The sequence below is a fragment of the Ancylobacter sp. TW_SC_1 genome, assembly GCF_056836805.1.
On the sequence record NZ_CM166365.1, the window covers coordinates 4,372,836 to 4,428,805 of the forward strand.

50 protein-coding genes and 2 pseudogenes (2 of these 52 cut by a window edge) are annotated in these 55,970 nt (G+C 69.4%); 22 read left to right on the top strand and 30 right to left on the bottom strand.

Translation table 11 applies throughout. The annotated features are described in order from the left end of the window. The 3 genes in view from AC1PZ7_RS20780 to AC1PZ7_RS20790 are tightly spaced (at most 10 nt apart) and all read left to right on the top strand, a layout consistent with a single transcriptional unit that may run on beyond the window. A protein-coding gene (locus tag AC1PZ7_RS20780; RefSeq protein WP_482357088.1) for an amino acid ABC transporter permease crosses the window boundary here: on the top strand, positions 1-105 show its 3' portion. Its footprint begins 567 nt before the window's first position; the window shows 105 of its 672 coding nt (coding positions 568-672); the start codon falls outside the window, past its left edge; its stop codon occupies positions 103-105. Between the two features lie 10 nt (positions 106-115). Next, positions 116-775: an amino acid ABC transporter permease gene (locus AC1PZ7_RS20785; protein WP_482357089.1), complete on the top strand. Its 660-nt coding sequence runs from the start codon at positions 116-118 to the stop codon at positions 773-775. Further along, the gene (locus AC1PZ7_RS20790) at positions 753-1,481 is read left to right on the top strand and encodes an amino acid ABC transporter ATP-binding protein (protein ID WP_482357090.1); all 729 of its coding nucleotides are present in this window, start codon (positions 753-755) and stop codon (positions 1,479-1,481) included. The genes AC1PZ7_RS20785 and AC1PZ7_RS20790 overlap by 23 nt, the downstream gene beginning before the upstream one ends. 11 nt (positions 1,482-1,492) lie before the next feature. Here the strand turns inward: AC1PZ7_RS20790 and AC1PZ7_RS20795 are convergent, their stop codons facing one another. Continuing rightward, positions 1,493-2,446, bottom strand: a complete 954-nt coding sequence (locus AC1PZ7_RS20795; RefSeq protein ID WP_482357091.1) for a LysR family transcriptional regulator — start codon at positions 2,444-2,446, stop codon at positions 1,493-1,495. Between the two features lie 116 nt (positions 2,447-2,562). On the opposite strand from AC1PZ7_RS20795, the gene AC1PZ7_RS20800 reads away from it, so the two are divergent. The 4 genes from AC1PZ7_RS20800 (at position 2,563) to AC1PZ7_RS20815 (ending at position 8,448) form a co-directional block, all read left to right on the top strand. Next, positions 2,563-3,423, top strand: a complete 861-nt coding sequence (locus AC1PZ7_RS20800; RefSeq protein ID WP_482357092.1) for an alpha/beta hydrolase — start codon at positions 2,563-2,565, stop codon at positions 3,421-3,423. A 17-nt stretch (positions 3,424-3,440) separates the two neighbouring features. Beyond that, complete coding sequence (locus tag AC1PZ7_RS20805; RefSeq protein WP_482357093.1) at positions 3,441-4,751, top strand: efflux RND transporter periplasmic adaptor subunit; 1,311 nt, start codon at positions 3,441-3,443, stop codon at positions 4,749-4,751. Between the two features lie 39 nt (positions 4,752-4,790). Continuing rightward, positions 4,791-7,970, top strand: a complete 3,180-nt coding sequence (locus AC1PZ7_RS20810) for an efflux RND transporter permease subunit (protein ID WP_482357094.1) — start codon at positions 4,791-4,793, stop codon at positions 7,968-7,970. A 142-nt stretch (positions 7,971-8,112) separates the two neighbouring features. Next, positions 8,113-8,448: a (2Fe-2S) ferredoxin domain-containing protein gene (locus AC1PZ7_RS20815; RefSeq protein ID WP_482357095.1), complete on the top strand. Its 336-nt coding sequence runs from the start codon at positions 8,113-8,115 to the stop codon at positions 8,446-8,448. Here the strand turns inward: AC1PZ7_RS20815 and AC1PZ7_RS20820 are convergent, their stop codons facing one another. The 3 genes from AC1PZ7_RS20820 to AC1PZ7_RS20830 all read right to left on the bottom strand — a co-directional run bounded on the left by AC1PZ7_RS20820 (position 8,449) and on the right by AC1PZ7_RS20830 (position 13,003). Beyond that, complete coding sequence (locus tag AC1PZ7_RS20820) at positions 8,449-9,462, bottom strand: FUSC family protein (protein WP_482357096.1); 1,014 nt, start codon at positions 9,460-9,462, stop codon at positions 8,449-8,451. A gap of 3 nt (positions 9,463-9,465) precedes the next feature. Further along, complete coding sequence (locus AC1PZ7_RS20825) at positions 9,466-10,446, bottom strand: HlyD family secretion protein (protein WP_482357097.1); 981 nt, start codon at positions 10,444-10,446, stop codon at positions 9,466-9,468. A 124-nt stretch (positions 10,447-10,570) separates the two neighbouring features. Continuing rightward, entirely contained in the window at positions 10,571-13,003 is a 2,433-nt protein-coding gene (locus tag AC1PZ7_RS20830) for a mechanosensitive ion channel family protein (RefSeq protein WP_482357098.1), read from the bottom strand. 247 nt (positions 13,004-13,250) lie between these two features. Between AC1PZ7_RS20830 and AC1PZ7_RS20835 the strand changes: the two genes are divergently transcribed. Further along, complete coding sequence (locus AC1PZ7_RS20835; RefSeq protein WP_482357099.1) at positions 13,251-13,919, top strand: DedA family protein; 669 nt, start codon at positions 13,251-13,253, stop codon at positions 13,917-13,919. A 150-nt stretch (positions 13,920-14,069) separates the two neighbouring features. Further along, positions 14,070-14,990, top strand: a complete 921-nt coding sequence (locus AC1PZ7_RS20840) for a hypothetical protein (RefSeq protein WP_482357100.1) — start codon at positions 14,070-14,072, stop codon at positions 14,988-14,990. Between the two features lie 37 nt (positions 14,991-15,027). On the opposite strand, the gene rpe is transcribed toward AC1PZ7_RS20840, so the two are convergent. The 8 genes from rpe to AC1PZ7_RS20880 all read right to left on the bottom strand — a co-directional run bounded on the left by rpe (position 15,028) and on the right by AC1PZ7_RS20880 (position 24,266). Next, positions 15,028-15,708, bottom strand: coding sequence for a ribulose-phosphate 3-epimerase (gene rpe, locus AC1PZ7_RS20845; protein ID WP_482357101.1), 681 nt, complete (start codon positions 15,706-15,708; stop codon positions 15,028-15,030). A gap of 134 nt (positions 15,709-15,842) precedes the next feature. Continuing rightward, entirely contained in the window at positions 15,843-16,787 is a 945-nt protein-coding gene (cbbX, locus tag AC1PZ7_RS20850) for a CbbX protein (RefSeq protein WP_482357102.1), read from the bottom strand. A 245-nt stretch (positions 16,788-17,032) separates the two neighbouring features. Then, positions 17,033-17,452 (bottom strand): RuBisCO small subunit-like domain-containing protein, encoded by a 420-nt coding sequence (locus AC1PZ7_RS20855; RefSeq protein ID WP_482357103.1) that lies wholly within the window; start codon positions 17,450-17,452, stop codon positions 17,033-17,035. Positions 17,453-17,657: 205 nt separating this feature from the next. Then, on the bottom strand, positions 17,658-19,127 hold the full coding sequence (locus AC1PZ7_RS20860; RefSeq protein ID WP_482357104.1) for a form I ribulose bisphosphate carboxylase large subunit: 1,470 nt from the start codon (positions 19,125-19,127) through the stop codon (positions 17,658-17,660). An 88-nt stretch (positions 19,128-19,215) separates the two neighbouring features. Continuing rightward, on the bottom strand, positions 19,216-20,301 hold the full coding sequence (fba, locus tag AC1PZ7_RS20865) for a class II fructose-bisphosphate aldolase (RefSeq protein WP_482357105.1): 1,086 nt from the start codon (positions 20,299-20,301) through the stop codon (positions 19,216-19,218). 16 nt (positions 20,302-20,317) lie between these two features. After that, on the bottom strand, positions 20,318-22,339 hold the full coding sequence (gene tkt, locus AC1PZ7_RS20870) for a transketolase (protein WP_482357106.1): 2,022 nt from the start codon (positions 22,337-22,339) through the stop codon (positions 20,318-20,320). 14 nt (positions 22,340-22,353) lie between these two features. Continuing rightward, a complete protein-coding gene (locus AC1PZ7_RS20875) occupies positions 22,354-23,229 on the bottom strand; it encodes a phosphoribulokinase (protein ID WP_482357107.1) in 876 nt (291 codons plus the stop codon). Between the two features lie 11 nt (positions 23,230-23,240). Continuing rightward, positions 23,241-24,266, bottom strand: a complete 1,026-nt coding sequence (locus AC1PZ7_RS20880) for a class 1 fructose-bisphosphatase (protein ID WP_482357108.1) — start codon at positions 24,264-24,266, stop codon at positions 23,241-23,243. 180 nt (positions 24,267-24,446) lie between these two features. Between AC1PZ7_RS20880 and AC1PZ7_RS20885 the strand changes: the two genes are divergently transcribed. Beyond that, on the top strand, positions 24,447-25,397 hold the full coding sequence (locus AC1PZ7_RS20885; protein WP_482357109.1) for a LysR family transcriptional regulator: 951 nt from the start codon (positions 24,447-24,449) through the stop codon (positions 25,395-25,397). A gap of 36 nt (positions 25,398-25,433) precedes the next feature. Here AC1PZ7_RS20885 and AC1PZ7_RS20890 read toward each other — a convergent pair whose 3' ends face one another. Next, positions 25,434-26,696 carry a serine hydroxymethyltransferase gene (locus tag AC1PZ7_RS20890; RefSeq protein WP_482357110.1) on the bottom strand — a complete coding sequence of 421 codons (1,263 nt, stop codon included), beginning with the start codon at positions 26,694-26,696 and terminating at the stop codon, positions 25,434-25,436. A gap of 56 nt (positions 26,697-26,752) precedes the next feature. After that, positions 26,753-27,763 carry a DUF2778 domain-containing protein gene (locus AC1PZ7_RS20895; RefSeq protein WP_482357111.1) on the bottom strand — a complete coding sequence of 337 codons (1,011 nt, stop codon included), beginning with the start codon at positions 27,761-27,763 and terminating at the stop codon, positions 26,753-26,755. Positions 27,764-28,281: 518 nt separating this feature from the next. On the opposite strand from AC1PZ7_RS20895, the gene AC1PZ7_RS20900 reads away from it, so the two are divergent. Then, the gene (locus AC1PZ7_RS20900) at positions 28,282-30,027 is read left to right on the top strand and encodes a heavy metal translocating P-type ATPase (RefSeq protein ID WP_482359689.1); all 1,746 of its coding nucleotides are present in this window, start codon (positions 28,282-28,284) and stop codon (positions 30,025-30,027) included. Here AC1PZ7_RS20900 and AC1PZ7_RS20905 read toward each other — a convergent pair. Further along, positions 29,993-30,988: an aldo/keto reductase gene (locus tag AC1PZ7_RS20905; protein ID WP_482357112.1), complete on the bottom strand. Its 996-nt coding sequence runs from the start codon at positions 30,986-30,988 to the stop codon at positions 29,993-29,995. The genes AC1PZ7_RS20900 and AC1PZ7_RS20905 overlap by 35 nt on opposite strands. A gap of 24 nt (positions 30,989-31,012) precedes the next feature. Continuing rightward, positions 31,013-31,894, bottom strand: coding sequence for an NAD(P)-dependent oxidoreductase (locus AC1PZ7_RS20910; protein ID WP_482357113.1), 882 nt, complete (start codon positions 31,892-31,894; stop codon positions 31,013-31,015). A gap of 158 nt (positions 31,895-32,052) precedes the next feature. Here AC1PZ7_RS20910 and AC1PZ7_RS20915 point away from each other — a divergent pair, with 158 nt between their 5' ends. The 4 genes from AC1PZ7_RS20915 to AC1PZ7_RS20930 all read left to right on the top strand — a co-directional run bounded on the left by AC1PZ7_RS20915 (position 32,053) and on the right by AC1PZ7_RS20930 (position 37,668). Beyond that, complete coding sequence (locus tag AC1PZ7_RS20915; RefSeq protein ID WP_482357114.1) at positions 32,053-33,015, top strand: LysR family transcriptional regulator; 963 nt, start codon at positions 32,053-32,055, stop codon at positions 33,013-33,015. Positions 33,016-33,189: 174 nt separating this feature from the next. After that, positions 33,190-33,609: an Hsp20/alpha crystallin family protein gene (locus AC1PZ7_RS20920; protein WP_482357115.1), complete on the top strand. Its 420-nt coding sequence runs from the start codon at positions 33,190-33,192 to the stop codon at positions 33,607-33,609. A gap of 18 nt (positions 33,610-33,627) precedes the next feature. Further along, positions 33,628-36,063 carry an endopeptidase La gene (gene lon, locus AC1PZ7_RS20925; protein ID WP_482357116.1) on the top strand — a complete coding sequence of 812 codons (2,436 nt, stop codon included), beginning with the start codon at positions 33,628-33,630 and terminating at the stop codon, positions 36,061-36,063. A gap of 171 nt (positions 36,064-36,234) precedes the next feature. Beyond that, positions 36,235-37,668 (top strand): phospholipase D-like domain-containing protein, encoded by a 1,434-nt coding sequence (locus tag AC1PZ7_RS20930; protein WP_482357117.1) that lies wholly within the window; start codon positions 36,235-36,237, stop codon positions 37,666-37,668. A 255-nt stretch (positions 37,669-37,923) separates the two neighbouring features. Here the strand turns inward: AC1PZ7_RS20930 and AC1PZ7_RS20935 are convergent, their stop codons facing one another. Then, the gene (locus AC1PZ7_RS20935) at positions 37,924-38,958 is read right to left on the bottom strand and encodes a glutamine synthetase beta-grasp domain-containing protein (RefSeq protein WP_482357118.1); all 1,035 of its coding nucleotides are present in this window, start codon (positions 38,956-38,958) and stop codon (positions 37,924-37,926) included. A 463-nt stretch (positions 38,959-39,421) separates the two neighbouring features. Here AC1PZ7_RS20935 and AC1PZ7_RS20940 point away from each other — a divergent pair, with 463 nt between their 5' ends. Further along, entirely contained in the window at positions 39,422-39,607 is a 186-nt protein-coding gene (locus AC1PZ7_RS20940; protein WP_482357119.1) for a DUF2735 domain-containing protein, read from the top strand. A gap of 113 nt (positions 39,608-39,720) precedes the next feature. On the opposite strand, the gene AC1PZ7_RS20945 is transcribed toward AC1PZ7_RS20940, so the two are convergent. Then, positions 39,721-40,647, bottom strand: a complete 927-nt coding sequence (locus AC1PZ7_RS20945; protein ID WP_482359690.1) for a glutaminase — start codon at positions 40,645-40,647, stop codon at positions 39,721-39,723. A gap of 188 nt (positions 40,648-40,835) precedes the next feature. Between AC1PZ7_RS20945 and AC1PZ7_RS20950 the strand changes: the two genes are divergently transcribed. Both AC1PZ7_RS20950 and AC1PZ7_RS20955 read left to right on the top strand, forming a co-directional pair. Beyond that, complete coding sequence (locus AC1PZ7_RS20950) at positions 40,836-41,636, top strand: alpha/beta hydrolase (RefSeq protein ID WP_482357120.1); 801 nt, start codon at positions 40,836-40,838, stop codon at positions 41,634-41,636. Between the two features lie 55 nt (positions 41,637-41,691). Further along, positions 41,692-42,156 carry a nuclear transport factor 2 family protein gene (locus AC1PZ7_RS20955; RefSeq protein WP_482357121.1) on the top strand — a complete coding sequence of 155 codons (465 nt, stop codon included), beginning with the start codon at positions 41,692-41,694 and terminating at the stop codon, positions 42,154-42,156. Between the two features lie 71 nt (positions 42,157-42,227). Here the strand turns inward: AC1PZ7_RS20955 and AC1PZ7_RS20960 are convergent, their stop codons facing one another. The 12 genes and pseudogenes from AC1PZ7_RS20960 to AC1PZ7_RS21015 form a co-directional block, all read right to left on the bottom strand. Further along, positions 42,228-42,581 (bottom strand): hypothetical protein, encoded by a 354-nt coding sequence (locus AC1PZ7_RS20960; RefSeq protein ID WP_482357122.1) that lies wholly within the window; start codon positions 42,579-42,581, stop codon positions 42,228-42,230. Between the two features lie 85 nt (positions 42,582-42,666). Beyond that, positions 42,667-43,575, bottom strand: a pseudogene (locus AC1PZ7_RS20965) (APC family permease); the annotation flags it as partial. A gap of 146 nt (positions 43,576-43,721) precedes the next feature. Further along, positions 43,722-44,621, bottom strand: coding sequence for a sugar phosphate isomerase/epimerase family protein (locus tag AC1PZ7_RS20970; protein ID WP_482357123.1), 900 nt, complete (start codon positions 44,619-44,621; stop codon positions 43,722-43,724). 182 nt (positions 44,622-44,803) lie between these two features. Further along, entirely contained in the window at positions 44,804-45,598 is a 795-nt protein-coding gene (locus AC1PZ7_RS20975; protein ID WP_482357124.1) for an alpha/beta fold hydrolase, read from the bottom strand. A gap of 10 nt (positions 45,599-45,608) precedes the next feature. Further along, positions 45,609-46,658 (bottom strand): proline racemase family protein, encoded by a 1,050-nt coding sequence (locus AC1PZ7_RS20980; RefSeq protein WP_482357125.1) that lies wholly within the window; start codon positions 46,656-46,658, stop codon positions 45,609-45,611. Positions 46,659-46,668: 10 nt separating this feature from the next. Continuing rightward, positions 46,669-47,595, bottom strand: coding sequence for a dihydrodipicolinate synthase family protein (locus AC1PZ7_RS20985; RefSeq protein ID WP_482357126.1), 927 nt, complete (start codon positions 47,593-47,595; stop codon positions 46,669-46,671). A 117-nt stretch (positions 47,596-47,712) separates the two neighbouring features. Further along, positions 47,713-48,027, bottom strand: a complete 315-nt coding sequence (locus AC1PZ7_RS20990; protein WP_482357127.1) for an NIPSNAP family protein — start codon at positions 48,025-48,027, stop codon at positions 47,713-47,715. A gap of 7 nt (positions 48,028-48,034) precedes the next feature. Beyond that, positions 48,035-49,053, bottom strand: a pseudogene (locus AC1PZ7_RS20995) (4-hydroxyproline epimerase). Positions 49,054-49,066: 13 nt separating this feature from the next. Next, positions 49,067-50,293 (bottom strand): NAD(P)/FAD-dependent oxidoreductase, encoded by a 1,227-nt coding sequence (locus AC1PZ7_RS21000; protein WP_482357128.1) that lies wholly within the window; start codon positions 50,291-50,293, stop codon positions 49,067-49,069. An 8-nt stretch (positions 50,294-50,301) separates the two neighbouring features. Continuing rightward, positions 50,302-51,087, bottom strand: a complete 786-nt coding sequence (locus tag AC1PZ7_RS21005; RefSeq protein ID WP_482357129.1) for an aspartate dehydrogenase — start codon at positions 51,085-51,087, stop codon at positions 50,302-50,304. Positions 51,088-51,091: 4 nt separating this feature from the next. After that, on the bottom strand, positions 51,092-51,844 hold the full coding sequence (locus AC1PZ7_RS21010; RefSeq protein ID WP_482357130.1) for an SDR family oxidoreductase: 753 nt from the start codon (positions 51,842-51,844) through the stop codon (positions 51,092-51,094). Positions 51,845-51,898: 54 nt separating this feature from the next. Next, positions 51,899-52,441, bottom strand: coding sequence for a cupin domain-containing protein (locus AC1PZ7_RS21015; RefSeq protein ID WP_482357131.1), 543 nt, complete (start codon positions 52,439-52,441; stop codon positions 51,899-51,901). Between the two features lie 168 nt (positions 52,442-52,609). On the opposite strand from AC1PZ7_RS21015, the gene AC1PZ7_RS21020 reads away from it, so the two are divergent. From AC1PZ7_RS21020 to AC1PZ7_RS21035, 4 genes are all read left to right on the top strand, one after another. Continuing rightward, entirely contained in the window at positions 52,610-53,284 is a 675-nt protein-coding gene (locus AC1PZ7_RS21020; RefSeq protein WP_482357132.1) for a GntR family transcriptional regulator, read from the top strand. A 74-nt stretch (positions 53,285-53,358) separates the two neighbouring features. Next, the gene (locus AC1PZ7_RS21025) at positions 53,359-54,465 is read left to right on the top strand and encodes a branched-chain amino acid ABC transporter substrate-binding protein (RefSeq protein WP_482357133.1); all 1,107 of its coding nucleotides are present in this window, start codon (positions 53,359-53,361) and stop codon (positions 54,463-54,465) included. Between the two features lie 146 nt (positions 54,466-54,611). Next, entirely contained in the window at positions 54,612-55,553 is a 942-nt protein-coding gene (locus tag AC1PZ7_RS21030; RefSeq protein ID WP_482357134.1) for a branched-chain amino acid ABC transporter permease, read from the top strand. Next, positions 55,543-55,970, top strand: partial view of a branched-chain amino acid ABC transporter permease gene (locus AC1PZ7_RS21035; RefSeq protein ID WP_482357135.1) — the start only. The gene runs 595 nt beyond the window's last position; the window shows 428 of its 1,023 coding nt (coding positions 1-428); it begins with the start codon at positions 55,543-55,545; the stop codon falls past the right edge of the window. Before AC1PZ7_RS21030 ends, AC1PZ7_RS21035 begins: the two co-directional genes overlap by 11 nt.

The window sequence follows — 55,970 nt, forward strand, 5'->3', positions numbered from 1 at the left end:
TCCTACTTCGTGGCAACGCTGATCTATCTCGCCCTCGCCATCGCGCTGCGCCAATTGCTGCGCGGCCTCGGCTGGACGCTTTTTCCAAAACGCACGGCACGGTGAGGAGGCGACCATGAACGACTTCACCACCTGGGACATCCTGCGCAACCTGCTGCTCGCCGCGCGCTGGACGGTCCTGCTCTCGCTGGTCTCCTTCATCGGCGGCGCCATCGTCGGCGCGGCGCTGCTGTTCGCCCGCATCGGCCATGGCCGCGCCGGCCCGCTCTTCGTGAAGACCTATGTCGAGCTGTTCCAGGGCACGCCGCTGCTGATGCAGCTGTTCCTCGCCTTCTTCGGCCTCGGCCTGTTCGGCATCGACGTGCCGGCCTGGCTGGCGGCGAGCGTGGCGCTGATCCTGTGGAGCGCGGCCTTCCTCACCGAGATCTGGCGCGGCTGCGTCGAATCCATCGCCAGGGGGCAGTGGGAGGCCTCCTCCAGCCTCGGCATGGGGTACATCCAGCAGATGCGCCACGTCATCCTGCCGCAGGCGCTGCGCATCGCCGTGCCGCCCACCGTCGGCTTCTCCGTGCAGGTGGTGAAGGGCACCGCGCTGACCTCGATCATCGGCTTCGTCGAACTGTCCAAGGCCGGCACGGTGGTGACCAACGCGACCTTCGAGCCGTTCAAGGTCTACGGCTTCGTCGCCCTCATCTATTTCTGCCTGTGCTGGCCGCTGTCCAGGTCTTCCCAGATCCTCGAGAGGAAGCTCAATGTCGCTCATCGAAATCACTGAAGTGAAGAAGCGCTTCGGCGACAACGAAGTGCTCAAGGGCATCAATATCGACGTCGCCCCCGGCGAGGTGATCGCCATCATCGGCAAGTCGGGCTCGGGCAAGTCGACGCTGCTGCGCTGCATCAACGGGCTGGAGAGCATCGACGAGGGCTCGATCTCGGTGGCCGGCACCCAGCTGCTGCCGGACGAGCTGCACCTCAAGGCGCTGCGGCTGAAGGTCGGGATGATCTTCCAGCAGTTCAACCTGTTCCCCCACCTCACGGCGGGGCGCAACGTCATGCTCTCGCAGATGGTGGTGAAGAAGACGCCGAAGGCCGAGGCCGAGGCGATGGCGACGAAGATGCTGGAACGGGTCGGGCTCGGCCACAAGTTCGACGCCTACCCGGACCAGCTCTCCGGCGGCCAGCAGCAGCGCGTCGCCATCGCCCGCGCGCTCGCCATGCAGCCCATCGCCCTGCTCTGCGACGAGATCACCTCGGCGCTCGACCCGGAACTGGTGAGCGAGGTGCTCGCCGTGGTGAAGGAACTCGCCGGCGAGGGCATGACGCTGCTCATGGTCACGCACGAGATGCGCTTTGCCCGCGACGTGTGCTCGCGCGTCGTGTTCATGCATCAGGGCCGCGTGCACGAGATCGGCCCGCCCGGCGAGGTGTTCGCCAGCCCGAAGACGCCGGAGCTGCAGCAGTTCCTCGGCGTCACGCACTGAGGCCGGTCGCGTCAGCCGCTCGGCCGGGCCGCCAGCAGCAGCGAGGAGGCGGCGTGGCGATAGGCGCCGCCGGAGCCGAACAGTTCGGCCACCCAGTCGACGAAGACGCGCAGCCGGCTGCTGAGATGCCGGTTCGGCGCGTAGACGATGTGAAGAACGATCGGTCCCGCGTGCCATTCGGGCAGCACGCGCACCAGCGCGCCCGATTGCAGATAGGGCCCGATCATCGGCTCGATGGTCTGGGTGATGCCGAGCCCGGCGAGGCCGGCGGCGAGATAGGCGGTGGAATCGTTCGTCGCCACGGAATAAGGCAGGTGCAGCTCGAAGCTCTCCTCGCCGCGCGTCATGTCGAACGCCACCGGGCGCCCGGTGCGGGCGTTGAAATAGCCGATGACGCGGTGGTGCCCGCTCGCGAGGTCGCGCGGATGCTGCGGCATGCCGTGGCGCGCGATGTAGGCCGGCGCGGCGTAGAGCATCAGCCCCACCTCGCCGATGCGGCGGGCGATCAGCGTCGGGTCCAGAATATCGCCGCCGCGAATGGCGCAGTCGACATTCTCCGCCAGCAGGTCGACCGTCCGGTCGGTGACGCCGAGGTCGAGCTGGATGTCGGGATAGCGGGCGAAGAAATCCGGCAGCGCCGGGATCAGCGCGTAGAGCGCCAGCGACGAGGGCACATCGACCCGCAACCGGCCGGAGGGGCTGGCCTGCGAGTGCGCCATCGAGCCGTCGAGCTCGTCGAGATCGGACAGCAGCGCCAGCGCGCGCTCGTAATAGGCGGCGCCGTCCGGCGTCACCGCCACGCGGCGGGTGGAGCGGTTGAGCAGCTTGGTGCGCAGATGTGCCTCAAGCTGCTGGATCAGCTTGGTCACGGTGGGCTTGGGCATGTCGAGGAGGTCGGCGGCGCGGCTGAAATTGCCCGCCTCGACCACACGGACGAAAGCCCGCATCGCCGCAATCTGGTCCATTCCAATGCCCTATTATTTCCGTACGTGAATAATGTTATCGCCAAACGACTATTTTTTCGAGAGATGCACCGGACTAGTTTCCACCGCATTGCAGCAGAAGCAATTGGTGAGATCGGGTGGCGGGCGACGCCGGCAACCTGATGGTGGGCGTCATGACCGCATTGTGGACCGAGGACAGGCTGGAGATCGAGGGGACCGTGCTGCCGGCGCGGGTCTATCGCTCCCGCACGCCGCTGCGTCCGATCCCGCTGGTGCTGCACCTGCATGGCGGCTGCTTCACCGATGGCGATCTCGACTGCAGCGCCAAGGTCTGCCAGCTCCTGGCGGAAGCGGGTGCGGTGGTGGTCTCGATCGACTATCCGCTGGCGCCCGACCACCCTTTCCCGGCCGCGCTCAACCTGTCCTTCACGGTGCTCGGCCGGCTTTACGCCGATCGCGCCAAATGGGCCGGGCGCGGGGCCCGGCTGTTCGTCGCCGGCGAGGAAGCCGGCGCCAACCTGGCCACGGCGCTGACCCTCATGGCCCGCGACCAGCAGGCGCCGCCGCTGGCCGGCCAGATCCTGCTCTCGCCCATGGTCGATCCCAGCCTGTGCTCGGGCTCCATCCACGCCGCCTCCGCCGGCGCGGCGGGGTGCAAATGGGCCGATGGCTGGCACCTCTATCTCGGCAGCGCCGACCGAGCGGCGCATCCCTATGCCGCGCCGCTCGGCGCGCGCCGGCTCGGCGGGCTCGCTCCCGCGCTCATCGTCACGGCGGACGACTGCCCGATCCGCGACGAGAGCCTCGCCTATGCCCGCCGCCTCGCCGAATGCGGCGTCGCCGTCGAGAGCCACATGCTGGAAGGCACGGAATGCTCGTCCGGGAGCATGGATGCCGCCATCGAAGCCGCCCCCGTTTGGGAAGGGGTCCTGCGGGATCTCTTCCGGAAATTCCTGGCGGAGAATTCCGCCGCAGCTAGTCGCACCGTTCGGGCCTGAGGGCCGGGAGATCCGTCATGAGTGACAAGACATTCGGCACCGACGCCGCCTCGGCGAGCACCGCACACGCCGTCATCGCCCGCGGCGACGCGTCGACGGCCCCGCGCCGCCGCTGGCGCGAGGCCGGCATCGCGCTGACCCTCGCCACGCTTGCCACCGGCCTTGCGGTGTTCCTCGCCTGGCCGAGCAGCCAGGCGCTGGCGACCGATCCGCCGGCGGAAGCCGCGGCGGCACCGGCCATGCCGGTCGAAGTGGCAGTGCTGAAAGCGCGCGACACCATGAAGTGGGACGAGTTCTCCGGCCGCCTGCGCGCGGTGGAAGAGGTGGAAGTGCGTCCGCGCGTGGCGGGAGCGGTCGAGAAGATCCACTTCCGCGAGGGTGCGCTGGTGAAGCAGGGCGACCTGCTGGTCAGCATCGACCCGGCCCCCTTCCAGGCCGCGGTCAACCGCGCGGAATCGCTGCGCGAGGCCGCCGCCGCCCGCGTCGAGCTGACCCGCAGCGAGCTGGAGCGCGGCAAGCAGCTCGTCGACAACCGCGTCGTCTCGGTGCGCGACCTCGACCAGCGCACCAACGCCTTCCGCGAGGCGGAGGCCAATCTGCGCGCGGCGCAGGCCGCCGTGCAGACGGCCCAGCTCGACCTCGACTACACCGAGGTGCGCGCGCCGGTCGACGGGCGCGTCGGCCGGATCGAGGTCACGGTCGGCAATCTCGTCGCCGCCGGCGCCTCCTCGCCGGTGCTGACCAGCCTCGTCTCGGTCGATCCGATCTATGTCAGCTTCGACGCCGACGAGAACGCGGTGGCCGAAGCTCTGGCCTCGGTCGGCGACCACGATATCGCGCTGACCGAGATCGACCAGATCCCGGTCGAGATCACCACCGCCACAACCGGCGGGCGCACGGTGCGCGGCCACCTCCAGCTGGTCGACAACCAGGTCGACACCGCTACCGGCACGTTCCGCCTGCGCGCCGTGTTCGACAACAAGGATGGCCGCCTGGTGCCGGGCCAGTTCGCCCGGGTGAAGATGGGCCGCGCCAAGACCGAGCCGGCGCTGGCGGTGAACGAGCGCGCCATCGGCACCGACCAGGACAAGAAGTTCGTGTTCGTGATCGACGACGCCAACAAGGCCGTCTGGCGGCAGGTCCGGCTCGGGCCGCCGAGCGAGGGGCTTCGCGTCATCACCGACGGGCTGAAGGAAGGCGAGCGCATCGTCGTCAACGGCCTGCAGCGCGTGCGCCCCGGCGCCGTGGTGGCGCCCGAAATCGTGCCCATGGAAGCCACATCCGCCGCCGCCGCGACGGACCCGACCACCTCCGTCGCCGCGCGCTGATCGCAGCCCCGACGCATCGCCTCCTTGGGGGAGGACGCCATGAATCTATCCAAATTCTTCATCGACCGGCCGATCTTCGCCGGCGTCCTCTCCGTGCTGATCTTCCTCGCGGGGCTGCTGGCCCTGCGGGTGATGCCGATTTCGGAATATCCGGAAGTCGTGCCGCCGCAGGTCATCGTGCGCGCCACCTATCCCGGCGCCAGCCCGAAGGTGATCGCCGCCACCGTCGCCACGCCGATCGAGGAATCGATCAACGGCGTCGAGGACATGCTCTACATGTCCAGCCAGGCGACGACCGACGGCGTGATGACGCTGACCGTCACCTTCAAGCTCGGCACCGACCCGGACAAGGCGACCCAGCTGGTGCAGAACCGCGTCGGCCAGGCCGAGCCGCGCCTGCCGGAAGAGGTGCGCGCGCTCGGCATCACCACGGCGAAGAGCTCGCCGACCTTCCTCATGGTCGTGCACCTGATCTCGCCGAACGACCGCTATGACATCACCTATCTGCGCAATTACGCGGTGCTGAACGTGAAGGACCGGCTGGCCCGCATCGGCGGCGTCGGCCAGATCGAGATCTTCGGCGGCGGCGACTATTCCATGCGCGTCTGGCTCGACCCGCAGAAGATCGCCGAGCACGGGCTTTCCGCCGGCGACGTGGTCAACGAAATCCGCGCCCAGAACGTGCAGGCCGCCGCCGGCATCGTCGGCGCCTCGCCGGCGCAGCCGGGCGTCGACCTCCAGCTCACCATCAACGCGCAGGGCCGGCTGGAGACCGAGGAAGAGTTCGGCGACATCGTCGTCAAGACCGGTGCCAACGGGCAGGTGGTGCGCCTGCGCGACGTCGCGCGGCTCGAACTCGGCGCCGCCGACTATGCGCTGCGCTCGCTGCTCGACAACAAGCAGGCGGTCGGCCTCGGCGTGTTCCAGGCGCCCGGCTCCAACGCGCTGGAAATCGCCGAGAATGTTCGCGCGACCATGGCGGAGATCAGGAAGACGATGCCGGAGGGCGTCGACTTCGACATCGTCTACGACACGACGCGCTTCGTCGACGCCTCCATCGACGCCGTGGTGCACACGCTGTTCGAGGCGGTGCTGCTGGTCGTGATCGTCGTCGTGGTGTTCCTGCAGACCTGGCGCGCCTCGATCATCCCGCTGCTCGCCGTGCCGGTCTCGATCGTCGGCACCTTCGCGGTGATGTACCTGTTCGGCTTCTCGATCAACGCGCTGAGCCTGTTCGGCCTGGTGCTCGCCATCGGCATCGTCGTCGACGACGCCATCGTCGTGGTGGAGAATGTCGAGCGCAACATCGAGAACGGCCTGACGCCGCGCGCCGCCGCCTATCAGGCGATGAGCGAGGTGTCCGGGCCGATCATCGCCATCGCCCTGGTGCTGGTGGCGGTGTTCGTGCCGCTGGCCTTCATCTCCGGACTGTCGGGCCAGTTCTACCGCCAGTTCGCGCTCACCATCGCCATCTCCACCGTCATCTCGGCGATCAACTCGCTCACTCTGTCGCCGGCGCTGGCGGCGCTGCTGCTGCGCGGCCACGACGCGCCGCCGGATCCGCTCCAGCGCGTGATCAACTTCCTGTTCGGCTGGTTCTTCCGCGGCTTCAACTGGGTATTCGCGCGCGGCTCGCGCGGCTATGGCGGCGGCGTGCGCGGCACGCTGAAGGTCAAGAGCCTCGTCATGGTGTTCTACGCCGTGATGCTGGGCGCCACCTGGTGGCTGTTCCAGGCGGTTCCGCCCGGCTTCGTGCCGGCGCAGGACAAGCAGTATCTCGTCGGCTTCGCCCAGCTCCCCGACGGCGCCACGCTCGACCGCACGGAAGAGGTGATCCGCCGCATGACCGAGATCACGCTGGCCCAGCCCGGCGTCTCCAGCGCGGTGGCCTTCCCCGGCCTGTCGATCGCCGGCTTCTCCAACTCGTCGAACGCTGGCATCGTGTTCTCGGTGCTCGACCCGTTCGAGAAGCGCCAGAGCCCCGAACTTTCCGCGGGCGCCATCGCCGGCGCGCTGAACCAGAAATACGGGGTGATCAAGGACGCCTTCATCGCCATGTTCCCGCCCCCGCCGGTGCAGGGCCTCGGCGTCGTCGGCGGCTTCAAGATGCAGCTGGAAGACCGCGCCGGACGGGGCTACGAGGCGCTGAACGACGTCACCAACGCCTTCATGGCCAAGGCCATGGCGGCTCCCGAGCTCACCGGCCAGTTCACTACCTACCAGATCAACGTGCCGCAGATCTTCACCGATGTGGACCGCACCAAGGCCCGCCAGCTTGGCGTGCCGGTCAGTTCCGTGTTCGAGACGCTGCAGGTCTATCTCGGCTCGCTCTATGTCAACGACTTCAACAAATTCGGCCGCACCTACTCGGTGCGGGCGCAGGCCGACGCGCCGTTCCGCGCCCGGCCGGAGGACATCGGCAAGCTCAAGGTGCGCTCCAACAGCGGCGAGATGATCCCGCTCTCGGCGCTGCTCAGGGTCGAGACCACGGCGGGGCCGGAGCGCGCCCAGCGCTACAATGGCTTCCTCACCGCCGACATCAACGCCTCGCCGGCGCCCGGCTTCTCGTCGGGACAGGCGCAGGAGGCGGCGATGCGGATCGCCGCGGAAGTGCTGCCGCCGGGCTTCGATTACGAATGGACCGATCTCACCTATCAGGAGATTCTCGCCGGCGATTCATCCTTCCTGGTGTTCCCGCTCGCCCTGCTGCTCGTCTTCCTGGTGCTGGCAGCCCAGTATGAGAGCCTGACGCTGCCCATCGCGATCATCCTGATCGTGCCCATGGGCCTGATGGCGGCGCTGTTCGGCGTCTGGCTGGGCGGGGGCGACAACAACATCTTCACCCAGATCGGCCTCGTGGTGCTGGTCGGCCTGTCGGCGAAGAACGCGATCCTGATCGTCGAATTCGCCCGCGAGCTGGAATTCATGGGCCGCAACCCGGTGGAGGCGGCGATCGAGGCCAGCCGGCTGCGCCTGCGGCCGATCCTGATGACGTCCTTCGCCTTCATCATGGGCGTGCTGCCGCTGGTGCTCTCCACCGGCGCCGGCGCCGAGATGCGCCATGCGATGGGCATCGCCGTGTTCGCCGGCATGATCGGCGTCACCTTCTTCGGGCTGTTCCTCACGCCCGTCTTCTACGTGCTGCTGCGGCGCCTGGCGGGCAACCGCCCGCTGCGGCAGCACGGCGAGGCCCATATCGCGCCGCTTGCGGCCGAGTGAGCCTCGACGTCGACCGGGAAGCGCGCGTCCGGGGAGTCGGTTGCCCCCTCGGCGTTCCGGATTGCACGCTTCCCGGCCGGCTCCTCATCGACAACGCCTCCCGGCGATGCCACATGCATCGCGCAACAGCGGGCGGGCGGCGATGAAGCAGATGAAATCCGACTGGACGGACGTCGTGCTGGTCTGCCGCAAATGCGCGAAGAAGCTGCACGGCGGCTTCGGGCCGCGCGGCGACCAGTCCTTGCCCCGGGCGCTCAGGGCCGCCGTCGCCGAGCGCGAGGGCGGCAAGCCGATGAAGAAGCCCCGCCGCAAGGGCGCCCATGTCGCGGTGATCGAGGTGCCCTGCCTCGACATCTGCCCCAAGGACGCGGCGGTCCTCATTCCCGCCGGCCATCCCGGCCGCTGGCGCGCCGTGCCGCCCGGCACCGATCTCGGCGCGCTGCTCGACGCGATCGCCCCGGCGCGGGACGTCGACTGATCAGGCCGGCCTTTCCGCCGACTTGACCGGATTCAGCGCCCAGACCAGCACGGTCATGATGCTGACCCCGATGATGATGCCGACCAGCCGGTCCACCGGTGGAAAGAGCGAGGTCGGCGGCCCCGGATCGACGAGCGTGACGATGAAGGCGATGGCCGACTGCGTGCCGATATAGGCATTGGGCGTCTTGGACAGATGCACCCGTGCGAAGGAGAAGATGCCGAGAAAGAGCATCGTCGCCCACCAGATCTGATCGGTCGCGTCGAGCCCGATGACCAGCAGCCCCGCCGCTCCGCCGGCGAGGCAGCCGACGATGCGCTGCCAGCCCTTGTGGCGTGTGGCATTGGGGTCCGTATCGACCACGATGAGACTGGAGATCAGCACCTGCGGCAATTGCGGCAGGTCGAACCGCGACCAGATGATCACGATGACGATCGCACCGAAGCCGGCAATCAACGCCTGGCGCAGGGCATTCTCCGGCGTGACCGCGACAGCCTGCGCCTTGAGCCGGGCATGGAGCTCGCCGGCATTGGCCCCCAGCGCCCAGCTCGCCAGCGTGCCGCACACCACGCCGATGACGATCTCGTAGCAGCGATAATGCGCGAAACTGTAGAGGTCCTGCGGCTGGACCATCGAGAACAGCATGATCAGCATGAAGGTCAGGCCGCCATAGAACCAGGCATAGCTGTAGACGCTGCGCTGCTTGCCATAGGTTCCGATGGCTGCGGCGGCCCCCACCAGCAGGGCCTGCTGGATCGGCAGTCCCTCCATCCATTGCGCGACGATGAAGCCGACGCTCACCCCGACCAAGGTGCTCAGAACGCGCAGAATGCCCTTCGTCACCAGCGCGTCGCGGTCGGTGTTGGCGATCATCATGACGCTCAACGCCGCCCAATAGGGCTGGTCCAGCCCCATCGACAGCGCGATATAGACTGCCGCCAGCACGCCGGTAGCGGTGGCGAAGGCCTGCCGGTCGACATCGCTGATCCGGTCGGGGGACCGCGCCTCCGCCATCGCTCAGAACCAGATCAGGACGCGGGCATCGGCGCCGTTGAACAGGCCCAGGCTCTCCGGCCAGTCGTCCAGCGTCACCTCGACCGGGAAGCGCCGGGGCAGCCGCACCCAGTCCGTGGTCGGCTGGACATAGGGCAGCACCTGCGGGTTGTCCGGCGAGCGGGCGACGCCGCCGGCAATGCCGCTCACCCGGCCCCGATGCAGCACCCAGGGGTCGGAGCCCAGAGTCAGCAGCACGCGCTGGCCGATCCTGATGCGGGCGAGATGACGCTCGCTCACATTTGCCACCACCCGGCGGCGGCGATCGGTGACGATGGCGAGCACTTCCGAGCCGGGGCGCAGATAATCGCCGACCCGGGTGACGAAGGGCGCCACGCGGCCGGCATCGGGAGCCGTCACCACGGTCTTGGAGAGGTCGTACTGCGCCTTCGCCACCGCGGCCTCTGCGGCGGCGATCGCCGCCTGCGCCACCGCCACCCGGCGTGACGTCACGGCGAGCCGCGCCTCGGCGGAGGTGACATCGGCGCCGGCGGTGGCGACATTGCGGGTGGCGACGTCAAGCATCGCCTCGGGCGAATAGCCGTCCGTCTCCAGTGTCTTCACGCGGCCGAGCTGGTCCATCGCGTTGGTCTGCACCGCCTGCGCGGCGGTGACGCTGGCCTTCGCGACGTTCACCTCGTCCCGCGCGAGGTCGAGATCGGCACGGGCGGTGGCGAGGGTCGCCTGCGTCTCCTGCAGCTTCAGCGCGTAGGGCGTGCGCTCGATCTCGAACAGCAGGGCGTCGGCGGCGACCTTCTGGTTGTTCTGCACGGCGAGCACCGAGACCGGCCCCTCGATCTCCGAGGACAGGACGATGATGTCGCTCATCACATAGGCGTCGCCGGTATAGGCGAAGAAGCGGACGCACACCTCGTAGAGGGTGAACAGCGCCACGATCACGCCGACGATCAGCAGCACCGGATGTCGAAGCAGTCGGCTCAGCATGTCTACGCGACGCTCCACGGCTCCAAGCCAGTGACTCCCGGCACCCGACGCCCGCATCATCGCGGCTTTGCCGGCCGCGCTCAATCCTCGCCGACAGGCGGGTCCACCCTATTCCCGCCTTTGGTTAGCGCTCGGGGGGCCGTTCCTCGATGGCCGCGATCATCGGCTCCTCGTCCTCCTCGCCGCGCTCGCGCGCGCCGGGATGTTCCTCGATGAGAGGGCCGGGCGTGCGCGCGGCGCGGGCCGCCTCGGCGCGGCGCGCGCGCTGCGGCGCCGACAGTTCCTCCGGCCGCTGGGTGACGACGCGCAGCGGCGGCGCCATGCCCTTCTTGTCGGTGCCGAGATAGACCGTCTGGTGCGGGAACGGCATCTCGATGCCGCGCGCCTCGAAGGCCGCCTTGATGCGGCGGTAGAACTCACGGCGCACGTTCCACTGGCCGAGCGGGCGGGTCTTGAAGCGGCCGCGCAGCTGGATGTGCGACGGCTCGAGCGCCTCGACCCCGACCACTTCGAACGGCGCGATGATGGATTCCGCCAGCGGCCCCTTCTGCACCATGTCGGCCGCCACCTCCGCCATCAGCGCCAGCCCCTCGTCGATGTTCTCGCGGTAGGCGATGCGCACGTCGACGACGGCATAGGCGAAGTCCTTCGACATGTTCTTGACGGTCTGCACCTCGCCGAAGGGGATGGAATGCACGTTGCCGTCGAAATCCCGCATGTGGACGGTGCGGATGGTGATCTTCTCGACGAGGCCGGCATGCGCGCCGACCTCCACCACGTCGCCGACCGAGATCGTGTCCTCCATCAGGATGAACACGCCGGTGATCACGTCCTTCACCAGCGTCTGCGCGCCGAAGCCGATGGCGAGGCCGAGCACGCCGGCACCGGCCAGCAGCGGCGCGATGTTGACGCCGATCTCGGACAGCAGGATCAGCCCGCCCAGCGTGAGCAGCACCACGCGGACCGCGTTCTGCACGAAGGGCAGCAGGGTCTTCAGCCGCGTCGAGGCCGGATTGGTGGCGCGCAGGCGATCGGCAAAGGCCGCCGACAGCTCCCAGGCGAGCAACCCGATGAACACCACGACGCCGATCGAGATGAGCCGGCCAACCGCCCCCTGCCCGCTCTCGGAGGCGAGCCAGGCGAAGGGTTCTGCACCCCAGATCTCCAGCAGAACGAGGCCGGCGACCAGCACCACCAAGCCCTGCATGGCGCTGCGCAGCGCCGGCAGGTAGCGGTTGGCCCGCATCTCCAGCAGCGGAAACCGCTCGCGCATCTCGCCGTTCAGCTGGAACACCTTCTCGAACAGCCGCAGCAGCAGCGCGATCGCCAGCGCGGCGAGGCCGATGGTGATGAGCGACAGCAGCGTCGCGCGGGCGAGGAAGGCGAAGCCCCCGTCCACATCGAGTGCCCAGACCAGGAAGCCGGCGACGACATAGCCGATCGCCAGCACATGCCAGAAGTCCGCCACCGCGTCGCGCACCCGCGCCGCCCGCCCCTCGCGCGCGCCGAGCCGCCTCAGGCGCCGCCCCACGCCACCGCGGATCTGCAGGATGAAGACGATGCCCATGCCGGCGACGAACAGGCCGAGCACATTGCCGAGGAAGTGGTAGGTCGACAAGGCAAGGCCGAGCACCCAGGCGGCGCGCAGCAGGAAATAGCCATAGACGATGGTGTAGGCGAAGCGCCGCACCCAGAGATAGCCATAGACCGCGCTTTCATTGCCGAGCGGAAAGAGCCGCAGCTTCGGCGCGTCCGGCGTCAGCACGGCGCGGGTGCCGGCCAGGATCAGCCGGACCAGTACATTGGCGTTGATCACCGCGACCACCGCGAGCCGCACGATGAAATTCAGCTCGACCAGCGCCAGCACGCCGAACGCCGCGGCGGCGAAGGCCGCGATCGGCAGGATGTCGAGCACGGTGCGCACGCCCAGCAGGATGGCGCGCAGGCCAACGGCGCGCGCCGGCCGCGCCTCGACCGCCCGGCGCAGGCCGGCCAGCAGCCTCTTGGCAAGGTGCTCCGCCAGCAGCGCCGCCGCGAGCACGGCGGCAACCATGATCGCCGCCCGGCCCACCCGCTCCAGCACCAGCGGATCGGACAGGTCGTCGAGCAGGCGCTCGGCCTGCGCCGGGATCTGCTCGATCTCGCCGACCAGGGACAGCACCGCGCTGGAAAAGGCGCCGAGCGACTTCGTCGCGCCGGACAGCCAGTCCTCCCGCCCGGCGGCGGGGCCGGCGGCCGCAGCGGCGTCTCCCGTCGTGGCCACGCCGTCCGCCGCGTTCCCGTCGGCCGCCGCCTCGATCGTCCCGCTCTCGACCAGCGCGCGCAGCCGCGCCAGGAACGCCGCGCGCGCCGTGTCGTCGCTCAGCGTGTCGAGCAGCGCGCGAAGATCGCAGCGCGGCTCCGATTGCCCCGCATCGGGAGCGGGCGCCGCCGTCCGTGCCGGCGTGGTCTGGGGGGAAAGTCCCGGCGCCTGCGCGAGGCAGGCCGGCGCGAAGAGCGGGATGGCGAGGAGGGAAAGGGCGAGGAACAGGATGCGGGAAAGCGCGCGCGGCGGCATGGAGCATTCCGTCGTTCGCGGCCCTTGGCGATCGACCGCGGGCGCGCAGATGCAGGGGAGCCGGAATGGCGGGTGCGGGTTAGTAAACGTGCGAAAACGAAAAAGGTTCCGCACGTCGCGAAAAAAATCACGCCATCGCGCGCGCGACGATTGGCGCGGCGGCGGGGCGCGGCGGATCGGCGCGCCGGCCTTGCTCCGGTCACGTTCGTCTCCACATTGGGCGACGGAGCTCCGACAGTGTGAGGACATGGAAGCATTTACCGCGGATGTGGCCGCCTTTCTGCACAGCCACGACTATCTGATCCCCCTCGTCATCGGCATCATCGCCTTCGGCGAGTCGCTCGTGCTCGTCGGCCTGATCATCCCCGCCACCGCGCTGATGCTGGCCATTGGCGGGCTGGTCGGGACGGGGATCATCTCGCCCGTGCCGGTGATCATCGGCGCCATCGTCGGCGCCGTGCTCGGCGACGTGGTCTCCTATTGGCTCGGCCGCTGGCTCGGCCCGCGCATCGTCCATCGCCGGCCCCTGCTGCGCTATCGCGAGCAGGTGGCGCAGGCGCGGCTGTTCTTCCGCCGCTTCGGCTTCGCCTCGGTGTTCGTCGGCCGCTTCTTCGGGCCGGTGCGGGCCACCATGCCGCTGGTCGCCGGCATGATGCGCATGAACCAGCGTCGCTTCCAGGTCGCCAACGTCTCCTCGGCCGTCGTCTGGGCACCGGTGATGCTCGCCCCCGGCTGGCTGGCCGGCAAGAGCGCCAGCGAACTCGGCGCCCACTCGCAGGGCGAGTGGCTGCTGATGATAGTGGGCGTGACCGTGGTCATGCTGGTGCTGACGGTCGTCGTTCTGCGGGTGATCAAGGGCCGCATCGCCAAGCGCCCGCGCAACCGCCGCCGTCCGGTCGGCGCGCCCGTCGCCTGAAGCGCGGCGCCCGCGCCCAACGCCTCCTCCCGTCTTAACCATTTCGTAAGGAATCGCCCGCCGACGCCCCGCATTCCGTTAATATGGCTTCCGAGCAGGCCGTCGGTGGACGGTGCGACATGCCCGGCGAATGGCGGACGGGAACGAGTGATGATCGACAAGCTTGAGCCACCCATGGACTCCCCCAAGCCGCGCCAGGGCGACGAGGAGGGCGCCGTCGCCGCCCCGCGCCCGCCAGTCGCCACCCCTTCGACCGCTCCCCCCTCGGCCGCCACCCGCGCCAAGGGCCCGCCGCAGGACCCCGTCGCCTTCGAGCGCTGGCTCGGCATCGAACGGCTGAAGGTCGACATGCGCCGGCTGGAGCTTGAGACCAAGCAGGCCGAGACGCCGCCCGCCCGCGCGGGCCATCCCGCGCTTCCCGTGCTGTTCGGCCTGGTTCTGGTCGCCCTGCTCGCGCTGGTCGCGTTCCTTGCTGCGCAGGTTCTGACGATGCGCGAGGATATCGCCGCGCTGCGCAGCGCCCAGAGCGAGGTCGCCGAGCGCCTGGCGGCGGGCGGGCCGCAATCGCCGGCCGCCGACGCCGCGCAGCCGAGCGCCCCGCAAGCCGCCGCCGTGCCGCCTGCGCCCTCTCCTGCGGATGCCGCGCAGACGGCGGCCGAGCCCCTGATAGCTCCGGCGCCGACGGCGTCCTCATCCGGCGCAGCCAATGGCACGCCGGCACCGACCGCCTCGACGGAAACCGCGCCGAGTCCGCCGGCCCTGCCCGGCGCGGGCTATACGGTGCGCATCTTCGCGCCGGTCAACTCGGTGCCGCAGGCGAAGATCGACAACTTCACCAAGCCACTGAAAGCGGCCGGCTTCGACGTCGTGGTGTCGGATACCGGCGTCGTCCAGACGACGAGCAACACGCTGTCCTATCACGCCGCAACCACCGACATGGCGAACGAGCTATCCAACCTGCTGCAGAAGAAGAACCCGTCCCTCGGCATCGAGCTGCGGGCCTCGCCCTCGATTCCCGAAAATGCCCGCCAGATCCTGATCCTCAACCTGACGGACGATGCCTTCAACTGAGGCGGAAGCCTTCAACTGAAACGAAGGGGCGCGGCGGTCACGCGGCGGCGCGGCCCCGGCGCGCGTTCCGCCCGGCCTCGCGGATGGCGGCGATGTTGGCGGCGTAGGCGTCCTTGCCACCCCGGAACACCGCCGAGCCCGCCACCAGCACGTTGGCGCCGGCCCCGGTGCAGAGCGGCGCGGTTTCCGGCGTCACCCCGCCGTCGATCTCCAGATGGATCGGCCGCTCGCCGATCATCGCCCGCAGGCGGTGGATCTTCGGCACCACGTCGGCGATGAACGCCTGCCCGCCGAAGCCGGGATTGACCGTCATCGGCAGGATCAGGTCGACCTTGTCGAGCACATAGGCGAGCGCGCTCTCATGCGTCGCCGGGTTCAGCGCCACGCCCGCCTTCTTGCCGAGCGAGCGGATGAGCTGCAGGCAGCGGTCGAGATGGTGCGTCGCCTCGGCCTGCACGGTGATGATGTCGGCGCCCGCCTTGGCGAAGGCTTCGATGAAAGGTTCTACCGGCTCGATCATCAGATGCACGTCGAACACCCGGTCGGTATGCGGGCGCATCGCCTTGATGACGTCGGGACCGAAGGTGATGTTCGGCACGAAATGCCCGTCCATCACGTCGAGATGGATCCAGTCGGCGCCGGCGGAAACGACATCGCGCACCTCCTCGCCGAAGCGCGAGAAATCGGAGGCGAGCATTGAGGGGGCGATGAGAACCATGGGTTTGTCTTCCTTGGTCGGATGTCATCCCGGACGGCCGAAGGCCGATCCGGGATCGTGCGAAATGGAGAGCGATCCCGGCTCTGCGCTGCGCTTCGGCCGGGATGACGAACCTTGAGGCCCCGGAATGACCGTCAACCGCGCAGCGGCGGATAGCTGTCGATGCCGCCCGAGAACACGCGGCTGGAGAGGATGTCCTCGGCGGTGATGGTGGCGAGGTCGTCGGCCGTCACCGGACGCTCGGCGTTGAACAGGCGATTGGCCTGGCGCAGCCGGGCGCGGTCGAGCGCGTTGCGGATCGAGCGGCCATTGGCGAAATGCGGCTGCTGCATGCGCAGGTCGACATAGCGCTGGAAGGCCGCTTCGGCGCCGGCGTCCATGCGGTAGTTCATCGTCCCGAGGATGCGCCCGCCGATCGCCTCGAGTTCGTCGGCCGAGTAGTCGGGGAAGTCGACATGGTGGGCGACGCGCGAGCGGAAGCCGGGATTGGCGGTGAAGAAGCGCTCCATCCGGTCGGAATAGCCGGCGAGGATGACGACCAGGTCGTCGCGCTGGTTCTCCATGACCTGCAGCAGGATCTCAATCGCCTCCTGCCCGTAGTCGCGCTCGTTCTCCGGGCGATAGAGGTAATAGGCCTCGTCGATGAACAGCACTCCGCCCATCGCCTTCTTGAGGATTTCCTTGGTCTTCGGCGCGGTGTGGCCGATGTACTGGCCGACCAGATCGTCGCGCGTGACGGTGACGAGATGGCCCTTGCGCACATAGCCGAGGCGGTGGAGGATTTCCGCCATGCGCAGCGCCACCGTCGTCTTGCCGGTGCCGGGGTTGCCGGTGAAGCTCATATGCAGGGTCGGGCTCACCGCCTGAAGGCCGAAATGCGCGCGCGCCCGGTCGACCAGCAGCAGCGCGCCGATCTCGCGCAGCCGCTGCTTCACCGGCACCAGGCCGACCAGTTCGCGGTCGAGCTGGTCCAGCACCTCGGCGAGGCCGCTGGCGGCGAACTCGGCGCGCAGGTCGATGGCGTCCGGCACGGCCGGCGCCTCGGTGGCGATGTTCGGATCGTCGATCACGGCGTCCATGACAGCCTCCATTCAGTCTTTCGTCATCCCGGAAGCGGCGCCGCCGCTCTCCGGGATCGCGCGCAGGAAGCGCGTTGGCGATCCCGGTCTCTGCGCTCCGCTTCGGCCGGGATGACGGCCCGAGGCAGAAGATAAGGAAAAGGGGACCGGTTCCGGGCGCGGCTTTCCGGAACCGGTCCCTCGCGGCCGGGGAGGAAACCGGACGACCGCGATTTCCGTCGGGGGAGTAGAGGGAGTCCGACGGATCAGTAACGCGCGCCCTCGGGGCGGTTCGCCGCATAGGCGCGCGTCGTGTAGCGAATGGCCCGGCCGTCGACTTCCTGGCGCTCCAGCGCGAAGCCGGGCTCCTCAGTGGGACGGTCGGTGATGAAGGACAGGCGCAGCGACTCCCAGCCATGGGTGGGGTCGAAGGCGCCGACGCGGATGTAGTGCCGGCCCTTGTAGGCCTTGCGGCACTCGTTCAGCTCGAACATGACGCCGGCGGCGTCCGGCACGTCGAACATCGGCATGCCCCACATCTCCCAATAGGTGTTGCGAGGATGCGGGTCGTCGGTGAACTCGATGTTCACCGCCCAGCCCTTGTCGATGCAGTACTGCACCTGCTTGGCGATCTGCTCGTCGGAGAGGTCGGGCAGGAAGGAGAAGGCTCCCTGGGTGATGCGCATGGTGGTGTCCTCATCTCTGTCTCGTTCCCCGGACAAGCTGCGCGCAGCGCCGTGCCGATCCGGGGTCCAAGAAGCGTCCAATCGAAAAATCGCGAAGCACCGAAAACTCTTGAACGTTCAGGGTCTTGAGCCTTCGGCATGTTCTTGCGCTGGGTCCCGGATCGGCGCTTCGCGTTCCGCGCCGCTTGTCCGGGACACGGCTTGGTCACTCCGCCGCGGTGGCCTGCGGCACGAAGTCGGGCGTGTCGGTGGAGGTGTAGTTGAAGGTCACGTCCTTCCACGTCTCCAGCGCCTGCTTCAGCGGCAGGCAGTGGCGGGCGGCTTCCTTCAGGATCTCCGGCCCTTCGCCGAGGAGGTCGCGGCCCTCGTTGCGGGCGAGCATCATCGCTTCCAGCGCCACGCGGTTGGCGGTCGCGCCGGCCTGGATGCCCATCGGGTGGCCGATGGTGCCGCCGCCGAACTGCAGCACCACGTCCTCGCCGAGCAGGTCGATGAGCTGGTGCATCTGGCCGGCATGGATGCCGCCCGAAGCCACCGGCATCAGCTTGCGGGTCGAGGCCCAGGGCTGATCGAAGAAGATGCCGTGCGCGAGGTTCTGCGGCACGAAATCCTCGCGGCAGAGGTCGTAATAACCCTTGGTGGTGTGGGGGTCGCCCTCCAGCTTGCCGACCACCGTGCCGGCATGGATGTGGTCGACGCCGGCCAGGCGCATCCACTTGGTGATGACGCGGAACGACACGCCGTGCGACTTCTGCCGCGTATAGGTCGAGTGGCCGGCGCGGTGCAGGTGCAGGATCATGTCGTTGCGGCGCGCCCATTTCGACATGGACTGGATCGCGGTGTAGCCGATCACCAGGTCGATCATGACGATGTTGGAGCCGAGGCTCTTGGCGAAGTCGGCGCGCTCGTACATGTCCTCCATCGTGCCGGCGGTCACGTTGAGATAGGTGCCCTTGATCTCGCCGGTCGCGGCCTGCGCCTTGTTCACCGCCTCCATGCAGTAGAGGAAGCGCTCGCGCCAGTGCATGAAGGGCTGCGAGTTGATGTTCTCGTCGTCCTTGGTGAAGTCGAGGCCACCCTTGAGCGCCTCATAGACCACGCGGCCATAGTTGCGGCCGGACAGGCCGAGCTTCGGCTTGACGGTGGCGCCGAGCAGCGGGCGGCCGAACTTGTCGAGACGCTCGCGCTCCACCACGATGCCGGTGGCCGGGCCGTCGAAGGTCTTGATGTAGGCGACCGGCAGGCGCATGTCCTCGAGGCGCAGCGCCTTGAGCGGCTTGAAGCCGAACACGTTGCCGATGATCGAGGCCGACAGGTTGGAGATCGAGCCGGGCTCGAACAGGTCGAGATCATAGGCGATGTAGGCGAACCACGAGCCCGGCGCGTTCGGCACCGGGTCGACCCGGTAGCACTTGGCGCGGTACTTGTCGTGAGCCGTGAGGCGATCGGTCCACACCACGGTCCAGGTCGCGGTCGAGCTCTCGCCCGCCACCGCCGCCGAAGCCTCGATCTCGTCGACGCCGTCCTGCGGGGTGATGCGGAACACCGCGATGACGTCGGTGTCCTTGGGCTCGTAGTCGGGCTGCCAGTAGCCCATCTTGCGGTATTCCATGACGCCGGCGCTGTAGCGGCTGCGCTTCTCCTCGGCGGGCTTGGTCTTGTCGATCGCGTTCATCGATCTTCTCCTGTGGCGTTCCCGTCGGCGCGGCGCTCAGGCGCGCGCCAGCTCGTTCGTTTGATCTCTTCCCCGCATCGGGGACCGTTCACTCCGCCGCGACCCGCGCGCCGCCGATGACCGGATCGAGGCTGCCGCTGGCGTAGCGTTTGGCCATGGCCGCGAGCGGCAGCACCTTGATCTTCGAGGCGTGCCCCGCCGTGCCGAAGTCCTCGAAGCGCTCGCGGCAGAGGTCGCGCATCGCGTCCATGGCCGGCTTGAGGAATTTGCGCGGGTCGAATTCGGACGTGTTGCCCTGCGCGACCTTGCGGAACTGCGCGGTCATGGCGAGGCGGCAGTCGGTGTCGATGTTGACCTTGCGCACGCCGTGGCGGATGCCGCGCACGATCTCCTCCACCGGCACGCCCCAGGTCTGGGGCATCTCGCCGCCGGAGGCGTTGAACAGGTCCTGCAGCGCCTGCGGCACCGAGGACGAGCCATGCATGACCAGATGCACGTTGGGCAGCCGGCGGTGGATCTCCTCGATCACATGCATGGCGAGGATGTCGCCGTCCGGCTGGCGCGAGAACTTGTAGGCGCCGTGCGAGGTGCCCATGGCGATGGCGAGCGCGTCGACCTTGGTACGGGCGACGAAGTCCACCGCCTGGTCGGGATCGGTGAGCAGCTGGTCGTGGCTCAGCACGCCCTCGGCGCCGTGGCCGTCCTCCTGCTCGCCGGCGCCGCTCTCCAGCGAGCCGAGCACGCCGAGCTCGCCCTCCACCGAGGCGCCGACCCAGTGGGCGGCGTCGACCACGCGGCGGGTGATGGCGACGTTGTAGTCGTAATCGGCCGGGGTCTTGGCGTCCTGCTCCAGCGAGCCGTCCATCATCACCGAGGTGAAGCCGTGCTGGATCGCCGAGAGGCAGGTCGCCTCGTTGTTCCCGTGGTCCTGATGCATGCAGATCGGGATCGAGGGGTACATCTCGGTCAGGGCGTCGATCATGCGCGAGAGCATGATGTCGCCGGCATAGGAGCGGGCGCCGCGGCTCGCCTGCATGATCACCGGCGCGTCGACGGCCTGCGCCGCCTCCATGATCGCGATGCCCTGCTCCATGTTGTTGATGTTGAAGGCGGGCACGCCGTATTCGTGCTCGGCGGCGTGGTCGAGAAGCTGGCGAAGCGTGATGCGGGCCATTGGCGTCTCCTCCGGCTCAGGCGCAGGTCAGGAGGTCGCAGGTCGCGTCGACCACCGCCTCCGGGGTTATGTTGAAATGCTGGTAGAGATCGGTGGCCGGGCCGGAGGCGCCGAAGCCCTCCATGCCGACGAAGCGGCCGCGCTCGCCGATCCAGCGGTCCCAGCCGAGCCGGGCCGCCGCCTCGACGGCGACGCGCGGGGCGTTGCCCAGCACGGCGCGGCGATAGTCCGGGCTCTGGCGCTCGAACAGCTCCCAGCACGGCATGGAGACGACCGCGGCGTCGACCTCGCGGGCGGCGAGCAGGTCCGCCGCCTTGAAGGCGATCTCGACCTCCGAGCCGGTGGCGATCAGCGTCACGTCGCGCCGGCGCTTCGGCTTGCGGGCGACATAGCCGCCATAGCCGGTGAGGTTCTCCTCGGAATGCTCGGTGCGGAAGGTCGGCAGGTTCTGCCGCGAGAGCGCCAGCACCGAGGGGGTGCCTTCCGCGTGCAAAGCGAGCTGCCAGGCCTCCAGCGTCTCGACCGCGTCGGCGGGACGGAACACGTAGAGGTTCGGCGTCGCCCGCAGCATGGCGAGGTGCTCGACCGGCTGGTGCGTCGGGCCGTCCTCGCCGAGGCCGATGGAATCGTGCGTCAGCACATAGACGACGCGCTGGCCCATCAGCGCCGACAGCCGGATGGCGCCGCGCGCATAGTCGGAGAAGACCATGAAGGTCCCGCCGTACGGGATCGAGCCGCGATGCAGGGCGAGGCCGTTCATCACCGCCGCCATGGCGTGCTCGCGGATGCCGTAATGCAGGTAGCGGCCGCCATAGCTGCCGGGCGTCACCGGCACGAGACCCTTGGTGTAGGTGAGGTTCGAATGGGTGAGGTCGGCCGAGCCGCCGACCGTCAGGTCGGTCGCCTCGTTGATGACGCCGAGCACCATCTCCGACGCCTTGCGGCTCGCCACCTTCGGCGCGCTCTCGCTCAGGCTGCGCTTGTAGGCGGTCAGCTTCTCGTCGAAATCGGCCGGCAGCTCGCCTTCCATCGCCGCCTCGAAATCCGCGCGGCGGCCGGAGGCGGCGAGCCGCTTCTCCCAGGCGTCGCGGGCGTCGGCGCCACGCTCGGCAATCTGCGCCCAGGCGGCGCGCACGCCGTCCGGCACCTCGAAGGGCGGGAAATTCCAGCCGAGCCGGGCGCGGGCGCCCTCGATCTCGGCGGCGCCGAGCGGGGCGCCGTGCACCGCTTCCGTGCCCGCCTTGGTGGGCGCGCCGAAGCCGATGGTGGTGCGGCAGGCGATCAGCACCGGCCGGTCGCTGGCGCGCGCCTCGGCGATGGCGTCGATCAGCGCGTGATGGGCGTGGCCGTCGACCCGCATCACCTTCCAGCCGGACGCCTCGAAGCGGGCGAGCTGGTCGGTCGAGGTCGAGAGCGAGGTGCGCCCGTCGATCGAGATGCCGTTGTCGTCCCACAGCACGATCAGCTTGGAGAGCTTCAGGTGCCCGGCGAGGTCGATGGCCTCGTGCGAGATGCCTTCCATCAGGCAGCCGTCGCCGGCCATGACATAGGTGTGGTGATCGACCAGTTCGTCGCCGAAGCGGGCATTGAGCATGCGCTCGGCGAGCGCCATGCCCACCGCCGTGGCGAGCCCCTGCCCGAGCGGGCCGGTGGTGGTCTCCACGCCCAGCGTGTGGCCGTGCTCGGGATGGCCGGCGGTGATGGCGCCGAGCTGGCGGAAGCGCTTGAGCTGGTCCGTGCCCATGTCGGCATAGCCGAGCAGATGGTTGATGCCGTAGAGCAGCATCGAGCCATGGCCGGCGGAGAGCACGAAGCGGTCGCGGTCGGGCCAGTCGGGCCGGCGCGGGTCGAGCTTCATGAAGCGGCCGAACAGGGCGGTGGCGACGTCCGCCATGCCCATCGGCATGCCGGGATGGCCCGACTTGGCCTGCTCCACCGCGTCCATGGCAAGGGCGCGCAGGGCGTTGGCCATGTCGTCGTGCGGGATGTCGGCAGGGTCCTGGTGGGGACGCAGCGCCGTGGTGTTCGTGGTCGACATGCTGTCCTCCCGGTTCACGCGGCGCGCCGCTTCTTCTCGACGAGGTTGAGGATCATCGGCGTGAGGATGAGCTGCATCGCGATGTCGAGCTTGCCGCCCGGGATCACGATGGAATTGGCGCGGCTCATCCACGAGCCCTGGATCATCGAGAGCAGGTAGGGGAAATCGATGCCGCGCGGGCTCTTGAAGCGGATGACGACAATCGATTCGTCCGCCGTCGGGATCCAGCGCGCGATGAACGGGTTCGAGGTGTCTACCGTCGGCACGCGCTGGAAGTTGATGTCGGTGTGGGTGAACTGCGGGCAGATGTAGTTCACGTAGTCCGGCATGCGGCGCAGGATGGTGTCGGTCACCGCCTCGGTGGAATAGCCGCGATGCGAACGGTCGCGATGGATCTTCTGGATCCATTCGAGGTTGATCACCGGCACGACGCCGATCTTCAGGTCGGCATAGCGGGCGACGTCGATATTGCCGCTCGCCACCGCACCGTGCAGCCCCTCGTAGAAGAGCAGGTCGGTCGGCGCCGGGATCGGCTCCCACGGCGTGAAGGTGCCCGGCGCGCCGCCATATTCGGCCGCTTCCTTGTCGTCATGGACATAGTGGCGGTACTTGCCGGTGCCGGTCTGCGAGTAGCAGCGGAAGGTCTCCTCCAGCTCCTCGAACAGGTTCGAATCCGGGCCGAAATGGCTGTAGTGGTGGTTGCCGCGCGAGGCTTCCTCGGACATGACGCGCTTCATCTCGGCGCGATCGTAGCGGTGATAGGCGTCGCCCTCGATATAGGCGGCGGCGACGTCCTCGCGGCGGAAGATCTGCTCGAAGATGCGCCGCACCGAGGTGGTGCCCGCGCCGGAGGAGCCGGTGACGGAGATGATGGGGTGGTGGATCGACATCGCCCGGTCCTTTACGCGCGCAGCAGGCCACGCCGGCCGAACAGCGGCGAGCGCTCGGGCATGGCGGCGGCATCGAGGTGATAGCGGGTGATGCGTTCGACCTCGGTCCGCGAACCGAAGATCAGCGGCACGCGCTGGTGCAGATGGGCGGGGATCAGATCGAGGATCGACCCGCGCCCGTCGGTCGCCGCGCCCTGCGCCTGTTCCATCAGGAAGGCGACGGGATTGGCCTCGTAGACCAGCCGCAGCCGGCCCTGGCCATAGCCCCGGCGCGCGTCGCCCGGGTAGAGATAGACGCCGCCGCGCACCAGGATGCGGAACACGTCCGCCACCATGGAGGCGACCCAGCGGGTGTTGAAATCCTTGCCCCGCGGACCTTCGGCACCGGCCTGGCAGTCCTCGACATAGCAGCGCATGGCCACGTCCCAGTGGCGCAGGTTCGAGCCGTTGATGGCGTATTCGGTGGTGTCCGGCAGGACCAGCGCCTGCTCGACGGCGAGCAGGAAGTCGCCGCTGGCGCGGTCGAGGATGAAGATCTGGGTGCCGGCGCCGACGGTCAGCACCAGCGCGGTCTGCGGGCCATAGACCAGGAAGCCGGCGGCGAGCTGCGCCGAACCCGGCTGCAGCAGCGAATCCGCGCCGACGAAGGGCAGGATCGAGAAGATCGTCCCGACCGTCATGTTGCTGTCGATGTTGGACGAGCCGTCCAGCGGATCGACGGCGACGGCGAGCGTGCCGGCCGGATCCAGCGTCACCACCTCCTCGGCCTCCTCGGAGCCGAAAAGGGCGACCGGCGCGGCGCGCAATGCCTCGCGCAGCATGTCGTCGGCGATGACGTCGAGCTCCTTCTGGCTGTCGCCGTCCGCGTGGTGCCCCCGCACCGCGGCCAGCGCGCCGGCCAGCGGCCCGGCGGCGAGAAGCTCGGAAATCCGGATGCCGGCGCCGGTCAGCGCGAGCACGGCGCTCGCGACGTCGCGGCGCGAATCGTCGGCTTGCGACCACCTGTCCAGGTGGTCCTGCAATGTCGGGCGTGTCATGGCGTTCCCCAGTTTATGTCGCGGGCGTTGAGCCCTTTGGCGTGTCGTTTCCGTAGACCTTCGAGCGGGGACCCGAAGCGGCGGACGCCTTTTGTTGATGTGACATTGCCCGAATTGCCAGCGTAAGGAAATTCGAATAATCTTACCGGCAGATTTAGTTTATCTGAAATGTAATGCCAAATGCGTAATGCCACGCTCAAGCAGCTTCGCGCCGTCGCCGCCATCGTCGAGACCGGCAGCGTCACCGGCGCGGCGAAGAAACTCAACGTCACCCCGCCGGCGGTGACGATGCAGGTGCAATTGCTCGAACAGCATCTCGGCCTGCCGCTGCTCGACCGCGCCGGCGAGCGCTTCCAGCCCAGCGCCGCCGGGCGCGAGGTTCTCGCCGCCGTCGCCCGCATCGAGCAGGCGATGGCCGATTGCGGCGCGGCGCTCGACGCCATGAAGGGCCTGCGCTCGGGCCGCGTCTCGGTCGGGCTCGTCTCCACGGCGAAGTACTTCGTGCCGGCGGCGCTTGGCGCCTTCACCCGCACCCATCCCGGCATCGACGTCGCGCTGTCGGTCGGCAACCGCGAGGAGATCATCGCCGGCCTGCGCTCGGACGCCATCGACGTCGCAATCATGGGGCGCCCGCCGCTCGACATCGAGGTCGACAAGACGCTGATCGGCGATCATCCGCATGTGCTGATCGCCCCGTCCGACCATCCCCTGCTCGGCCGGCGCATCGCCCCCACGGCGCTGGCCAACGCGACCTTCATGTCGCGCGAGCCGGGCTCGGGCACGCGCGGGCTGATGGAGCGGTTCTTTCAGCAGTCGGGCATCGAGCCGCGCATCGCCATGGAGATCGACTCGAACGAGACCATCAAGCAGGCCGTGATGGCCGGGCTCGGCCTCGCCTTCATCTCCGCCCACACCATCGCGGCCGAGGTGGCCGACGGGCGCCTCGCCGTGCTCGACGTGGAAGGGCTGCCGGAGGTGCGCAAATGGTTCGTGGTGAAGCGCTCCGCCAAGCGCCTGACGCCGCCGGCCGCCGCGCTCACCGAGTTCCTGTCGCGGCGCGGCGCGGAATTCCTGCCCGACACGCTGCACCTGCCGGGCGTCGCCAGGGCGGTGGAGCACGGGGCGGGCTGAGACGGGGCGGCCGGAAACGGGACGGGCTGGCGGCGCTCAGCGATAGATCGGGAAGCGGGCGCAGAGCGCGGCGACCTCGCCGCGGATCGCTCCGATCTGCGCCGTGTCCGCCGGCGCCTTGACGATACGGGCGATCCAGCCGCCGATCATGTCGAACTCGGCAGCGCCGAAGCCGCGCGCCGTGCCGGCATTGGAGGAGAGCCTGAGCCCCGACGGCGCCTCCGGCGGGCGCGGGTCGAACGGGATCAGGTTCTTGTTCACCGCCAGCCCGGCCTTCTCCAGCGCCTTGGCGGCGACATCGCCGGTGGTGCCGAGTGCGGTCAGATCGACCAGCATCAGCCCGCAATCGGTGCCGCCGGCGACGAGCCGCACGCCCTCGGCGGCAAGCCGCGCCGCCATGGCCCGGGCATTGGCCAGCACCGCCGCGTTATAGGCGTGGAATTCCGGCCGCAGCGCCTCGCCGAAGCAGGCCGCCTTGCCGGCCACGGCATGCATCATCACCGAGCCCTGCACGCCGGGGAAGATGCCGTAATTGATGCGCTCGCTCAGCGCCGCGTCGTTCCACAGCACCAGGCCGCCGCGCGCGCCGCGCAGCGACTTGTAGGTGGTCGAGGTCACGACATGGGCGTGCGGGAGCGGGTCGGGATAGAGCCCCGCCGCCACCAGCCCGGCGAAATGCGCCATGTCGACCATCAGCAGCGCCCCGACCTCGTCGGCGATGGCGCGCAGGCCGGCGAAGTCGATGGCCGGCGGATAGGCCGAGCCGCCGGCGACGATCAGGCGCGGCGCGTGATCGAGCGCGATCGCCCGCACCTCGTCGAGATCGATGCGCTCGCTCGCGCGGTTCACGCCATAGGAGACGATGCGGTAGTCGCGGCCGGTCAGCGTCGCCGGATGGCCGTGGCTGATATGTCCGCCGGCCGCCGTGTTCATCGACAGGATCGTGTCGCCGAGCTTGAGCAGGCCGAGGAACACGCCGGCATTGGCGTTGGAGCCGGAATGCGGCTGCACATTGGCGAAGCGGCAGCCAAACAGCCTCGTGGCCCGCTCCACCGCCAGCGCCTCGATGGCGTCGGCGAACTCCGCCCCGCCATAATAGCGGCCATAGGGCGGGCCCTCGACGGTCTTGTTGGTGAGCACCGAGCCCTGCGCCTCCAGCACGAGGCGGGAGACGATGTTCTCCGAGGCGATCAGCTCGATGCCGTCCTGCTGGCGCGCCTCCTCGCCGCGGATGGCGGCGGCGAGTTCCGGGTCGGCGTCGAGCCCCTGCGTGAAATAGCCGGCATGCAGCGTGGACATGGGGAGCGCCCGGGAGGGTGGCGGGAACGGGTGCGGGGCCGGCGACCGGCGCCGGATCAGTCGCGCTTGCCGGTCAGCCAGGACAGCAGCGGGTTGGTCGGCGCGGCCGATTTCGGCATGGCCTCGACCACGATGACCTCGTCGATCTGGCCCTTCTTGAAGGCGGCGAGGAAGGCGTCGTAGTCGGCGAGCGAGATGCAGCCATTGGAATCGCCGCGCGGCCCGAGCAGGTAGGGATGCAGCAGGAAGCCGTTGCGGCCATACATCTTGCCGTCGCCGACCGGGGTCATGCGCACCGCCTCGGTGCCATGGAACAGCGCCTCGCGCATCCGCAGCCTGTAGCGGTTCGGCGGCGTCGGGCCGAGCATCTTCACATGGACGTAGCGGACATCGTCGAACTTCTCGCCATAGCCCGAATGCGCCTCGAGCTTCTTGCCGCCCGGCAGGTGCAGCTTCTTGGCGCGGATGTCGTAGATGGCGAACTTGTCCTCGGCGCCGGGATAGCGCAGCTCGTCCTTCGGCGCCTGCGTGGCGGCGGGCGGGGCCGTCTCCTCGGGCGTGTCGTCCTCTTCCATCGGCGGCGGCAGGGCGGCGACCTGCGCCTCCAGGCTCGGCTTGCGGGGCGGGCGCGGCGCGAGGGTCAGCGTGTCCTCGGGCTCGTCGCCGGGCATGACGCGGCCGGCGAAGAGCGGATTGGCCATCGGCAGCGGCACGGCGCTGACCGTCTCGACCGTCGGCTCGGAGGTCGGCGGCGGCACCGGAATGGCGGCCACGATGGCGGGGCGGATCGGCGTCACGGCGGGATTGAACAGCCAGTTCTGCGGCTGCGCGACCTCGCCCGACGCGTAGAAATTGCGGATGTCCATCACCGTGCGCTGGGGCGGCGCGGACGGCTCGTCCACCACCACGCTGGCGACTTCCGGTGCCGCCGGCTCAAGGCGCAGGGTGGGATCGACGCGCGCGGCATCGGCCGGGGTCGGGATCGACGCGTTCGACAGCCACGCCACGGCAACCGCCACGCCGACGAAACCTGCCGAGCCGATGAGGAACGATCCAATTAGCCGCATAGCGTCTCTGTACAGATGACGTGCGAGCGCGATTACGGCCTTGCGGTCGTGCGCACCCAGGCGTCAGCCTTCGGTTGCAATCAGACCATCGGCGCCCAAGCCATTGTCCGCCGACGGCCCCCAAGCCAAATCGGGTAGTATCCCGTTTCAGGTAATATTTCATTAATGCCGGATCGACAACCCGACCAAGACACCAACCTTTCGCATCTGCACAGATGTGTGGCGCCGCTGCACGGAGGCATGGTGCCACTGCGCGGATGCGGGATGCTGCCAATGGCAATACCCTGGAACAAATATAAAGTGGTGAGTGCAACGGCTTGTCCCGTGGCGCAATTTCAGGGCCCTCCGTGACGCACCCTCCTTCTTCCGGCCGCTGGCAACGCGCCTGGTCGGTCCTCCGGCGCCTGCAATTGCCATTGGTCGCGCTGGCGCTGGCGGTCAGCGCGCTCGCCTGGCTGATCGGCCGCGGCGCACTCGCCGACGGCATCTGGAGCGGCGTCACCGCCGCCGTCCTCGCCATGCTGGCGATCAACATCGTCGACGCGCTGCGGCGCGGCGAATTCGGGCTCGATCTCATCGCCGCGCTGGCCATGGGCGGGGCGCTGGCCTTCGGCGAGAATCTCGCCGGCGCCATCGTCGCGCTGATGTTCACCGGCGGCGAGGCGCTGGAGGCCTTCGCCCAGCACCGCGCGGCGCGGGAGATGACCGCCCTGCTCGGCCGCCTGCCGCGCAGCGCCACGCGGCACGAGGACGGCCGGCTGGTCGAGGTGCCGCTGGACGCGCTGCAGCCCGGCGACCGCCTGCTGATTCGGCGCGGCGACGTCCTTCCGGTGGACGGCACGCTCGACAGCCCGGCCGCCGCGCTCGACCAGGCGGCGCTCACCGGCGAGCCGCTGCCGGTGCACCGGCGGCGCGGCGACAACCTGCTCAGCGGCACCACCAATGCCGGCGACGCCTTCGATCTCGTCGCCACCCGCGCCGCGGTGGACAGCACCTATGCCGGCATCGTCCGGCTGGTCGCCGCCGCCCAGCAGTCCAAGGCGCCGATGGTACGGCTGGCCGACCGCTTCGCGCTCGGCTTCCTTGCCGTCACGCTGGCGCTCGCCGGCGGCGCCTGGGCGCTGAGCGGCGAGGCGGTGCGCGCCCTCGCGGTGCTGGTGATCGCCACCCCCTGCCCGCTCATCCTCGCCGTGCCGGTGGCGATCATCTCCGGCATTTCGCGCTGCGCTGGCCGCGGCGTGCTGGTGAAGGACGGCGGCGCGCTGGAAACGCTGGCCAAGGTGCGCACCGCGCTGCTCGACAAGACCGGCACGCTCACCGGCGGGCGCCCGCGCCTCGTCGAGATCCGCGTGCGCGACGGCTTTCTCCCGGACGAGCTGCTGCAGCTCGCCGCCTCGGTCGATCAGGGATCGGCGCATGTCGTCGCCGAGGCGCTGGTCGAGGCCGCCGCCGCCAGAGGCCTCGCGCTCGACACGCCGGACGAGGTGAGCGAGGACCCCGGATCGGGCATTTCCGGACGGCTGGACGGGCGGCGGATCGTGGTCGGCGGCCGCAATTTCGTCGCCGCGCACAGCGAAGACGGGCCCTTCGGCGCGGAACTGGACGAATGGGCACGGCGCCCCGGCACGGTGATCGTCGCCGTCGCGGTGGACGGCGTACTGGCCGGCGCGCTGCTGCTCGCCGACGAGGTGCGCGACGAGGCTCGGGCGGTGCTGCGCCAGCTCCGCCAGACCGGCGTCAGCCGCATCGTGCTCGCCACCGGCGACGAGCCGGCGCGCGCGCAGGCCATCGCCGAAGGGCTCGGCTTCGACGCGGTCATCAGCGAGATGACGCCGCAGGACAAGACCCGCGCCGTCGTCGCCGAGCGCGCGAACGGCACGGTGATGATGGTCGGCGACGGGGTGAACGACGCCCCCGCGCTGGCCGCCGCCGATATCGGCGTCGCCATGGGCGCGCGCGGCTCGGCCGCGTCCTCGGAGGCGGCGAACGTCGTCATCCTGGTCGACCGGCTGGACCGGCTGATCGACGCCATGCGCATCGCCCGGCGGGCGCGCGCCATCGCACTGCAGAGCGTCTATGCCGGCATCGGCCTGTCGATGCTGGGCATGATCGCCGCCGCCTTCGGCCTGCTGGCGCCGGTTCAGGGCGCGCTGCTGCAGGAGCTGATCGACGTCGCGGTGATCCTGAACGCCCTGCGGGCGCTCGGCGATCCCCCGGCCATGCGCGCGGCTAGTGCGCCGGACGCGTCGCCGGCGGCGCCATGAAGGTCGGCGCGATCGGCTCGGGCACATGGCGCGCGAGGATCGCGTCGATGTCGTGCCGCGTGGCCGCGTCGAGCGTCCAGCCCTCGATCTCGCCCACCGGGTCGAGCTGGTCGGGACGGCGCGCGCCCCACAGGGCGATGGTCGGCCCCTGGTCGAGTACCCAGCGTATGGCCAGCTCCAGCACGTTGCGGCCGAAGCGCGCGCGCGCCAGCGCATCGAGTTCCGCCACCGCCGCGAGATAGCGCGGGAAGCGCTCGCCGGTGAATTTCGGGTCGAACTTGCGCAGATCGTCGCCGGTGAAGACGGTGTCCGCCCGCATGCGCCCCGACAGCAGGCCCCGGCACAGCGCGCCATAGCTCAGCACGCTGAGCCCGGTGCGCGCCGCATAGGGCAGCACGTCGGCCTCGATCGCGCGCTCGAAGAGGTTGTAGGGCGGCTGCACCGCATCGAGCGGCGCGACCGCACGGAAGGTCTCCATCTGCGCCGGCGAGAAGTTGGAGACGCCGATCGCCCGGATCTTGCCGGCCTTGCGCAGTTCCTCCAGCGTGCGGGCGGTGTCCTCGATCGGGGTTTCGAGGTCCGGCCAGTGCACCTGGTAGAGGTCGATGAAATCGGTGCGCAGGCGGCGCAGCGAATCCTCGATTTCCTGCTTCAGCCGCGCGGGGCTGGAATCGCGATAAACCTTGCCGTCTTTCCAGGCGAGGCCGACCTTGGTGGCGATCTGCGCCTTGTCGCGCAGGCCGCCCTCGGCCAGCGCCTTGCCGACGATCTCCTCGGAGCGGCCGAAGCCGTAGGCCGGGGCGGTGTCGATCAGCGTCACGCCCCGTTCCACCGCCGAGCGGATGGTGGCGATGGCCTCTGCCTCGTCGGTGCCGCCCCACATCCAGCCGCCAATCGCCCAGGTGCCGAGGCCGATGCGCGAGGTCTCGATGCCGGACGCGCCGATCGTGATCTTTTCCATGAACAGACTCCGTTGGTATGGCGCTCAGGCCTCGCCCGCGTCGCGGGCGGCGAGATGGCCGATGGCCGACCAGTCCAGCCCCTCGCCGCCATTGGCGAGGAGCGAGAGGAAGCGGTCGCGCAGCAGGCTGGCGACCGGCAGCGGCACCCGCAGCTCCTCGGCGGCGGCCAGCGTCAGGCGGATGTCCTTGAGCCCGAGCGGCGCGGCGAAGCCGACCGGCCGCGGGCTCGGATCGGCGATCAGGGTGCCATAGGTGCGGTAGACCGGCGCGCCGAACAGCGTCGCGGTGAGGAAGTCGAGATACTGCGTTTTGTCGATGCCGCCCTTGCCGACCAGCGCCATCGCCTCGCCGAGCGACTCGATCACGCAGGCGATGAGGAAATTGCCGCTCAGCTTGACGAGGTTGGCACGCGAGGGGATGTCGGACAGCACGAAGGTCTGCTTGCCGATGGCGTCGAACAGCGGCTGCGCCCGCGCCAGCGCCGCGCCCGCACCCGCCGCCGCGACGAAGAGAGCGCCGGCCGCCGCCGCTTCCGGCCGGCCGAACACCGGCGCGGCGACATAGGACTGGCCGCGCTCGGCATGGGCGTCGGTCAGCCTCGATGCCAGCGCGACGCTGATGGTGCTGCAGGAGACGTGCAGCGCGCCCGGCGGGAGATGGGCGAGCACGCCGCCCTCGCCCTCGACCACGGCAGTGAGCGCCGTATCGTCCGCCAGCATGGTCATCACCGCCTCGCGGCCGTGGCACGCCTCGGGCACGGCGCCGGCGGCGACGGCGCCCGCCGCCACCAGCGGCGCCGCCTTGGCCGGCGAGCGGTTATAGACCGTCACCTCGTGGCCGGCCTTGAGGAGGTTGAGCGCCATGCCGGCGCCCATATTGCCCAGCCCGATGAATCCGATCTTCATGATGTCCCTCCGTTCTGCGCCGGGCATGGCCGGCGGACAGGCGCGGGCGAGAGGATCGCGCCGTGGAGCCGCAGCTACCATGCGGCGACGGGATTAATCTTTCAAATTGAATGTCGAGATGGCATTAAGCGTCATTCCAGATGAATAACGGGCCCGCCATGGAACTCCGGCATCTCCAGCATTTCATCGCCGTCGCGGAGGAGAAGCATTTCACCCGCGCCGCGCAGCGCGCCAACATCGCCCAGTCGGCGCTGTCCTCCTCGATCCGGGCGCTGGAGGAGGAGCTGGGCGCCCCGCTCTTCGTGCGCACCACGCGGCAGGTGCGGCTCACCGCCGCCGGCGACGTCTTCCTCGACAAGGCGCGGCGGGTGCTGGAGGCGGCGCGCGAGGCGCGCGAGGCGGTGGCGGCGGTCAACGGGCTGGAGCGCGGCACGCTCGACCTCGGCGCCGTGCAGAGCCTGCCGGCCTTCGTCGACCTGCCGGCGCTGCTGGCCGAGTTCCACGGGCGCTTTCCCGGCATCGAGGTGCGCCTCAGCCAGGGCTGCTGGCATCAACTGGCGGAGAAGCTGCGCAACGGCGCGCTCGATCTCGCCATCCTGCCGCTCGGCGACCTGTCGCCGGAGATCGCCACCGCCAAGATCGCCTGCGATGCGCTGGTGCTGGTCTGCCCGGCCCGGCACCGGCTCGCCGGCCGCAAGGCGGTGCGGCTGGCCGAGCTCGCCCGCGAGCCCTTCGTCGATTTCCAGTCCGGCTGGGGCACGCGGCGGCTGGTGGACCAGGGCTTTGCCGAGGCCGGCCTCGAACGCCGCACCGCCTTCGAGGTCAGCGATCTCGACAGCATGCTGGCGCTGGTCGAGCGCGGTCTCGGCGTCGCGCTGGTGCCCGAGGAGGTCGCCCGGGCGCGGCGCGAGGCGGGCCGGCGCGATGCCTTCGCCGTGGTCGAGATCGCCGGGCCGGAACTGTGCTGGGAGCTGGTCGTCGCCCATCGCGCGGACGGGCGCAACGGCGCCAGCGCGCTCGACCGCGCCCCGCGCGCCTTCCTCGACCTGCTGATGGCGCGCACCGCGGCCGCGCTTCCGCACGCCGACCTGCCGCAGGCCGGGCCACCACAAGCCGCCTGAAGCTGCCGCCTCGCTCCATCGCCGGAACCCGCCATTCCGCACGGCGCATTGCCGGGCCGCCCGCCCCGCCGCCGGACCGGGCCGGCACTCACTGGCGTTGCGGCAAAGCCACACCATATGAGCCTCCGTGGGCCTCCACCCCCAGGGGAAAACGGGCCTGCCCAGGAGATGCTCATGAAGAAGACTGATCCCCGCCTGTGGATGTGGTCGGACGCCGTCGACATGCTCAACCGCGCCGAGCGCATGCACCGGCAGATGTTCCAGCCGGCGCAGCGCCAGGAGCCGGCGGCGCGCCATCGCGCCCCGTGCTGGGAGCCGCCGGTCGACATGCTGGAGACCGAGCGCGAATTGCTGGTGCTCGCCGCCCTGCCCGGCGTCGATCCGGATCGCATGAACGTGGCGATCCATAACGGCGTGCTCACCATCGCCGGCGAGCGCGTGCTGCCGCCGGAGCTGCGCCGCGCCACCATCCACCGCATGGAGCTGCCGCAGGGCCGCTTCGAGCGCCAGCTCGCTCTGCCGCCCGGCCGCTACGAGGTCACGCATCCGCGCGTCGTCAATGGCTGTCTCGCCATTGTGCTGCGCAAGGTTTGAGGAAGGGGGACCCACGACATGACACACCCCGATTTCGACAGATATTCCCCGCTCCGCATGGCCGATGCCGGCGGCAGCGCCGGCGCCACCAATGGCGGCAATGGCAACGTGCCGGACGATCAGATGATCATCCTGCCGGTGCGCAACTTCGTCCTGTTCCCCGGCGTCGTCATGCCGGTCGCGGTGGCGCGCCCGGCCTCCATCGCCGCCGCCCAGCAGGCGGCGCGCGAGGGGCGCCCGGTCGGCATCCTCATGCAGCGCGACCCGAGCGTCGAGGAGCCCGCCCCCACCGACCTGCACCGCATGGGGGTGATCGCCAACATCCTGCGCTACGTCACCGCGCCGGACGGCACGCATCACCTGGTCTGCCAGGGCGAGCAGCGCTTCCATGTCGAGGAGTTCGTGCGCGAGAAGCCCTTCCTCACCGCCCGCGTGCGGCGGATCGAGGAGAGCGAGGAACTCAGCTCGGAGATCGAGGCGCGCTTCGTCCACCTGCAGGGGCAGGCCAGCGAGGTGATGGAACTGCTGCCGCAGGCGCCGGCCGAGCTGGTCGCTGCCGTGCGCGGCGCCAATTCGCCCGCCGGCCTCGCCGACCTGATCGCCGCCTATGCCGACATCACGCCGGACGAGAAGCAGGAACTGCTCGAGACCGTCGACATCGTCGCGCGGATCAACAAGATCTCGCGGCTGCTGGCGCATCGCATCGAGGTGCTGCGGCTGTCGCAGGAGATCGGCCGCCAGACCAAGGCGTCGCTGGACGAGCGCCAGCGCGAGGTGCTGCTGCGCGAGCAGATGGCGGCGATCCAGAAGCAGCTCGGCGAGGACAATGGCAACAGCCAGGAGATCGCCGAGCTGGAAAAGGCGATCGAGGATGCCGGCATGCCGGAAGATGTGGAGCAGATGGCCCGCAAGGAGCTGGGCCGGCTGCGCCGCATGCAGGACGCCAGCGCCGAATACGGCATGGTCCGCACCTATCTCGACTGGCTGATCGCGCTGCCGTGGAAGCTGCCGGAGACGGCGCCGATCGACATCGCCGAGGCACGCCGCGTGCTCGACGAGGACCATTTCGGCCTCGACAAGATCAAGCGCCGCATCGTCGAATATCTCGCCGTGCGCAAGCTGGCGCCGAACGGCAAGGCGCCGATCCTGTGCTTCGCCGGGCCTCCGGGCGTCGGCAAGACCTCGCTCGGCCAGTCCATCGCCCGCGCCATGGGCCGCAAGTTCGTGCGCGTGTCGCTCGGCGGCGTGCATGACGAGGCGGAGATCCGCGGCCACCGGCGCACCTATGTCGGCGCGCTGCCGGGCAACATCGTCCAGGGCATCCGCAAGGCGGGCACCCGCGACTGCGTGATGATGCTGGACGAGATCGACAAGATGGGTTCCGGCATCCAGGGCGACCCGTCGGCGGCGATGCTGGAGGTGCTCGACCCCGAGCAGAACGGCACTTTCCGGGACAACTATCTCGGCGTGCCGTTCGACCTGTCGCGCGTGGTGTTCATCGCCACCGCCAACATGCTCGACACCATCCCCGGCCCGCTGCGCGACCGCATGGAGATCATCACCCTGTCCGGCTACACCGACAGCGAGAAGCTGCAGATCGCCAAGCGCTATCTGGTCCGCCGCCAGTTGGAGGCGAACGGCGTCACGCCCGCGCAGGTCGAGGTCGAGGACGAGGCGCTCAGCGCCATCATCCGCGCCTATACCCGCGAGGCCGGCGTGCGCAATCTGGAGCGCGAGATCGGCCGCGCCGTCCGCCACGTCGCGGTCGACATCGCCGAGGGCAGCGCGAGCCATGCGCGCATCGGCGTCGGCACGCTGCCCGAGCTGCTCGGGCCGCCGATCTTCGAGGACGAGGTCGCCCTGCGCGTCAGCGTGCCGGGCGTCGCCACCGGCCTCGCCTGGACGTCGGTCGGCGGCGACATCCTCTTCATCGAGGCGACCCGCATCCCCGGGCGCGGCGGGCTGATCCTCACCGGACAGCTCGGCGACGTGATGAAGGAGAGCGCGCAGGCGGCCTGGAGCCTGGTCAAGAGCCGCGCCGTCGAGCTCGGCATCGACCCCGGCCTGTTCGCCACCAGCGACGTGCATGTGCACGTGCCGGCCGGCGCCACGCCGAAGGACGGGCCGAGCGCCGGGGTGGCGATGTTCACCGCCCTGGTCTCGCTGCTCACCGGCCGCACGGTGCGCAAGGACACGGCGATGACCGGCGAGATCTCCTTGCGCGGCCTGGTGCTGCCGGTCGGCGGCATCAAGGAGAAGGTGGTGGCGGCGGCACGGGCGGGGCTCACCCGCGTCATGCTGCCGGCGCGCAACCGGCGCGACTATGAGGACATTCCTCAGGACGCGCGCGACCGGCTGGAATTCGTCTGGCTGGAGCGGGTCGACGACGCCATCGCCAACGCGCTGGAGCCGGCCTCCGCCGCCGACGAGCCGGCGCTCAAGGCGGCGAGCTGACGGACGCGAGGCGGGCCGATACGGCCACCCCGGAGCCTTTCCGGGGTGGCCGCCGGTCCGTTCCGCGCCGCCCGCGCGCCTGCCGTGCGGCCTGCCGGCAACGCCGCTGATGACCTCGCGCGGGAATCCGGCTAGAGAGCCAGCCTTGGGTCCGCTCAAGGGACGGCCGCCATGGAAAGCTTCTGGTCGCATTACTGGCCGCACATCGTGCTCGTCACGAGTGCCGCGGTCGGCGTCGTCGCGGCCATCCATGCCGCGATGACCAAGGACGACGTGCGCGCCGCCATCGGCTGGGTCGGCGTCATCCTGCTCTCGCCGCTGATCGGCGCCTTCCTCTACCTCGTGGCCGGCATCAACCGCATCCGCCAGAGCGCCGCCGGCCGGCGCCGCGCCAGCCAGGACCGCCATCGCCGCCACGAACGCCCCCCCATCGCCATCGCCCTCTCCCCCAGCCTGTCGGCGATGAAGCGGCTGGGCGATCGTGTCGCCGCCTTCCCGCTCACCAGCGGCAATGCGGTGCAGTTGCTCGACAGCGGCGACGAGGCCTATCCCGCCATGCTCGCGGCCATTCGCGGCGCCAAGCGGCATGTCGCGCTGTCCACCTACATCTTCGACAACGACCCGGTGGGCGTGGAGTTCGCCGACGCGCTGATCGCGGCGCACCAGCGCGGCGTCGCCGTGCGCGTGCTCATCGACGCCATCGGCGCGCGCTATTCGCGCCCGTCCATCGTCGGGCGGCTGCAGGCCGGCGGCGTCGTCACCGACCTGTTCATGGGCAATCTCATCGGCCTGCGCCTGCCCTACGCCAATCTGCGCAGCCACCGGAAGATGCTCATCATCGACGGCACGCTGGGCTTTACCGGCGGCATGAACATCCGCGCCCAGTTCACCAGTGCCCATGCCGGCGACGACCCCGCCCGCGACACCCATTTCCGCATCGAGGGACCGGCGGTGGAGCAGTTGCTCACCGTGTTCGCGCAGGACTGGTCGTTCTCCACCGACGAGCATCTCGACGGCCCGGCCTGGGCGGAAGGCGACCACGGCACGCCGCGCGGTCCCGTGGCGGTGCGCGTGGTGCCTTCCGGCCCCGACCGCAACCTCGCCTGCGCCCACTCCATGATCATGGGCGCGCTCGCCATGGCGCAGAGCCGGGTACGCCTCTGCTCGCCCTATTTCCTGCCCGACCAGCAGCTCATCGGCGCGCTCGCCGTCGCCGGACGGCGGGGCGTCGAGGTCGATGTCGTCATCCCCTCGGCCAACAATCTCAAGCTGGTCGACTACGCCATGACGGCCCAGCTCGACCAGGTGCTCGCCGGCGACTGCAGCGTGTGGCGCGCCTCCGGCATGTTCGACCATTCCAAGCTGATGGCGGTGGATGGCTGCTGGGCCTATGCCGGCTCGTCGAACCTCGACCCGCGCAGCCTGCGGCTCAATTTCGAGCTCGACCTCGAACTCTACGATCCCGCCGTCGCCGGGACCATCGAGGCCCGCATCGGGGCGATGGTGGCCGCCGGCCGCCCGGAGACGCTGGCGAGCCTCGCCGAGCGGCCCTTCCTGCAGCGGCTGCGCAACCGCGCCATCTGGCTGGCGTCGCCGTATCTGTAGACCCTGAGCTACATCGTCATCCCGGCCGAAGCGCAGCGGAGAGCCGGGATCGCGCCCCGATCGGCATGCGATCCCGGATCGGCCTGCGGCCGTCCGGGATGACGGCGAATGGAGCCCGATGACGGCTGGACGGAACCGCCCCCTCCCCCGCCAAAAACAAAAGCCAGCCCCGGTAGCGGGGCTGGCTTGAGGGAGACGGGCGGCCCGTCTCAGGAGGCACTGTGGCGGCGGGGCGAAACCCCGCCGCGCTCTTCCTCACGCGGCCGCGACGGCCTTGGTCGGGACTTCCGAAACGGTCTTCAGGACCTGGGAAGCGATGGCATAGGGGTCGCCCTGGGAGTTCGGGCGGCGATCCTCGAGATAGCCCTTGTAGTCGTTCTTGACGAACGAGTGCGGCACGCGGATCGACGCGCCACGGTCGGCCACGCCGTAGGAGAACTTGTTCCACGGCGCCGTCTCGTGCTTGCCGGTCAGGCGCATGTGGTTGTCCGGGCCGTACACGGCGATGTGGTCGTCGATGTTCTTCTCGAACGCCGCCATCAGCGCCTCGAAATAGTCCTTGCCGCCGACTTCGCGCATGTACTTGGTCGAGAAGTTGCAGTGCATGCCCGAGCCGTTCCAGTCGGTGTCGCCGAGCGGCTTGCAGTGGAACTCGATGTCCACGCCGTACTTCTCGGTCAGGCGGAGCAGCAGGTAGCGCGCCATCCACACCTCGTCGGCGGCCCGCTTGGAGCCCTTGCCGAAGATCTGGAATTCCCACTGGCCCTTCGCGACTTCCGCGTTGATGCCTTCGTGGTTGATGCCGGCCTCGAGGCAGAGCTCGAGGTGTTCCTCGACGATCTCGCGGGCGACGTCGCCGACATTCTTGAAGCCGACGCCGGTGTAGTACGGGCCCTGCGGCGCGGGATAGCCATGCTCGGGGAAGCCGAGCGGACGACCGTCCTTGTAGAAGAAGTATTCCTGTTCGAAGCCGAACCAGGCGCCTTCATCGTCGAGAATGGTGGCGCGGGCGTTGGTGGCGTGCGGCGTGACGCCATCCGGCATCATGACTTCGCACATCACCAGCGCGCCGTTCTTGCGGGCCGGGTCGGGATAGATCGCGACCGGCTTGAGAACGCAGTCGGAGCTGCGGCCCTCAGCCTGCATGGTGGACGAGCCGTCGAAGCCCCACAGGGGCAGTTCCTCGAGAGAGGGGAAGTGGTCGAATTCCTTGATCTGCGTCTTGCCGCGCAGGTTCGGGGTCGGCGTGTAACCGTCGAGCCAAATGTACTCGAGTTTATACTTCGTCATTGCGTCTCTCTCATAGCTAATGACCGGGTGCTGCACCCCAGGTCGCTTTGCCGGCCGCGCGAGGAAGGGCCGACCGCCAACGGCTGGCGTTCGTACAAGCATTTGGCGTGCCAAATGGCGAGACGGCGCGCGGGCGCGGCGCCCGGACCCGGTCTGCCGCGGGGCGGCGACGACGGGCGACACGCGGGCCGGAAGACGGCGCTGGCGGATGATTCGCCTTCATTCCACGCGGCTTGGCGCGACGTCCCGGCGCCGGCGCCGCCGCTGCGCCGCACAGCGGAACGCAACCAAACGGGCCGAACTCCCGTTAACCCGCAGGGCCTTGCAAAGCGGTTCGGCGATGCACAATTTCTATTCTCATTGTGATCGCAAAATGTGCATCTTGCGCAAACGCCATGCAAAAGGTGTTATACAGCTTCAACACGCTGACGCGGGAACGCGCAGCCGAAAGGAGAAACGTGCAATGAGTACCCATGTCGGGCGCGAGAGCGCCCAGATCGTCCAGTTCCCCGCAGGCGGCCGCGCCGGTCTCGCTGCCCGTCGCGCCAGTCTCCTGTCTCCCGAGACCCTCAAGGTGGCCCCCGCCGTCAATTTCGGCAGCTGGTACCATGAAGAGGCGATCAAGGAAGACAGCGAGCGCAAGAACTGACATCGTCCATTGGCCCTTTCCCGGACACTGACGATGCCTTGCGCACAGCGCCTTCGGTTTATCCCCGCAAGAGGGCCGCGACCCACCGTCCGGCCCTCTTGTCACATCCGGCGTTAGCCGAAGATCGACCAGCCGAGCCGCTGGGTCAGCGCCTCCAGCGCGAGGCGGCCGAGATGCGAATTGCCGCTGGCGTCCAGCCCCGGTGACCACACCGCGATCGAGGCCTTGCCCGGCGCGACGGCCAGAATGCCTCCCCCCACCCCGCTCTTGCCCGGCAGGCCGACGCGATAGGCGAACTCGCCCGAGCCGTCATAATGGCCGCAGGTCAGCATGATGGCGTTGATGCGCCGCGCCCGCTCCGGCGACACCACCGAGAAGCCGGTCGAGGGATTGCGCCCGTTATGGGCCAGGAAGCGCCCGGCCATGGCAAGCTGACGGCAGCTCATGGCGACGGCGCAGTGGTGGAAATAGACCCCGAGCGTGTAATCCACCGGGTTGTCCAGCACCCCGAACGATTTCATGTAGTTGGCCAGCGCCCGGTTGCGGAAACCGGTGCGCTGCTCGGAGGCGGCCACCGCGTCGTCGATGCTGATCGAGCTGTCCTCGGCGAGAAAGCGCATGAAGCGCAGGATCTCGCCCAGCGCCTCGCGCGGCTGGTGGCCGGAGAGAATGACGTCGGTCACGGCGATGGCGCCGGCATTGATGAAGGGGTTGCGCGGAATCCCCTGCTCGGCCTCCAGCTGAACGATCGAGTTGAACGCGCTGCCGGAGGGCTCGCGCCCCACCCGCCGCCACAGCCGGTCGCCGACCTTGCCGAGCGCCTGGGTGAGCGTGAACACCTTGGAGATGCTCTGGATGGAGAACGGCACGTCCGCGTCGCCGCCGACCGCCACCTGGCCGTCGCCGGAGACCACGGCGATGCCGAAGGCGGCGGCGGCGGCCCGCGCCAGCTCGGGGATATAGCTCGCCACCTCGCCGCGGTCCGGGCGGGCGCGCATCTCTTCGGCGATTTCACGGACGATGAGGTCGAGATCGGGCACGGGGATCAATCACCTTCCTGGCAAACGCGGCATCGCGTGCTGTAGCGCAGCCACGCCGTGCAAGGCCAGTGCCGCCGTTGCAAACGGGAATGTGCCGTCCTTCCGGAAAGAGCCGCGCGGCGCCCGGGTCTAGCGTCCGGATCACCGCCCCGCCGTCATTCAGCGTACCAACCCACGGAGTGAAGCCGATGTCGTCCCGTCACGCCCGCGTCGCGCTGGCCTTTGCGTGCGCCCTCAGTCTCGCACTGCCGCTGTCGAGCCTGCCGACGGCGGCGCAGCCTGCGCCTCTCCACAACATCGTGCTGGTGCACGGTGCCTGGGTCGACGCCTCCGGCTGGAAGGGCGTCTACGACATCCTGATCCGCAAGGGCTTCCACGTCACCATGGTGCAGGAGCCCGAGACCTCGTTCGCGGACGACGTCGCCGCCACCAGGCGCGTGCTCGACATGCAGGACGGCCCGACCCTGCTGGTCGGCCATTCCTATGGCGGCTCGATCATCTCCGAGGCGGGCGTGCACCCGAAGGTCGCCGGCCTCGTCTATGTCGCCGCCCACGCTCCCGATGTCGGCGAGGACGAGGCCGAACTCGGCAGGACCATGCCGAGCGTGCTGGCGAAGACCGACGGCGCCGTCGAGAAGACGCCGGCCGGCTTCACCTATCTGAACCCCGCTCTGTTCCCGAAGCTGTTCGCGCCGGACCTGCCGCGCGCACAGGCGCAGTTCGAGGCCCGCTCGCAGGTTCTGGCCGCCGCCAGCGTGTTCAGCACGCCGCTCACCGCCGCCGCCTGGCAGAGCAAGCCGAGCTGGGGCATCGTCGCCGGCAGCGACCAGATCATCAATCCGAACCTCGAGCGCTTCTATTACGAGCGCGCCGGCGCCCCCATCACCGTCATTGAGGGCGCCAGCCACTCGGTCTACGAATCCCATCCCGCCGACGTCGCCGCCGTCATCGAGCAGGCCGCGCGCGCGCTCGGCAAGGCCGGCGAATGAGGCAGCCGGGATCCGCCCGGCGCCATGCCCCTGCCCAAGCCCCAAGGAGCCCCCTATGTCCCGCCCTCCTCTGCCTCCCTTCACACGGGAAAGCGCCATCGAGAAGGTCCGTCTCGCCGAAGACGGCTGGAACGGCCGCGACCCGGCCAAGGTGGCGCTCGCCTATACGCTCGACAGCGCCTGGCGCAACCGCGCCGAGTTCGTCAACGGCCGCGAGGCGATCGTCGCCTTCCTCACCCGCAAATGGGCGCGCGAGCTGGACTACCGCCTGATCAAGGAATTGTGGGCCTACACCGACAACCGCATCGCGGTGCGCTTCGCCTATGAGTATCACGACGACAGCGGCAACTGGTTCCGGGCCTATGGCAACGAGAACTGGGAGTTCGACGCGGACGGGCTGATGCGCCGGCGCCTCGCCTCCATCAACGAGCACCCGATCGCGGAATCCGAGCGCCGGTTCCACTGGCCGCTCGGCCGCCGCCCCGACGACCATCCCGGCCTGAGCGATCTCGGGTTCTGACGCCGCTGCGCGCCGCCCCCGTCGCGGGAGGCGGCGCGCCTGCCCCGGCGGAGCGCCCGGCCGGAGCGGTTCTAGGGCGTGTCGCGGCCGATCGCCGGGATCAGGGCGAGCAGCGCCGCGCCGACGACGATCCAGCCGATCACGAGATAGGGCCACAGATTGCCGGGGAAGTCCGGCACCGGATAGACCGAATTGTAGAGCGGCCACAGCATGGCCAGCGTGCCGAGCACGCCGAGCGCCAGCCACAGCCGGCTGCCCGAGCGCACGGCGTGGACGGCGGCGGCGGCCGTGACGCCGAGATAGGCGATGATCAGCGCCAGCACGCCGATGGTCGCGACATTGTCGTAGTAATCCGCCGGGCCGATGAACGGCGCCCAGGCCAGCAACCCCACCAGCATCAGCACGCTGACGATGCACACCGCCACCGACGGCGTGCCGTAGCGCGGGATGCACCCTGGCCGCCATGGGTGACAGGCCGGCGCGGCCGAGCACGAACAGCATGCGCGCCCCCGCCGAGAGCGTGCCCAGCACGCAGGAGACGGCGGACACCGAGGCGGCGATGTCCAGCGCCGTCGCCATGCGCAGCGTGCCGAATTTCAGCGCCAGCGTATTCAGCGGCGCGTCGCTCGCCGCCAGCGCCTTCATGTTGCCGAGCCCGAAGCCGATCACCTGGATGTAGGAGGCGAAGACGAAGAACAGGCCCGCCAGCACCACCGAGCCGACCAGCGCGATCGGGATCGCCCGGCCGGGCTGCCCGGTCTCCTCGGCCAGCGTGGTCGCCGCCTCGAACCCGGCGAAGGACAGCACGGCGAAGACCAGGGCGTAGCCGATGCCCCACCAGCCGACGGTGGGATCGGGCCGGAACGGCGCCAGGCTGAGCCCCTCGGAGGCGTTGACGGCGATCAGGATGCGCACGCCGAGATAGATGATGACGGCGATGGAGGAGAGCTCCAGCGCCAGCATCAGCCGGGTAGCGACGCTCATGTCGCGGTAGGCGAGCAGCGTCGCGAACAGCAGCGCGACCACGCCGATCGCCAGCCAGTAGCCGCCGATATGGATGCCGTGATCCTCCAGCCCGGCGCGCAGGAAGTCGCCGACCAGCGCCGCGCTGCCCGATCCGGCGGCGATGTAGAGCAGCAGCATGCACCAGCCGGCGATGAAGCCGGCGCGCGGGCCGAAGGTCTTGCCGATATAGGCATAGCCCGACCCGGCATTGGTGACGCGGCTGGCGAAGAAGATGAAGGACAGCCCGACCAGCGCCACCATGACCGTGCCGACCGCGAAGCCCAGCGGCGCCGCCACGCCGGCGGCGCCGACCGCCAGCGTCACGTTCAGCGCCATGCCCATGGTGGGCGCGATGACCGACAATGAAAGGCCGACCGCCTCGATCGGCCCGAGGTCGCGTTTGAGCGTCGCCATGATGTCCCCGTTTCCCGCTGGTCCGCTTTATCGGGCAGGGGATGAGGGTCCACAATGACGGAGTTTGATCGCATCCGGCGCGCGACGCCCGGCGGGACCTCGCGCGGAAGCCGTGTCGCGCCGGACCGCGCCGATCGCCGCGGGCGTCAGGGACGGCCTTTCGAGCTCGGCCGGGCGTGGGCCGCCTCCAGCTGCGCGCGGGTGAAGCCGATGGCCTGGCGCGCCAGCGCCTCGCCGTCGGCCCACAGGTTGCGCCAGATCGCCAGATCGCCCGAAAGCTGTTCCGCCACGACCGCCGAGGAGAAGGATTCGAAGGTGATCGGGCCCGCATAGCCGATATCGGCCAGGGCGTGGAAGAAGCCGGTGAAGTCGATATGGCCGGAGCCGAGCGGCCCGCGATGGTTCTCGCCGATATGGACATAGCCCAGCCGATCGCCGACGAGGTGGAGCGGGCGGACGAAATCATCCTCCTCGATATTCATGTGATAGGTATCGAGGTGGATCATCACATTGTCGGCGCCGATCTCGTCGGCCAGCACCAGCGCCTCGGCGGCGGTGTTGATGACATGCGTCTCGTAGCGGTTCACCACTTCGAGGCCGAGGGTCACGCCGAGGCCGGCGGCCTCCACGGCGAGATCGCGCAGCACCGCCACGGCGTTGGCGCGGCCGCGCGCGCTCGCCGGCCGGTCATATTTGCCGAGCGCGCTGAACAGCGCGCCGGTCAGGATCTTCCCGCCGAGGCCGGCGGTCTTCTCGATGGAGGATTTCAGCAGCGTCGCGCCGCGTTCGACGATGGCGGGATCCTCATGCGAGATGTCCGCGTCGAAGGCGAGGCCGCGCGAGCACACCACCTGAAGCGACGCCGCCTCGATCGTCGTCCTGGCATGGGCGACATCGAACGTGTCGAGGCCATGCAGCGACAGCTCCAGCAGGTCGTAGCCGGCCTGCGAGGTGCGGCGCACCGCGAACTCGATCGACTGGGGCGACGTGTCGCCGACCCAGACGAGAGCATGCACGCCGAGCGGATTGGTCAGTGAACGGGTCATGTCGCGATAGCCTCCTCGCGGGTCGGCACGGGCGGAACCACGCGGGAACCGCGTCCCGCGATCGGGGCAAGGCGGATCGCCGGCAACGGCCCCTGCGACGCTGCCCCGGCTGGTTTCGTCGATTTGCCGCCGCCTGGCAACACGCGCGCCGCCCCCCGGTCGACCCGCAGAGCGCCGATCCACTAGGCAGTGGCCGCCAGGAAGCCGGCGACATGCCGGGCGAAGCTCTCGGCCCGCGTGCGCGGGTAGAAATGCCCGCCGTCGAACGCCACGAGCTCGGCGCCGGGGATGGCGCGGGCGATGCGCTCGGATTGCGCGAACAGGATCATCTCGTCGTCGCGCGCGCCCAGCACCAGCGTCGGCGCCGTGATGCGGCCGAGCTCGGCGGCGCGGTCATAGGCCAGCAGCATGCGGATGCGGGCGGCCGTCACCGGCAAGGGCGCCAGCGTCTCGCCCGCCCGGCCGATGGCGGCGGCGAGGTCCGCCTCATGCGCGGCGATCCACTCCGCGTCATAGCCGAGCACATGGGTGAAGGCCTGGTAGATCTCCGGCCGGCCGGCTTCCAGCAGCGCCAGCCGCGCCTCGAACAGCGCGCGGAAGCGCGCGTCCGGCCCCGGCCAGCTGCCGGAGACGACGATCCGCTCCACCCGCTCCGGCGCGTCGAGGGCCAGCGTCTGCACCACCGTGCCGCCGGTGGAATGGCCGACCAGATGCGCCCGTTCGCATCCCTCGGCAGCGAGTATTTCCGTAACGTCGCGCGCAATGCGCCCGATGGCGTAGGGCCCCTCCGGCCGGTCGCTGCGGCCGGCGCCGCGATGGTCGACGAGGATCAGCCGGAAGCGCTCCTTCAGCCGGGCCGCCACCGGCTCCCAGAAGCGCCCGTCGCCGCCGAGGCCCGGAATCAGCACCACGGGGGCGCCGTCGCCGACCACCTCGTAGTGGATGCGGCAGCCATCGGCGGCGACGATCTCGCTCATTCGCGTCCCCTCAGATCGGCTGCTCGCCGGTATAGCCCGGCCAGGTGTCGCCCAGCCGGTAACCATCCGGGAAGGGGTCGGTCGGGTCCAGCACATATTGGTGGAAGGCGGTGATCCAGGCCGGGCCGGTGATGGTCGGCAGCACGGCGGGCACGCCGGCCAGCTCCGTCGTGCCGCGCAGCCGTCCGATGAACTCGGTGCCGATCAGCGAGCGGTGGGTGAAGGTCTCGCCCACCTTGAGCAGCCCGCGCGCGTGCAGCGCCGCCATGCGCGCGCAGGTGCCGGTGCCGCAGGGCGAGCGGTCGTGCCGGCCGGGCGAGACGATGACGGTGTTCTTCGAGGTGAGGCCATCGGCGGTGCGCTCCAGCGGCCCGGCGAACAGCGTCTGGTTGATGGTGTGGATGTCCGGGTTCTCCGGATGCACCGCCGGAATTTGCTCGGCCGCCGCCTTCTTGATGCGCTCGCCGACCTCGACCAGTTCGCCGGCTTCCCTGAGGTCGAGCGAATAGCCCAGGCTCGCCGCGTCGACGATGGCGTAGATCATGCCGCCATAGGCGACGTCGACGCTGATCGTGCCGAGGCCGGGCACCTCCACCTTGGCGTCGAGCGCGAAGACGAAGCCGGGCACGTTGTCGAAAGTGACGTTCACGCATTTGCCGTCGCGGCATTCGGCCGAGACCTTCACCAGCCCGGCCGGGGCCTCCATCACCAGATGGGTGACGGGCTCCTGCATCGGGATCATGCCGGTTTCCAGCAGCACGGTCACGGTGCAGATGGTGTTGGTGCCGGACATCGGCACGTAATAGTCCGACTCGATGATGACGAAGCCGGCATCGGCCTCGGGCGTGGTCGGCGGCAGGACGAGGTTCACGCATTGCGAGACCCGCCCGCGCGGCTCGTTCAGCAGGAACTTGCGCAGCTCGTCGCGATGCGCCTGCACATATTGCATCTTCTCGAACATGGTCTTGCCGGGGACGTCGCGCACGCCCCCGGTGATGACCTCGTTGAGCTCGCCGGCCGCATGGGCGCCGACCACGGTGATCATACGGCTGAAGCGCATCGCCCTCTCCTCACGCGGCCAAATGCGGGACGGCGGCGAGCGCCTTGACCGTCGCCTCGAGGACGCCGAGCACCCGCGCGCGCTCGGCGCCGATCAGCGGCAGGCGCGGCGCGCGCACCCATTCGGGCGCGCCATAGACCACCTTCTCGGCAAGCTTGATGTACTGGACCAGCTTGACGTCGGTATCGAGATGGAAGGCCGGGGTGAGGATGCGGTAGAGCGCGCGCGCCTCCTCGAACCTGCCGGCCTTGCACAGGTTGAACAGCTTCACGCATTCGGCCGGCCAGGCATTGGTCATGCCCGAGACCCAGCCGGTGACGCCGAGCGCGGCGCTCTCCAGCAGCAGGTCGTCGACGCCGCAGAACACCGAGAAGCGGTCGCCGCATTCATTGTAGAGGTCGGTGACGCGGCGGATGTCGCCGGTCTCCTCCTTCACGCAGACGATGTTCTTCACGTCGGCGAGGTCGTTGAGGATGGCCGGCGTCACGTCCACGCCATAGGCGATCGGGTTGTTGTAGATCATGATCGGCAGGCCGCAGCCGGTGCCGAGTGTGCGGTACCACGCCGCCGTCTCGCGCGGGTCGCTCTTGTAGGCGATGGAGGGGAACGCCATCAGCCCTTCGGCGCCCAGCTTCTCGTAATGCCGCGCCGAGGCCAGCGCCTCGGTCATGCCGACATGGGCGAGGCCCGAGAGCAGCGGCACGCGGCCCGCCACGACCTCCTTGGCGGCGAGGATGACGCTCTCGCGCTCGGCCGCGGTGAGCGAGGCGTTCTCGCCCAGCATCGGCAGCACGATGACGCCCGACACGCCGCTGGCGATCAGCCGGTCGAGGCTGGCCTGCGTGGCTTCGAGGTCGACGCTCTCGTCTTCCCTGAGCTTGGTGGTGACGGCGGGGAAAACTCCAGTCCAGCGGGACGTTGCGGCGGAAAGGGTCATGGCGTTTCCTGAAGCGGTGATGAGAGATGGGCGGGCGCGGCGAGCGGGCGGGGTTCCGGTGTGTCGCCGGCCGCGACGCCGCGCCGGCGGATGTCGGCGCGGGCACGGGCGGCGGCGTCAGCGCATCGGGGAGAGCGGCGTCGGCGCCAGTATGCGGGTCTGCTGGCTCTGGATCATGCCCTTGATCGCGGCGAGATAGTCCTGCCACGGCGCATGGGCGAGCATCTGCGCGCGGCGGGCCTCGCGATCGGCCATGCTGTCATAGCGCCAGAGCGCGACGACATGGTTCAGCTCGCCGATCTCGGTGACGAAATGGCCGACGAACGTTCCCAGAAAGCGCTTCTGGATGTCGAGGCCGAGCGTCTCATAGGCGCTCAGAAAATCGCCCATGCGGCCCGGCACGATATGGTAGTCGCGTTCTTCGAGGATCATGGGTGCCTCACGCCAGCTGGAAGCCGAAGGCGAGCGGGTCGCGCTCGTCGACGGTGATGGTGTTGTGGCCGTAGACGCGGGCCCAGCCGCCGATGCTCGGGCGGACGGCGGGGCGGCCGGCGACCTCGGCGGCGCTTTCCACCCTGCCGTGGAACAGCGTGCCGATGATGCTCTCATGCACGAAATCCTCGCCCACCTTGAGCAGCCCCTTGGCGACGCGCTGCGCCATGCGCGAGGAGGTGCCGGTGCCGCAGGGCGAGCGGTCGATGCCCTTGTCGCCGTAGAACACGGCGTTGCGGGCGTGAGCCTCGGGATGCTTGGGCCCGTCCGCCCACATCACATGGCTGACGCCGTTGATGCGCGGGTCCTCCGGGTGCACCGGCGCCACCGCCTTCTGCACCGCCGCGCGCACCAGCGGGCTCAGGCGCAGGATATCGGCGGCGGAGAGGGAATCGAGGCCGGCAAAGTTCTTCTGCGGCTCGACGATGGCGTAGTAATTGCCGCCATAGGACACGTCGACGACGAGTTCGCCGAGGCCCGGCACCTCGACCGCGACGCCCTCCGCGTGCAGATAGCTCGGAATGTTGAACAGCCGCACCTGGTCGACGAAGCGTCCGTTGCGCGTGTATTCGACCTCGACCCTGCCGGCCGGCACTTCCAGCGCCAGGCGGCCTTCCACTTTCGGCACCACGAAGCCCTGCTCCAGCGCCACGGTGACGGTGCCGATGGTGCCGTGGCCGCACATGGGCAGGCAGCCGGAAACCTCGATGAACAGCACGCCCAGAGCTCGCAATCCTCGCGCGAGGGCGGGTAGAGGATCGAGCCGGACATCACATCATGGCCGCGCGGCTCGAACATCAGCGCCTTGCGCACCCAGTCGTGCTGCGCCAGGAAGATCTGCCGCTTCTCGGCCATCGAGACATTGGGCAGCAGCGGCGCGCCGCCGGCGACCACGCGCACGGGATTGCCGCAGGTATGGGCGTCGACGCAGAGGAAGGTGTGCGGGTGAAACTCTTGCGGGTTCATGGCGCGGCGCTCTCTAGCTGAAGCGTTCGATGGCGAAGGGGGTGACGTCGACGCAGGGCCGCCGGCCGCCCGCCAGCTCGGCGATCAGGCGTCCGGTGGTGGGGCCGAAGGTGAGGCCGGTATGGCCGTGGCCGAAGGCGTAGAAGACATCCTCGCGACGCGGCGAGCGCCCGATCACCGGCAGCGAATCCGCCGTCGTCGGGCGATGCCCCATCCAGCGCGTGCCGCCCTCGATGTTCAGCCCCGGCAGGAAGCGCCGCGCCAGCGCGGCCAGCGCGTCGGAGCGGGCATAGTTCGGCGGTGCGTCGAGCCCGGCGAACTCCGCCGCGCCGCCGATGCGCAGCCCGGCCTCGATCGGGGTGGCGACGAAGGCACGCTCGGCGAAGATCACCTCGCGCGACAGCGAAACCCCGGGCGCCGGCAGCGTCGTGTTGTAGCCGCGCTCGCTCTCGATCAGCGCGCGGTCGCCGATCTGCCGGGCGAGCCGGCCGGACCAGGCCCCGGCGGCGACCACCAGCCGCTCGAAGGGCACGGCGCGCCCGTCCGTGGTCATCACCTCCTGCCCGGCGATGCCGGCGACCTCGCCCTTGATCATCACGACGCCGCGCGCCTCGACATGGGCGCGCAGCCGGTCGACGATGCGCTTCGGGTCGGAGACGTGCGACCATTGCGGGGTCATGATGGCGTGGCGGATGCCGCCGGCCAGCGCCGGCTCCATGCGCCGCGCCTCCTCGCCGTCCATTTCCTCGCAGACGAGGCCGTGCCGGCGGCGCAGGTCGTGGAAGCGGCGATCCGCCTCGAAGCCCGCGCGCGTCTCATAGACCCACAGCGCGCCGACGCGGTGCAGGTCGCCCGTCAGGTCGAGTTCCGCCAGCAGCGGCAGCAGGTCGTCATAGGTGCGTGCCGACAGCGTGGCGAGCGCCGCGCTGATCGCCTCCACCCGGTCCCAGCGCCCTTCCCGGAGGAAGCGCAGCAGCCAGGGCACCAGCCTGGGGAAATGGCCGAGCCGCAGCGACAGCGGCCCGAGCGGATCGACCAGCCAGCCCGGCACCTTCCAGGCGAGGCCCGGCACCGAGGCCGGGATGATCTCGGTGACGCCGATGCCGGCGGCATTGCCGAAGGAGCACTTGTCCCCCGCCGGGTCGCGGTCGAGCACCGTCACCTCATGGCCGTCCGCGCGTAGCGCGCGGGCGCAGGAGAGGCCGACGATACCGGCGCCGATGACGAGACTGCGGGACATGCCGACCTTCAGATCACGAGGGGTTCGAAATGGCGCCGTACGGCGGCGGCAAGGCTGAGCGCGGTCAGCGCCGAGGTCTTCGGGTTGTCCGGCGAGGGCCGGTTGGCGAAGCGCATCAGCGCGCTGCCGGCCGGGCCGACCACCGCGATCTCATGCGTGTTGCCGGTGGCGGCGGGATCGGCGACGGCGCGCACGCTGGTCCGGGCGGCGCCGGCGGCGAGCGCCACGGTGAGCCCGGCATTGAGGTTGCGCGGGTAGCGCCTCGCCGCCTCGGCGGCGCTGCCCTCGAACAGCACGACCTCGGCGCCGAGCCGCGACGGATCGTGACCGAGGGCGCGCAGCTCCGCGCTCCAGGCCGCCGGCGGCTTGCGCGAGGTGTAGCGCACCTCGGCGCCCCGGGTGCCGGCGATGGCGCCGAGATAGTCGAGCCCGCCGATCGCGCCGGCCGGCACGATGAGGCGCGCCCCGCCCGCCGCGGCGGCGAGGGTGAGGCGCTGCAGCAGCGCCGCGTCCGCCAGCGCGCCGGTGGAGGCGATGACGAGGCTGATGCCGGCCTCCAGCAGCGCCGGGCCGTATTGCTCCACCGCCCCCTGCCCGGCCGCCTCGACGACGAGCGCCGGGCGCGCGGCGATCAGCGCGTCCAGCGTGTCGAGGGAGCCGATGCCGGGCGGCAGGTCCCCCGCCCCCCGCCGCAGCACGGCGAGCCGATAGGCCAAATCCTGACCGAGATGGCCCGCCAGCGCGCGGCCGATGGCGCCGTACCCGATCAGTGCGACGAGGCGCGGCGCGGTCATGGCCTCACCAGGCCGACATGCCGCCATCGACGGTGAACATGGCACCGGTGGCGAAGGAGGCCTCGTCCGAGGCGAGCCAGAGAATGGCGTTGGCGATCTCGACCGGCTGCGCCCAGCGGTTGATCGGCGAGCGCGCCTTGAGCTTGGCCTTGAAGGTCTCGGGGTCGGGATGGGAGGCGACCATCTTTTCGAAATAGCTCGACCAGGTGACGCCCGGCGCGACGCAGTTCACGCGGATGTTCTGCTCGGCATGGTCGAGCGCCATCGCCTTGGTCAGCGCCGCGACGCCGCCCTTGGAGGCGACATAGGCGGCGCGGTCGAAGATGCCGACGGTGGCGACATTGGAGGCGGTGTTGACGATGGTGCCGCCGCCCTGCGCCACCATGACGGGAATCGCGTGCTTGCAGCACAGGAAGACGCCCTTGAGATTGACCGCCATCAGCGCGTCCCAGTCGTCTTCCTCGGTATTTACAACCGTGCCGGGGATGCCGTAGCCAGCATTGTTGGCGAGGATGTCCAGACGGCCGAAGCGCTCCACCGCGCTGTCGACCATGCGTTTCACCTCGTCGCTCCGACTGACGTCCACCGACATGGCGGCGGCGTTCGGACCGAGGCGCTCGGCGACCTGCGCGGCCCCCTCGCCGTTACGGTCCGCCAGCAGGACGCGGGCACCTTCCCGCACGAACAGCTCGGCCGCCGCCTCACCAATGCCGGCGGCGGAGCCGGTGATGATGGCGACCTTGTCTTTGAGACGCATGGATTCCTCGATCGTCAGGAAGGGCACAACCGCAATGCGGGGCGGTACGCCGGCTCAGGGCTGGCGCTGGTCGGTCGGCTGCGCCGCGAAGACGGTGTCGCGTTCGATCTGCAGCACGTTGTCGGGCCGCGGGAACGGCTCGGGCGTCGGCTCGCCCGGCTGGCGGGTGCGGCCGATCAGGCGGAAGAAGTCCTCCAGCCCGTTCGGCACGATGAGCCAGGTCCAGAGGATGTCCTCGGTGCCCTCGTTGATGAACATGTGCCGGCGGTTGCGGCCGATGAAGAAGGCCGAGCCCGGCCGCATCTCGTGGCTCACGCCCTCGACCACGGCACGGCCCTTGCCGCTGACCACGAAGATGACTTCCTCGTTCCGGTCATGGGCATGCTCGCGCACATAGCCGCCCGGCGGCACGGTCTGCGTCCCGAAGCCGATGGGAAACTCCATCGGCACGACCTCGGGGGCGAAGATCACGTCGATATGGCCATTGGCCGGCACCGGCTGCCAATAGCTGATCGCCTCGCCCGGCTGCTTCACCAGGACCTCGCCGAGATGGGAGGTCGCGCCCGTCTGGGCCGTCGCGCCCGCTTGTTCCGACATGTCTCTGCTCCACTCTCCACGGAGAGGATTGAATACAATATTCAGCCTAGACCTCGAAAAACAGGAATAAAAGATGAAAAATTAGGCATATTTACCGCATTACTGCCCAATAAACGGGCTTGTTGATCCAGATCAATTGAATATCGTATTCAATATGGAGCGAATGACATGATCGCGAAAGTCGGCCGCCAGTCGTTGACGGACCAGATCGTCACCGAGCTGCGGCGCCAGATCATCACCGGCCAGCTGACCGAGGGCGCCCCGCTGCGCCAGGAGAAGCTGGCCGCCGAACTGGGCGTGTCCCGCGTCCCGCTGCGCGAGGCGATCCGCCAGCTGGAGGCCGAGGGCCTCGTCGTGTCGGAGCTGCACAAGGGGACGGTGGTGTCCACCTTGTCGCTGGAGGAGATCGAGGAGCTGTTCGAGATCCGTGCGCGCATGGAGACCTGGCTGTTCGAGACGGCCATACCGCGCCTGACGGAAGAGGATTTCGCCCTCGCCGAGGCCGTCACCGACGAGGCCATGGCGAGCGGCAGCGTGGAGAACTGGGGCGAGCTCAACTGGCGCTTCCACGAGGCGCTGTATCGCCCCAGCGGCCATCTGATCGCGCTCAAGCTGCTGCGCACCGTGCACGACAACGCCAACCGCTACGTGAACCTGCAGATCGCCGTCGCGGAAGACGTCGAACGCGAGCTCGCCGACCACCGCGCGCTCATCGCCTTCGCCCGGCTCGGCGACATCCGCCGGGGCGTCGACACGCTGCGGGCGCATATCCAGCGCGTGTCGCGCAACCTCATCGCGTCGCTGGCCGAAGGCCGGCTGGGAAAGGCGCGCAACATCGCTTGAAGACCAGGCTGCCGGCGCGTGTTGGCACCCTGCGAGAACGGTCCGGAACGGACCCCAGAGAGAAGGGAACTGACATGCGTATCAAGAGCATACTCTACGCTGCCGTTGCCGTGGCCGCGCTGACGGGAGCAGCCCGCGCCGACATCCTCATCGGCACGGCGGGTCCGACCACCAACGCCGAGGCGCTGTTCGGCACCACCTGGCAGAACGGCATGGAACTCGCCGTGCGCCAAGCCAATGCGGCGGGCGGCGTGCATGGCCAGAAGCTCGTGCTGGTGCGCGACGACGATGGCGGCGACCCCAAGCAGGGCACGCTGATCGCCCAGAAGCACTGCGACGATGCCGGCATGCTGGCGGTGGTCGCCAATTTCAACAGCGGCGTGACCATCCCCTCCTCCGACGTCTACAACCGCTGCGGCATGCCGCAGGTGACCAACGCCTCGAACCCGAAGGTTACCAAGGCCGGCTACAAGAACCTGTTCCGCCCGATCGCCAACGACCTCTCGCAGGGCGCCGCGCCGGCCGACTATGCGCTGACCAAGCTCGGCGCCAAGAAGGCCGCCGTGGTCCATGACAAGCAGGCCTTCGGCCAGGGCGTCGCCGAGGTGTTCCGCGAGAACTTCACCAAGGGCGGCGGCACCATCACCTCCTTCTCCGGCATCGCCCAGACCGATGTCGACTTCAGCGCCCTGCTCTCCTCGATCCGCGCCGAAAACCCCGACGTGGTCTATTTCGGCGGCGTCATGCCGGCGGTCGGCCTGTTCGTGAAGCAGGCCCGCGAGCTCGGCATCAAGGCGACCTTCTTCGCCGCCGACAGCGCCTTCACCCCGGACTTCATCGCCGGCGCCGGGCCCGCCTCGGAAGGCACGGTCGTCTCCTTCCAGGCCCCGCCCTACGATTCCTCGCCCGCCCTGCAGAAGTTCGCGACCGACTACAAGGCCGCCTTCGGCGAGGATCCCGGCCCGTACTCGGCCTATGGCTATGTCGAGGCCACCATCATCATCGAGGCGATGAAGAAGGCGCCGACCCCGCTGACCCGCGCGGGCATCGCCTCCGAGATCGCCAAGAGCGACTTCGACGGCCTCGTCGGCCATGTCGCCTTCACGCCGGAAGGCGAGCTGAAGAAGCCCTTCCTGTTCCTCTACGCGGTCAAGGACGGCAAGTTCGGCCTGGTCCAGTAGGCCGCGCCGACGTCCCGAACTCCGTTTGCTTCATCGAACGGCCCCCTCCGTCGTGAAGCCTCCTGGTCCGGCGCGTGCGCGCCACCCGCGCGCCGCGCCGGACCTCTTTTCGCCCGCCACCGGATGCAACGGACCGAAAGGCTGACATGGGCGCGCTCATTCTCCAGCAGGCGATCAACGCCCTCACCGTCGGGTCGATCTACGCGCTCATCGCGCTCGGCTACACGATGGTCTACGGCGTGCTGCGCCTCATCAACTTCGCCCATAGCGAGCTGTTCACCGCCGGCGCCTTCATCGGCCTCGCGCTCGCCGGCGCGCTCGGCATCGCCGGCCACCCGACCGGCGGGCTGCTCGTGGGCCTGATCACCTTCGTGCTCGTCGGCCTCGCCGGCGTCAGCGTCGAGATCGTCGCCTACCGCCCGCTGCGCGGCACCTCGCGCCTCGCGCCGATGCTCTCGGCCCTCGGCATGGCGGTGGTGATCCAGAACGCGGTGATGCTGATCGGCGGCCGCCGGCCGATGATCTACCCCTCCTTCCTGCCGTCGGGGGCGATCGACCTCTTCGGCGCCATCGTCAGCTACAAGCAGATCACCATCTTCCTCGTCGCCGTGGTCCTGATGATCGGGCTCGAGCTGTTCGTGAACCGCACCAATCTCGGCGTGCGCATCCGCGCCGTGGCCGAGAACGCCGAGACCGCCTCGCTGGTCGGCATCAACCCGAACATGGCGATCTCGCTGATCTTCTTCATCGGCCCCGGCCTCGGCGCCGTCGCCGGCATCCTCTATTCCTCCTTCTACGGCGTGGCGACCTTCACCATGGGCTTCGTCATCGGCATGAAGGCGTTCACCGCCGCCATTCTCGGCGGCATCGGCTCGATCCCCGGCGCGGTGCTCGGCGGCTTCCTGCTCGGCATCATCGAGACCTTCGGCACGGCCTGGATGCCGGTGCTGACCGGCGGCGTCATCGGCACGGAATACCGCGACATCTTCGCCTTCTCCGTCCTCGTCCTGATCCTGCTGTTCCGTCCCGCCGGCCTGCTCGGCGAGCACGTCAGCGAAGAAACCATGGTGTACAAGAGTGACTTCTGACGCACCGAACACCGGCGCGGCTTGCGCTGGCGCCCTCCCTCGCCCGCTCCGGGTCTGGCCGGGCGCGCTGGCGATGCTGCTGGTGCCGGCGCTGGCGCTGCTCATCGGCCCGTTCCTGCCGGCCTATCCGCTGCGCATCCTCGACATGATCCTGCTCTACGCCATTCTGGGCCTCGGGCTGAACATCATCGTCGGCTATGCCGGACTGCTCGATCTCGGCTACGTCGCCTTCTACGCCATCGGCGCCTATTCCTGGGCGCTGCTCGCCTCCGGCCAGTTCGACATCCACCTGCCCTTCGCGCTGGTGCTGCTGATCGGCGCGAGCCTCGCCGGCCTCGCCGGCATCCTGCTCGGCATTCCGGTGCTGCGGCTGCGCGGCGACTATCTCGCCATCGTCACGCTCGGCTTCGGCGAGAT

Bases quoted from the DNA above. Each gene is read 5' to 3' on its own strand.
- AC1PZ7_RS20785 (WP_482357089.1), top strand. From the start codon at position 116: ATGAACGACTTCACCACCTGGGACATCCTGCGCAACCTGCTGCTCGCC.
- AC1PZ7_RS20790 (WP_482357090.1), top strand. From the start codon at position 753: ATGTCGCTCATCGAAATCACTGAAGTGAAGAAGCGCTTCGGCGACAAC.
- AC1PZ7_RS20795 (WP_482357091.1), bottom strand. From the start codon at position 2,446: ATGGACCAGATTGCGGCGATGCGGGCTTTCGTCCGTGTGGTCGAGGCG.
- AC1PZ7_RS20805 (WP_482357093.1), top strand. From the start codon at position 3,441: ATGAGTGACAAGACATTCGGCACCGACGCCGCCTCGGCGAGCACCGCA.
- AC1PZ7_RS20810 (WP_482357094.1), top strand. From the start codon at position 4,791: ATGAATCTATCCAAATTCTTCATCGACCGGCCGATCTTCGCCGGCGTC.
- AC1PZ7_RS20815 (WP_482357095.1), top strand. From the start codon at position 8,113: ATGAAGCAGATGAAATCCGACTGGACGGACGTCGTGCTGGTCTGCCGC.
- AC1PZ7_RS20820 (WP_482357096.1), bottom strand. From the start codon at position 9,462: ATGGCGGAGGCGCGGTCCCCCGACCGGATCAGCGATGTCGACCGGCAG.
- AC1PZ7_RS20825 (WP_482357097.1), bottom strand. From the start codon at position 10,446: ATGCTGAGCCGACTGCTTCGACATCCGGTGCTGCTGATCGTCGGCGTG.
- AC1PZ7_RS20830 (WP_482357098.1), bottom strand. From the start codon at position 13,003: ATGCCGCCGCGCGCGCTTTCCCGCATCCTGTTCCTCGCCCTTTCCCTC.
- AC1PZ7_RS20835 (WP_482357099.1), top strand. From the start codon at position 13,251: ATGGAAGCATTTACCGCGGATGTGGCCGCCTTTCTGCACAGCCACGAC.
- AC1PZ7_RS20840 (WP_482357100.1), top strand. From the start codon at position 14,070: ATGATCGACAAGCTTGAGCCACCCATGGACTCCCCCAAGCCGCGCCAG.
- rpe (WP_482357101.1), bottom strand. From the start codon at position 15,708: ATGGTTCTCATCGCCCCCTCAATGCTCGCCTCCGATTTCTCGCGCTTC.
- cbbX (WP_482357102.1), bottom strand. From the start codon at position 16,787: ATGGACGCCGTGATCGACGATCCGAACATCGCCACCGAGGCGCCGGCC.
- AC1PZ7_RS20855 (WP_482357103.1), bottom strand. From the start codon at position 17,452: ATGCGCATCACCCAGGGAGCCTTCTCCTTCCTGCCCGACCTCTCCGAC.
- AC1PZ7_RS20860 (WP_482357104.1), bottom strand. From the start codon at position 19,127: ATGAACGCGATCGACAAGACCAAGCCCGCCGAGGAGAAGCGCAGCCGC.
- fba (WP_482357105.1), bottom strand. From the start codon at position 20,301: ATGGCCCGCATCACGCTTCGCCAGCTTCTCGACCACGCCGCCGAGCAC.
- tkt (WP_482357106.1), bottom strand. From the start codon at position 22,339: ATGTCGACCACGAACACCACGGCGCTGCGTCCCCACCAGGACCCTGCC.
- AC1PZ7_RS20875 (WP_482357107.1), bottom strand. From the start codon at position 23,229: ATGTCGATCCACCACCCCATCATCTCCGTCACCGGCTCCTCCGGCGCG.
- AC1PZ7_RS20880 (WP_482357108.1), bottom strand. From the start codon at position 24,266: ATGACACGCCCGACATTGCAGGACCACCTGGACAGGTGGTCGCAAGCC.
- AC1PZ7_RS20885 (WP_482357109.1), top strand. From the start codon at position 24,447: ATGCGTAATGCCACGCTCAAGCAGCTTCGCGCCGTCGCCGCCATCGTC.
- AC1PZ7_RS20890 (WP_482357110.1), bottom strand. From the start codon at position 26,696: ATGTCCACGCTGCATGCCGGCTATTTCACGCAGGGGCTCGACGCCGAC.
- AC1PZ7_RS20895 (WP_482357111.1), bottom strand. From the start codon at position 27,763: ATGCGGCTAATTGGATCGTTCCTCATCGGCTCGGCAGGTTTCGTCGGC.
- AC1PZ7_RS20900 (WP_482359689.1), top strand. From the start codon at position 28,282: ATGCTGGCGATCAACATCGTCGACGCGCTGCGGCGCGGCGAATTCGGG.
- AC1PZ7_RS20905 (WP_482357112.1), bottom strand. From the start codon at position 30,988: ATGGAAAAGATCACGATCGGCGCGTCCGGCATCGAGACCTCGCGCATC.
- AC1PZ7_RS20910 (WP_482357113.1), bottom strand. From the start codon at position 31,894: ATGAAGATCGGATTCATCGGGCTGGGCAATATGGGCGCCGGCATGGCG.
- AC1PZ7_RS20915 (WP_482357114.1), top strand. From the start codon at position 32,053: ATGGAACTCCGGCATCTCCAGCATTTCATCGCCGTCGCGGAGGAGAAG.
- AC1PZ7_RS20920 (WP_482357115.1), top strand. From the start codon at position 33,190: ATGAAGAAGACTGATCCCCGCCTGTGGATGTGGTCGGACGCCGTCGAC.
- lon (WP_482357116.1), top strand. From the start codon at position 33,628: ATGACACACCCCGATTTCGACAGATATTCCCCGCTCCGCATGGCCGAT.
- AC1PZ7_RS20930 (WP_482357117.1), top strand. From the start codon at position 36,235: ATGGAAAGCTTCTGGTCGCATTACTGGCCGCACATCGTGCTCGTCACG.
- AC1PZ7_RS20935 (WP_482357118.1), bottom strand. From the start codon at position 38,958: ATGACGAAGTATAAACTCGAGTACATTTGGCTCGACGGTTACACGCCG.
- AC1PZ7_RS20940 (WP_482357119.1), top strand. From the start codon at position 39,422: ATGAGTACCCATGTCGGGCGCGAGAGCGCCCAGATCGTCCAGTTCCCC.
- AC1PZ7_RS20950 (WP_482357120.1), top strand. From the start codon at position 40,836: ATGTCGTCCCGTCACGCCCGCGTCGCGCTGGCCTTTGCGTGCGCCCTC.
- AC1PZ7_RS20955 (WP_482357121.1), top strand. From the start codon at position 41,692: ATGTCCCGCCCTCCTCTGCCTCCCTTCACACGGGAAAGCGCCATCGAG.
- AC1PZ7_RS20970 (WP_482357123.1), bottom strand. From the start codon at position 44,621: ATGACCCGTTCACTGACCAATCCGCTCGGCGTGCATGCTCTCGTCTGG.
- AC1PZ7_RS20975 (WP_482357124.1), bottom strand. From the start codon at position 45,598: ATGAGCGAGATCGTCGCCGCCGATGGCTGCCGCATCCACTACGAGGTG.
- AC1PZ7_RS20980 (WP_482357125.1), bottom strand. From the start codon at position 46,658: ATGCGCTTCAGCCGTATGATCACCGTGGTCGGCGCCCATGCGGCCGGC.
- AC1PZ7_RS20985 (WP_482357126.1), bottom strand. From the start codon at position 47,595: ATGACCCTTTCCGCCGCAACGTCCCGCTGGACTGGAGTTTTCCCCGCC.
- AC1PZ7_RS20990 (WP_482357127.1), bottom strand. From the start codon at position 48,027: ATGATCCTCGAAGAACGCGACTACCATATCGTGCCGGGCCGCATGGGC.
- AC1PZ7_RS21000 (WP_482357128.1), bottom strand. From the start codon at position 50,293: ATGTCCCGCAGTCTCGTCATCGGCGCCGGTATCGTCGGCCTCTCCTGC.
- AC1PZ7_RS21005 (WP_482357129.1), bottom strand. From the start codon at position 51,087: ATGACCGCGCCGCGCCTCGTCGCACTGATCGGGTACGGCGCCATCGGC.
- AC1PZ7_RS21010 (WP_482357130.1), bottom strand. From the start codon at position 51,844: ATGCGTCTCAAAGACAAGGTCGCCATCATCACCGGCTCCGCCGCCGGC.
- AC1PZ7_RS21015 (WP_482357131.1), bottom strand. From the start codon at position 52,441: ATGTCGGAACAAGCGGGCGCGACGGCCCAGACGGGCGCGACCTCCCAT.
- AC1PZ7_RS21020 (WP_482357132.1), top strand. From the start codon at position 52,610: ATGATCGCGAAAGTCGGCCGCCAGTCGTTGACGGACCAGATCGTCACC.
- AC1PZ7_RS21025 (WP_482357133.1), top strand. From the start codon at position 53,359: ATGCGTATCAAGAGCATACTCTACGCTGCCGTTGCCGTGGCCGCGCTG.
- AC1PZ7_RS21030 (WP_482357134.1), top strand. From the start codon at position 54,612: ATGGGCGCGCTCATTCTCCAGCAGGCGATCAACGCCCTCACCGTCGGG.